Here is a 57,671-nt window from a genome sequence, read left to right as displayed (position 1 = left end):
CAGGAACTTCAGCTCTGAACGCGCAGGAGCCTCGTCATCGACGATCATCGCTTTCAACACCTAAGCCTCCTACCCTCCGTACGTTTGCTTTCGACCATTATAAATCATGGATCACCGAAACCGGCCAAAAGCCGAAAGATAGGAGCAAGCAAACCGACGAAAGAACATCAACCACCGCTGACCATCGGTAAATCCGCCGTTACCCGCGGGGATCGTCCGTGAGGTAGCGAGCGCGCAGGGCCTCGCGCTTTTCGTCGGTGACGCTCAGCTGGTCGCGCACGTAAGCGTCGAGGCTGCCGTACTGCTTCTCCACGGCATCGAGCGCGGCGTGCAGGAAGCGCGGATCGGCGGAGTTGATCACGTGAATGCTCTTATCCAGCTTGTCGCCCAGACCGAACGAGGAAAGCGCGTCCATGATGTTCTGCGTTTCGGATTGGACGTACTTGTTCGTGGCCAGATAATCCTGCTCGACGGCCTCGCGCTTTACGCCCAACGCGTGCAGCAAGAGCGCGGCGGCCAAACCGGCGCGATCCTTGCCGATGGTGCAGTGCCAAAGCACGGAGCCATCCTCGGCAGCCAGCACATCGTCGAAGAACTGCGCGAAGCCGCGCTGGCTCTGCTCGTCCAACATCATGCGCTCGTACACTTCCTCCATGATGCTGGCAGGGTTCTTCTGCACGGTGCGCAGCATTTTGAGCGCCTGCATCATGCCGCCCTCGCGCGTGACGCCGAATGTGGAGGCGCTCAGCACCGGCGCATCCGCGAACCGAACGCCCACCAGGCCGTCCTGTGGGTCGGGATGCTCCTTGCGCTCTTCTTCGGTGCGCAGGTCGATAACCGTGCGCACCTGGTAGTCGTCAAGCAGCACTTCGAGGTCGCGGGCGGTGGCATGGTCGAGCGCACCCGAGCGCAGCAGGCGCGCATGCTTCACGTAGCGCCCGTCGTCCGTGGGCAGGCCTCCCACGTCGCGCGTGTTGGGCAGACCCTCAAGCACGATGCGGCCGCCTTCTTCGCTCTCGAGGCCTTCGGCCGGAGCAATGCCGATAGCAGGGGCGAAATCGGTGGGGACAGTATCCAGTTGGGACATGGGAAAAGCCTTTCGACGACGATGATGAGCGCGCAGCCGGAAGCGTTTTGTCGGCGCTAGCCGGGGGGGCTTCCGGCTAGCGCCTCACGGAATCCTTCGACTCCGCGCTTCGCGCTGCGCTCAGGATGACGACCGGGGCGGAGCGCGTCAAATCACCCGTCCCCTTGACACACCCTTCGCTATTGCAGGTCGAGCTGCATGAGCTTGTCCAGCGTGAGCGCGTAGATCTTGAAGGACTGCTTCAGCAGGTCCTCGCTGACGCCCTCGTCCGGACCGTGCATCATGCCAACCCATTCGGGATCCTCAACCCACGGCTTTTCGGGACCGAAGCTGGCACCGCTCTTGAACTCGCGCGCGTACGTGCCGCCGCCCATGGTGAACGGCTTCGCGTCCTCGCCGGTGGCCTCGTTGTACGCGTTCAGCAGCGCCTGGATCACAGGGCTGTCGGGCTTTACGAGGAACGGCTCCATAAGCAGCGTGTTCTCAAACGAGCCGCCGATCTCGCTCGCCAGCTGGCGCAGGCGCTCGGTGATCTCGTCGGCCGTGATGGACGTGGGGAACCGACTGTCGAGCGTCTGCACAAAGCGGTCGTCCTCGATTTTGATGGTGCCGCCGATGACGGTGAGCGGGCCGAAGTACTCGTCGGAGCTCTTGATGCCGATGCCGCTGCCGTCGGTATGATTGAGCAGCTTCTGGTCGAGCTCGAAGAACGCGCGCTCGTCGGCGGTGCACAGGTCGTGCTCCAGCAGGTAGTCCACGATGAGGCCGATGGCGTTCACGCCTCCTTCGGGCATGGAGGCGTGCGCTCCTTTGCCGGCCGCAGTGATCTTCGCGCGGCCTTCGCCGTCGGCCGCAACGGTAATGCGATCAGTATTCGGCAGGTCGGCAGCGTCGGCCTTCACCACGGCCTCGGCGATGCCGGGCACCGCGTTCGTGGCCGCGCCGCCCGTGAACTCCAGCACGATGCGGTCGGCGATGGGCTTGCTGATCAGCTCGCCGTCGTAGCCACCCTTCTCGCCGTAGCACACGGGGAACTCGGCATCGGGCGTGAACAGGAACGCCGGATCGTCGTAATGCTTGTGGTAGTAGGCCACGTCGGCCATGCCGGATTCTTCGTTCGCGCCGAACAGGAAGCGGACGGTGTAGGGGAACTGAGGAGCCTCGCCGGCGTCCTGCAAGTCCTTCCAGAACTTCATGGCGTGCAGCGCCACCACGCTGGGGCCCTTGTCGTCGAGCGTGCCGCGACCGACGAGGTAGCCTTCCTTGCGCGTGACCGCGTACGGCTCGAAGTTCCAGCCGGGACCGGCGGGAACCACGTCCATGTGGCCGATGATGCCCAGCTGCGTGTCGCTCTTGCCGGGGAAGTCGGCGAACCCGATGTAGCCCTCGGCATCGTGCGTCTTGAATCCCATGTCGGAGGCCATTTCAAGCGCGGCTTCCAGCGCCTCCTTCGGGCCGGGGCCGAACGGAGCGCCTTCGGTCGCCTTGTCCGATTCCTCGAAGCTGGGGATGCGGACGAGCGTCTCGATGTCTTCGACCATCGTCTCCCAATTTTCCTCGAGATACGCGTCGATCTTCCTGGTCAGTTCTTCGTGCTCCATAGGTGCCTCCCGACTCTTGATACGCGTGCGACCACGCCGGGACGGGAAAGCCGTTCGCATGCCTCGCCCCGGCGGCAATTGAGCCTATTATGATCCTTGCGGGATACCTGCGCCAGATGCAGTTCCATATGTTGACCGAACGTCGAAAAATCAACGGAGACAGCGCGGACGCCGGCGCGCGGCGGCTTCAAGCCCGCCGCGCGCCCAGAATCTAACTCTAACGCCTCGAGCGCGAGCGCCTGACGGCGACGACCAGGCCCGCTACGGCCAGAGCCGAGACCGCGGCCAGGGCAAGGGCGGCCGTGCGCGGCGCGAGGGGATCGCCGGTGGCCGTCAGCGGCTTCGGCTTCGCCGCCTCGGCGGACGGCTTCAACGCCTCCTGCGGCGAGGCCGGCGCGTCGGGCGCGTCGGGAAGCGGCTTCGGCTGCTCCTCGCCGGGATCGGTGGTCGGCTTGTCGGGGGTGCCACCGCCGCCCTCCTCGTCGGGCGCGAGTTCGAACTTCAAGCGCTTGAAGACCATTTCTTTCGTGAGCGAGTCCATGCCCGCCACGTACAGGGCGTCGCCCAGCACGGCGCCGCTGGCAAGCGACACCTTCGATGCCGACAGGCGCGTGGGAACGGCCAGCCACGTGCCGGCTTTCGGATCGTACACGAACGTGTCGCTGCCTTGGTTGCCAGCCTCGACCGCGCCCGACAAGATGATGCGCTCGTGAGAAGCCGTCGATCCGGCGATGGTGGATCCTGCCGGCAGAACGCCTCCGGCCACCGCACCATACTGGTTCAACACGATATCCTGCGGGAAAGGAGCATAGTTCCACTCGTCGCCCTCGAACGCCGCAACCGAATTGACAATCCGGGATTCTATCCAATTCACGTTGCCGGCGGCAACCGTCAACACCCCGTTCACCATGTCGGCGAAGGGAGTAAAGCGCCCCTCGCCCAAATCGGGCAGCGCGGTCGCGTCGCCCGTCGCCATGTCGACGCGAGCGACAAGCGGCGACGACGCGCCGCTGGCGTCAAGGCCGGCGAACACCCAAAGAGAGCGGCCGTCGCTTGCAAGGGTAACGCCCATGAAATCAAACCCGCCGAACCCGCACGCGGTCAAGGAGTCGCGGCAGTCCACAGGATCCCCCAACGTGCCGGTAGACGGATCGAACGAATACAGCACCTGATCCGAAGTGAGCGCATACAGAACGCCCCCGCTCGAGGTCAGGCGGAAAACGGCATCAAGCGTATCCGTGACAAGATGCTGCACCGACCACGATGCCGAGGCGGGGTCGTATGCCAGCAAAGCGCTCCTTTCCCTGCCATCGGACGACTCGAAGTGGGGCACCGCGTACACGCGGCCAGCAGCCGCCGCCATCGACCACGCATTGTACAGCGTAGGCTCGGGAAGGCCCAGGCTTTTGAAGTCGGGGGCCGGCAGGCTCTCGAAGAAGTCGAAGCCCTCCTCGGAGCCGACGGCCACCTTGCGGCGGCCGGTGTCGCCGTCGGCGCGCTCCACCTGGACGTAGCGCTGCTTGGACTCCAGAGACGGGGGCAGGACGACGCGCACCTCGTTCGCGCCCCACGACTTCACCTCGAGGTCGGCGCCGTCGAGCGTGACGCGGCCGCGATCCTCGCCGAACCAGCTGCCGCGCACCGTCGCCTCGAGCGTGCCGTCGGCCGCGGGCTCCAGCGCGTCCACCACCGGGTACGGGTCGGTTGCCGCGCGGACGACGTCCAGCTGCCCGTCGGACGTGCACGTCCCGGCCAGAGCGTCCGCCCGCTTGACGCCTCCCAGGATGCGCGCTCGCAGTTGCTCGGCGCCGTCGTTAGGGAACAGCCCCGCGAGCAGGGCGCACGAGCCCGTCACCACCGGAGCCGCCATGGACGTTCCATCCATGTAGACGTACGGCGCGACGTCGCTGACAAGCGCCACGTTGTCGAAAAAGAAGTCCAGGTCCATCCCGTCGTCGAACGAAGTGAACGTGCGCTCCAATTTGAAAGAGAACTCGTCCCAGTTGATTTCGTCCCGCTTGTCTTTTGGAATGGGAACCCTGAGCGAAAGCGGGATGGCGCCGCCAGTGCCGAAGCTTTCAGGCGTCAGGTCGATCCAGCTGCCGTCGATGCCGTGCACGCTGACGCGCAGCAAACGGCCCATATCGCTCTCCTTGGAGTCCGCGACGCCGGCATCGAAGGCCAGGCACTGCAGGTCGTCGACGGTCTTGTCCGCCGCCGCGAGGCCCTGCTTGACCGCGCCCTTTTTCGCCGTGAACACGACGGACGCCTTCTGCCCCGCCTTCGCCTGCTTGATGGACATAAGCACGCCCTGGCTTGGGGCGTCGCCCACAACCTGCGGGACCTCCGCCCGCGAAACCGAAGGCTCCGCATCGCCGGACGCCTGGAACGAGAACATCCTGTCCTCGGATTCGAAATCGTCGAACGCCACCGTCAGCTCCGGATCGTCCCCATCAACTATCCCCTGGCCCTGAGGAGCCGTGGACAGGATGTCCGTGCCCGGAGCCGCCAGATCGGTGGCCGCGGCGCCGTAATCGGAGAAGGAAGCCAGCCTGCCCTCTCGATCGACGGCGTTCACGGCAATGGCCCCGTCGGTGGGGGCGCCGGCCGGAAGGTTCAGCGATTGGTCGAGGTCGGCGGCATAGTTTCCCGATGCGCAGACAGACAGCACGCCGTTCGATCGGTACAGATCGTCCATCACCTCGGTCAGCAGAGGACTCTCACCCGCGCCCATCCACGAATTGTTCGCCGCGACCAAGTTCACCCTGGCCTGCGCCGCCTTCTTCATATACGAGTACGCCCCGAGCACAGCAGACGTGAGAAAGCCGCCGCTTTCATTGGCGACGCGCAGCGCCATGATCTTCGCGTTCGGAGCCACGCCGGCAACGCCTTCGCCGTTGTTGACGGAGGCCGCGATGATGCCGGCCACATGCGTGCCGTGGCCGTCATTGTCCATCGGGTCGTCGTCGCCCATGCCGTAGTCGTAGCCATGCTCGCCCTCCAGGCCGATGTTACCCGGATTCTCCCACATGACGTCCTTCAAGTCGGGATTGGTGCAATCCACGCCCGTGTCGACCACGGCCACCACCACTTCTTCCTTCCCTTGCCACGGCCTGCCGGGAATGCCCTCGTCACCCCACAGGGTTTCGACGTTGGCGGCGCCGGCGATCTCGTCCGTGGGGGCGAGGTGCCATTGGAGGCCGATCAACGGGTCGTCCGTAGGGGCGGTATCCGCGGACAGGGCGGCAGCCGGCTCTTCGACCGGCTTCGCCTGGGTCTCCAGGTCGTCGATATAACGCACGTAGTCGGGCTGGGCCGCCAGCACGCCCGGCGTATCGGCCAGATCGCGCAGCAGATCCTCGGTGGACTGCGTTCCGGACTCGATGAGGATCACCTGCTCGGGCGTTGGCATCGAGCGAGCGAGCGGCACATCGGCTTCGGCCCCGGCTTCGGGCTGGGGGTCGAAGGTGTACAGGTTGCTGGCCGACCAGCCTCCCCCGTTGGAAGAATAGGCGCTCACCGGAGCGAAGTCGTCGTTCACGTGCGCCAGCACGCGACCCGGAACGTAGTCGCCCGCCTGTAGCAACTCGTCGAGCGAACGCGCCTCCTCTCCCGATCCGACCGTCGGGTTGTCGGAACCCGCGGTCTCGGAAACCTCGTCCGCGAGCGCGGACGCGGGCACGGCCATAAGCGAAAGGGCCGCGGCGAGAAGGATCGAAAGGAAGCGTTTCATGGCACTCCATCCTTTGCGAAAACGAACGCGATTGCTTTTGATTGTATCAGGGAAACGACCCGGCAAAAGCGCGTTGGAAACCCGGAGGCACGAACGCGCGAAAACGCGCAACGAGCGCCAAGCCCCTTCGCGGGCGCGGCCGTCGAATGGAAATACGCTATGGTATTCTGACATTATTAATGCGAAACGTAGAAATCCCCATTGAAGAGAGGGAACTATGCAGCACAAGACCCGCGAGACGGCCCGCCGCGCAAAGCGCGCCCCGCTTCTCGCCTTCCTCATGCTGGCCCTCGCGCTGTGCCTCGCGCCCAGCGCGGCCTACGCCGGTCCGGCCTTGGAGATCGAGCAGGGCTACGTCCAGCCCGACGGCGCCACCTTCCAGGCCGGGCAGCGCGGCGACGAGTTCTTCCACTACGTTCGGACGGCCGAGGGGCGCCTCGTGCAGAAGAGCCCCGCCGACCAGACGTGGTACTACGTGACGAGCGAGGGCTTCGGCCTCGCGCTCGGGCCGCGCGCCGACGAGGCCGCACCGGCGAACGCTCTGACGCCCTCGGTGCTGGCAAACGATACCGGCAAGATGGCCTACTCCGCGCTGGGCGGAGGCGCCTACGTTCCCCGAGACCGGGGCGTCGGCGAGGCGGTGACGCTCTCCGACATCGAGGCCGCCCAGGCCGCGTCCGGTGCCAACGCCCTCGGCGCGCGGTCGGCGGCGCAGACCGAGACGTCGCTTCCGCTGATCACCATCGTCATCGGGTTCGAGAACCCGGAGGACCCCGGCGCCGAGGTCGTGCAGAAGGACGACGACGGCAACGTCGTCGCGAGCTGGAACGCCGCCGATCAGCGCTACCGCGACGGCTACGATTGGAACAAGCTGCTCTACAGCGGCGAGAACAGCATCACCAGCTACTACGCAACCATGTCGAACGGCAAGTTCTCCTGGACGCCGGCGACCGAGGAGACCAGCGCGTACGGCACGGGCGGCAACACCAACCTGCACGACAAGGCGGGCGACGGCGTGATCCACGTGACGCTCAAGCGCGACCACGGCAACTGGGAATCAGTCGAATACCTGAGCGACGCGGCCAAGGACCAGCGCGACGCGTACGTCGACGCGCTCAACGAAGCCTCCCAGTACATCGACTTCGCGACCTACGATACGAACCGCAACGGCGTGCTCGAACCGACCGAGGCGGGGCTGCTGTTCATCGTGGCGGGCTACGAAGCCTCAGGGGCCGGAGGCACACCGTCAACCTGGGCCTGCCGATGGGAGCTGTCCAGCATGGACAGAGACAACTTCGAACCCGAAGAAATCGTCAACCCCGAAACGGGCAGCAAAATCGAGGTCAACGACTACATCTCCATAGGGGAAACCCTTATGAACGACATGATCCCCGCCCAGCCCATGCCCACGAGCACCGTCGCGCACGAACTGGGACACTATCTGGGACTGCCCGACCTGTACGACATCAACTACACGGCAAACGACCCCGAAGCGACCGTCGATCAATTCCCCTGGTTGGCCTACGACGTGAGCGAACTCAGCTTGATGGCAGGCGGATCATGGGGCAGATACATCACCGATAGCGGCGATACCGTCTTCGTCCCCGTCAGCCTCGACCCCTACTGTTTGGAACGGCTCGGCTACATAGAGCCCGTCGAGGTAGCCGCCGACGGCACGCACGACGCGTCCACGTTCTGGAGCGGCAAGGGCTACCAATGCCTGCGCGTCCCCACCAGCACCGAGGGCGAATACTACCTGGTGGAGAACCGCCAGTACGAGAGCTTCGACCTAGGGCTGACATCCGGGTACCGGGTCGACCACAATAAAGAAAAGCCGCAATACTACAACGAAACGGGCGGCATCGTCATCTGGCATATCGACCGGGGAATCGCGGACGCGCGCAGCATGACCGACGATCCCCTTTTGAGCAACACCGTGAACACGGTCGACCACCGTCCGGGCGTCATGCCCGTCTATCCGGAGAATACGGAGTACCGGGACGGCCAGGCGCTTTACACTCGCCCGTTCTTCAACACCAGCGCCTGCGAGACGTTCGGCATGGAGGGCAACGTCGTCCCGCTGCTGCAGTACAACGGCTGCGACACACCCGACGAGCGCGTGGACTCCGGTATCGTCCTTTCGGTGGGCGACACCGTGGGCGACGTCATGAGCGTGACGGTGGACCTGCCCGAGCCGGACGAGCCGGGCGGCGGCTACGAGGAGAGCTCGCACGTCGGTGAGATCGCCGGATCGCGCGTGGAAGTGTCGGGATCGTTCCCCGCAGGCGCCGAGCTCTCCTTGGCGCTCTCGGCCCTGACCGATGAGCAGAAGGCCGAAATGGCAAAGGCGTCCGACCAGCTGGGCGCGCTCATCGTCAGCGCGGACGCGTCGGTGGTGGACGCGGCGACCAGCGAGAAGGCCGCGCACGAGGGCAAGCTCTCCGTGTCGTTCTCGGTCGACAAGCGCTACGAGGGGAAGAGCGTCTGGATGGTCCACCGGAAAGCCGACGGCTCGCTCGAAGCGACGAAGGCTGCGGTGGAAGGAGGTCTCGCGAGCATGACCGTCGATGAGCTGTCGCCGTTCGCCGTGTTCGAGCAAAAGGCAGCCATTCCCGGCGACGACGGGAACGTGCCCCCGTCCGGCAGCCCTGGCGGCGAAGAGCCCTCCGGCGACACGCAGGTCGAACCGCTGCCCGGCAAGGCGCTCGCCTCCACCGGCGACAGCGCGGCGGCACCCGCTGCCCTCGCGCTGGCGATAGCCGCCGCCGTTGCGGCGATGATCGCGCAGACAAAGCTTCGCCGCCGCCACGATTCGCTCAACCGGTAAGACTCGACGATATTTTTGCTCGAAGCTTTCGTGGACTTCCGGTATACTGTCATCCTGCGCCCGAGTGGCGGAATGGCAGACGCGGCGGTCTCAAAAACCGTTGTCCTAGACGTGCGGGTTCAAATCCCGCCTCGGGCACCACTTCGCAGATGAACGAGCTCCTGAAACCTTGCGTTTCAGGAGCTCGTTTTGCATCGCGGCTCAAGCACGAGCGGGGCAACGTCGTCCCGCAGCGGCAGTACGGCAGCTGCGACACGCCCGACGGCTGACGCAGACGAGACGCAACGGCATCGGCCCGGGTGCGCGAAAGCCGGGAGCGCCTTGCGGGCAACGGCGTTTTGTCTACAATAGCAGGCGAGCCGCAGGGAACTGCTTACTCCCCACGGCTCTCGAACCCGCTTTGGCGGTTCGGATTCTATTTTGGGCCCGGTTCGTCCCCTTGCTGGGACGATCGGGGTTCTTCTTTCGACCGCGCTTGAAGAATCAGCGAGGCCGTCTCCACCGACAGACTACCGAAAGCAGCTATCAAGCAAAGAACGCGCTTTCCCCCGCCGCTTCCGCAAGGGCGCTTAACGGGTCACTGCACACGAGCCGGCTCGCAAGAAGCGCCGCACGCAGTGCGCCGCTGAGGCGGCGTTGCGGGCAAAGCATGTTTCGAATAGTAAACCGAACGAGTGTTTCACGTGAAACATCGGCATCGAAGGATCCCACCGGGACGGGACGGGACGGGACGGGACGGGACGGGACGGGACGGGACGGGACGGGACGGGACGGGACGGGACGGGCGCTCTGCCAGGCGCCGTGCAGCCGATGGACGACTGCACGGCAACCTGTCAGGCTACGCAGCTGGGTTGCCGCATACGCCCATGAACAGCGGGATGCCCTGCGACGACGTGATCTGGAACAGGAACGGGCGGTCGAGGCGCAGCTCCACTTCCTCGCCTTCGGGGATCATCGCCGATGTGGCGCTGATTCCCATATCCGTGTACGCACTGGCTTCGGCGCCCTCCTCATCCCAGGAGATATGGCTTTCCTGCTTCACCATCGAGATGAAGGCCGGGGTGGCCGTAAGGTTCGAGAAATCCGCCTTGTCGCTAAACGGCGTCTTCATACCCAAGCGCTCGAGAGCCGGAATCAGATCAAGTTCGGTATCGAAGGCGACCTTGGGCACCACGTAGGTTATGAAGCCGTACTCGTCCTCGTTCGCGTCAACGGCAAAAGCCTGGGCCAAGCGCTGCTCATCGGCAAGCAGGTCGTCCACCGACACGCCTTCGGCCGGCAGCACGAACGTCATCATCGTGCCGCCCGTGAACGCCAGACGTGCGCGCAGGAAGTCGTCGGTCTGGCGAAAGCCTTGCAGCGAGTCGATACGCTGCGTCATGAACTGGGTTTCGACGTCGCCCGATGCGGCGTGAAACACGGCGGGCGCGGTGTTCGCCGCATCGAACGTATCCATCCAACCGCCTTTGAAGTACACCGCGTTGATGATGGACAGCAGAAGGTCGCTCTCGGTTTTCACCTGGGGGTCGATGGTGCCGCCCGTATTCTCGGAAATCCATGCGGCCATGGCCTGGTCGGCAGCGTCAGTGCCGAACTCCACCGAAAACGGCGTGGCGTAGAACTGGCCGATCGCCGTGTCGATGAACGATTGCTCGAAGGAGGCGTCCTTCGCCATCCATATGGAATTCGCCAGATCGACCGTGGAGAAAGGATCGGTTGCCAGCACGCGGAACAGGTTGCCGCACTGCTGGGGCACGTCGACGGTGCTGGGCGCACCCAACACCGAGGCGATCTCGTCGCGTGTCTGACCAGCAGCGCCTTCGTTCGCAAGCGCCAGGGCGTAGTACAAACTGAGCGGAGAATACATGCGGTTCGCCTTGGCACCGTCCGCGCCGTCGCCCAACACCGAAGCGGTGCTGCGGTAGGCGAACGCTGCAAGCGAGTCTACGAAGGATTGATCGATCGGGTTCTGCTCGAGCGCGTCCAGCCATGCTTCGGGATTGTTCTCAGACGCCTTCTGAGGAATAGCAGGCTGCGCCACGGCGAACTGGCTCGTCGCACGTTGTTGCGCGCATGCGCTCAACAATGTGCCGGCTGCCAGCAGCGTCACCAGCACTGCAGCCAACGCGATCGTCTTTCCTGCAAGGCTTTCGCCCCGCTTCGCCCGTCCATCCATGGCGTTCCCTCCGTTCGGCTATTTGATCCGTCAAAGGGTAACACGATCGAAGCGACCGAATTGTCGGGAACGCGTTAAAACAGCATGCCCAGAAACGCCGCGATGCCTCCCGTCACGACCATGACAACCCACACGATGAGCCAGAACAGGCAGCCGAACCAGGCAAACAGCTTGCCGCCCTCGCTCCAACCCCAACCATCCTTGCCCATGAACCATGCGGCCAACACGCCGAACAGGCCGCCGAAGAGGCCGACGCAGAAGTAGCCGAATTTTGCCAAACCGGATATCTCGCGCATGAGACGCTCCTTTCGCTTGAAAGGACGAGCGTATACCGAGTGCGTGGAGCGCAATGCAAGGAACGGCGTTTGTGACGCAGCTGATGCAGGATGGCTTCCATTCGTTTAGATTGCAGATTCTCGACGTTCCCCATCAGGGTCGGCAGGGTAATAGCGCGCTCCTCGCCCATGCCCCTCAAGTCGCAGCTTTCCCGACGCAGTCATTTCTTTGATGATCGATCCAGCTTTCGAGGGCGAGACGCGAAGTAACTCCGCCACATCGGAGCGCATCAGAGAGCCCTGAACGCGAGCCAACTCCATGACCAGTTCCGGATGGCGAACATCATCGATTCCTTTTTGCCTCACGTACCCGAGCGCATGACCCGTTTCTCTGTAAACGCGCGCCGAGAGAAGATAGGTGGTAGCTCGCCCTGTACCGTGCGACTCGATCAACCCTCGCTCCACAAGCTCTCCAAGCACTCGGTGCAATCGCCCCTGATCGATATGGGTCGCTTCTCGCAAAGCCCCGAAATTCACCTTGCGCTCATCGCGAATGACCGAGAGCACCATCAAGGCAAACACCGTGAACGGACGCCCCGATTGACGCTCCTCGTCAAATATCATCGTTGTGAACGCCGCATCGAAAGGAGCACGAGGCGTGAAGAGGACGACGTCATTCACGGTAGAAGCAGAATAATCGGGAAGCGGCCGGCCAAACCGCAGGGAACCTTCGTATATACGATCCACACCGCGGCCCGTTTTTTCCGCGAGCCCAACGCGCTTTAGCGCTTCGGCCAGCAGGGGATTTCGTCCATGAGGGGGCACCGTAAGAAGGTTCTCGTACGTGATGCCTTCGACAAAACCTCCAGGATTCGAAATGGTCATCCCCTCGGAGTCCATAAGCACGCGGGTCGGCCGCAGAATAGTATAATCGCGGTGGGCAAAGGCGTTCACCAGAGCCTCGCGAAATGCACGTGCATCGTAATCAGAGATAGACAAGCGGAAAAGACCTCGGTCGACCTCCCGTGAAGCATTCTGCGCAGAGAAGTACTGTTCGAATTTCTCGAAAACGGCGAGGAGAGGAAGCGCCGTCTCGACGTTCAACCTCACTTCGGTGTCCTCCAAAACTTGAAAGCTGCTTTTTGCCGTCGGCACATGACGAGAAAGGGCGTCCTCCTTGCCCACCATAAGAAGGCCTGCAACGGTGGGATACATGCGGTCTCCGAAGGATCGAACGAGGCCAAGAGCCTTGAACAGTTCTGCATCGTCCAAATCCAACAGCGTTCTGTCGGAATCGGGCAGGCTTCCGATGAGCCGGCGAAGACGGCTTACTTCTACAGGATCGAAATCCTCCACGCTTGCATCTGAAACTGCTTCGTTTGAAAAATCGAGCTTGCCAAGGTTGCCAAGTCGCGTTGCTATTTCAAAAGGGTACATTGGAATGTTCTCGGGAGAACCATCAACCCTCACGACCCTTTTCAAAATACGCCCATCCGAGGTAGCGCCCACGACAGTGCCCTTCGGAACGACGATCCTGAGGACTTCGACGCCAGACATCGTATTGAGCTCAGACTCGACCCTGATGGGAGGCATCGTTTTGTTGGCAAGCAAAGCCGCCAGACCGACTGGGTCGGCATGCTTTCGGTTCAGTCCGGTAGGAGTTCCGTCATCTTCGACTCCGAGATACAGGACCCCTCCTTCGGAATTGAACATCGCAACCACTGCTTCAACAAGCAAACTTTCATCAACCCCGTGTTTCGAGGCGTTTCCCGTTGTGTCGCTTTTGAATTCAACCGTGAGGCTTTCTTTTGAAGGGATATCCATTGGACGCCTCCGTTTTGATTCGCTTTGTTTTTCCTTGAAGAATAGCATATAAAAGCAATTAATAGCTTTTATCAAATCATTAATGTTTACTTAAAGCTATTTTTGAGCTTTTGCGCCTAATAACTTCTCCAATAAGCCGGAAAACAAAACGGGTCGCTTCTGCAAGAGGGAGGAGCAGAAGCGACCGTCAACGGAATAGCTTGGTTAGGTGGCGCCCGAAACATGGCGGGCGCCTTTCAGGCGCGTAGCGCTAGGCGCGCACCTCGCCGCCGATCTTGCGGGCGGGAACCTGCTGGCCGGTGGCGGCCATGCGCTCTTCGTGAGTCATCGCGGCCAGTTCGTGCACGCGCTCAACGTCCACGACCAGCGCTGCGGCCAAACGATCGCCGTACTCGGGATCGGCCTTGTAGCAGTGCGCCGCATGGCGCAGGCGGATGTTCTCGGTCACGCCGTCCATGTTGCGCGCCGTGTTGTCGATGAGGGCAGCGCGCTGATCCTCGCCCATCAGACGATACAGGTCGCCCGGCTGGTAGAACGTGTCGTCGGTGGGGTCGTCGGCGGGATCCCACGCGTCCATCGGTCCGAACAGGTCCAGCGGCGGCTCGGCCGCGTCGGCCTGTTGCTGCCACTGCCCGTAGCTGTTCGGCTCGTAGCCGATGGTACCGCCGAAGTTGCCGTCGGTGCGCATCATGCCGTCGCGATGGAACTCGGCGTAGGGGCAGCGCGGCCGGTTCACCGGGATGTGGTTGTGGTTCACGCCCAGGCGGTAGCGCTGCGCGTCGCCGTACGCGAACAGGCGGCCCTGCAGCAGCTTGTCGGGCGACAGCCCGATGCCCGGCACGAGGTGCGTCGGCGCGAACGCGGCCTGCTCCACCTCGGCGAAGTAGTTCTCGGGGTTGCGGTTCAGCTCCAGCGTGCCCACCTCGATCAGCGGGAACTCCTTCTGGCTCCACGTCTTCGTGATGTCGAACGGGTTCTCCTTGTAGTTCTTCGCCGTGGCCTCGTCCATGATCTGGACGCAGAAGCGCCAGCTGGGGAACTCGCCGCGCTCGATGGCGTTGAACAGGTCGCGCTGGTGGCTCTCGCGGTCGCCCGCGATGATCTGGCCGGCCTCGGCGTCGGTGAGGTTCTTGATGCCCTGGTTGGTCTTGAGGTGGAACTTCACCCACACGCGCTCGTTGTCCTCGTTGATCAGGCTGAACGTGTGGCTGCCGAAGCCGTGCATGTGCCGGTAGCTGGCCGGGATGCCGCGGTCGGACATGACGATGGTCACCTGGTGCAGCGCCTCGGGCAAGCTGGACCAGAAGTCCCAGTTGCTCTGCGCCGAGTGCATGTTGGTGTGCGGATCGCGCTTCACCACGTGGTTGAGGTCGATGAACTTCTTGGGATCGCGCAGGAAGAACACGGGCGTGTTGTTGCCCACGAGATCCCAGTTGCCGTCGGGCGTGTAGAACTTCATGGCGAAGCCGCGGATGTCTCGCTCGGCGTCGGCCGCGCCGCGCTCGCCCGCCACGGTGGAGAAGCGGACGAACACCTCGGTCTCGGCGCCCGGCTGTAACACCTTCGCCTTCGTGTACTTGCTGATATCGCCGGTCACCTTGAAGGTGCCGTACGCGCCGGAGCCCTTCGCGTGCATGCGTCGCTCGGGGATGACCTCGCGGTCGAAGTGCGCCAGCTTCTCGATCATCCAGTTGTCCTGGAGCATCATGGGGCCGCGCTCGCCCGCGGTCAGCGTATGGTTGTTGTCGGCGACGGGGTTGCCCACCTCGTTCGTGAGCCTTGTGGTGTCGATTCGGTCGGCCATGGTATCGAGCCTTTCCCTTTAGCCGCATTGGCGGCGTTCTGTTTGATGGGGGCTACGATACGGCAATCCGTTTCGAAATAAAATACTAATTGATATTAATTCTCATTAAAGGTACAATTTTGGCGGTTCGGAGTAGCATCTTCGCTCGGAAAACACGCTCCCGGCGCTGAGGCGTGTTTTTGGAGCGAAGATGCGCCGGAAAGAGGCTGTCGTACAAATGCTTCACGTGAAACACCCCTCACGGACCCGACTACAGCATCCTTACAATGCGATCGATGCGCTTTTGGACGGCGCAGCAGATATAGTCCACGCGCTCGACCAACGCGGGATTGTCCGAAAGGATGGCCGAAAGCTCGTCTGCAAACCCTTCGAGCGCAGCCGGATCGAACCACGAGTAGTCGTTCACCAACCGAAGCTGACGGTTGGCGTCTTCGTAGAACGGCTTGGTCGTGAACGAGAAATCGTGCGCTCGCAGGCTTTCGAGCGTCGACGAGCACCAGAGGCTGCCACCCGTATCGAACAGCGGCGCGATGCGGTAGCGCAGCGTTTCCACGTCTCGCACAAGCCCGAAGTTTCGCCAATGCCGATCGGAGTTTCCCAAGATGTCGTCGCACACGATCATCTTGGACAACGCGATCTCGACGCGCTCCGCATCAAGCGCCGAACAGCATTCCAGGTAGTGTTGGTAATCGTTGCGATGGTTCGGCTGACGCATAGTCTGGCGAACATAGTAGGCCGGGATGTACTCTTCGGTGGAGCCGACGAAATTCTCGCAGATGCAGACGGCACCGCCCGCCCGGCTCTCCAAGCGATATTTCACATACTCGTCCGGGGCAAGCAGCCGTGAGTATAGAGCGCTCGCTGCCGCCTCGTTGAACGGCTCCTGGTTGAGAACCGATCCGCCCTTCACCAGCAAGCGCTTCGCGCCGTCGCATACCCATTTTTTCGGGAGTTCGCCTTCCGAGGTGTTGTCCGGGGAGTCGAGCCCCACCCCGTCGAGCCAGCCTCTGCCGCTTCGCATCTCGCAGAAATCGTTGTCGAAATAGTTCACGTCCTCCCAGGCGATCTCACAGTTTTCGGGACGAATCCAATACTGATCCGACAAAGACAGCCCAAGGCTCTTGAAGGGAATCCTCGCAGGTGAATCGACGCCCAGCTCGGCCAGCTTCGCGTCGATGCCTTCTCTAGTTCCGGGGATGCAGCGATGCTTCCACCAGAACGACAGCGCGTCTTTCGAGACTTTTCGACCTCGGGGGGAGATCATGCCCAGCGGGGCTCGCGCAGGATCGACGATGTCCCCTGCGTCGACGAACGCACCGGCCGCCTCATCGTAGCGAAACGAAAGCACCTCGTGCGTGCGATTCATCAGCACGTAGCGCCCCACATCCCCTTTGCTGGAACTTGCAGGAGGACGCCCCGCCTTCGGAGCGGCGTTGCGACGCGCTTCCACGCTCTGCTCGTCGATGAGCCATATCCCGCCCACTTTCTCGGCAGCCAGCATGCCGCTGCGGATGAGCTGGTTGACGCGTGCGCGCCCCACGCCAAGGCGCTTGGAAGCATCTTCGACCGTCAAGTTGAACATCGTCGCCTCCGTGCTATCGTTAATACTATATTCTTGTATAGTATTTTATACGATTTGCAATTTGCATAAAATACTATATTAAAAACTAGTATTTTCGACAGGGGAAATCCAATGCAAGAATGTTTCACGTGAAGCATTCCTCTGCACTGCAGGACATATGGCTAATGGGGCGCGCAGAACCTTTCGCGATGCAAAGTTCGCGTTCGGCAGGAACGTGCTCACGCTTCGATGGACTCCACCAGGTCGATAAGCTCCTGGCGCGAATGAACCCCCATTTTCGCGAAAATGCTCTTCGTGTGGGTCCGCACGGTGTTCTTCGATATGACCAGCTCTTCGGCCACATACGGCACATCGCGGCCACGGGCAAGGAGGTCGAGAACCTCGGCCTCGCGACGCGACAGACCGTAACGCTCGACAGCAACCGCGCAGCCTGCAGTCACGGAATCGCCTACAGCTCCGACTACAGGAGCCAGCTTCTCTCCCGAAGCGGCTTTCACGCTACCCGCCTTCCTCCCATGCGGCGCCACCATCGCTACCGACAGCGCGTACACCGCCACCAATGCCACCACGGACAGCTCCGCCAGCCCAACGCCTCGACCCGCGCCCACGAACAAGCCCACGACGGAACCCGCCAGCGAGCTTGCATACACGATGCTGGCGAAGGTGCCGTACACGAGCACGGGAGTGAGCGATTGGTTGCGCGCCGTCCGAGCGCACGACACTACCATGAGCGAAGACGTGACCGAAAACACCAGGAACACGAGGGAGTACACCACCTGGCGAAACGTTCCCTCAAGAAGCGGTAACAGCAGAAACGCCGTCGCCGTAAGCGGAAACAGAATCTGATACAAACGCATGAGCGTAACGCGCTCGTACAAGAACCTCCAAGTTGCCAGCAGCGCGACCGAAGCGGCAAGCAGCCCGATCATGTTGCTTTCATTCGTTTGCCCTATCGACCCGCCACCCGAAGCCGAACCGACGCGCACGATACCCACAATGAACGCGGAGAACGCGACGCAGAGCAAAGGGCGCCACAACTCGGAAACCGCTTCGCGGCACCGATCGCGTCGCTGATCGGGAACCGTGTCGAACATGGGATGCACCTTCGGAGCGCATTTCCATGCAGCACAGGTTAGCGCCACCGCCGCGCTGACGAACACGAACAGCGACATCCACGGTACTGCATCGGCGGGCAAAACCTCAACAGCGAAAAACAGCAACGCCGAAATCCCAGCGGCGGCAAACACGACGATACCGGCCGTGAACACCTTTTGCGCAGCCACGATTTCCTGCAAGGCGCCGAACATGATCCCGCTTCCCCATCCGAAGCACGCGCCCACCACGACAAGCGACCACTCGGACGAAACCACGCCGCCATGCTGCAAGGCAACCAGCAGCGAACCCGCAAGAAAAAGCCCCAGCGCCAGTATCGGAGAACGCCACAGCCGAGCCTTCGGCCAATAGAAGGCGGCCAAGCCGGAAACCGCAAGCGAGAGAGGCAGGGTCGCGCTTCGCACGAAATACTCGAGCATGAAAGAGCCCGGATCCACCTGCCCGGTCAGAAACCGCACATACCCTCCCCACAGCGTCACCGAGGTGCACGCCAGGAAGAACCCATAGGCGAGCGCGGCCAGCACCTGCTCTCGCTTCATGTTTTTCAGAATGAATCTCATGGATCCGCACCTCCCCTCCGCGGGCGAACAGCATGCGCTCGAACTTCCGCGCCAGCTGTCCGCGCGCCCATTGTACCGCACCCCTCGACCTCCTTAGCGGACGCTCGCGACGTCCGACCTTCTGGACGAAAAACCACCTAGGCTGGGTGAGGCCTTGTTTTCCCTGATCGATTAGGCTGCGATCAGTCCAAGGCGCAAACAGCGCCCGCAAGGCAAGCAGCGCCTTGGTGAGATAAGCTAGGAAAGGGAGTTCATCATGGAGGGAAATCTGAACCGTCGCAGCTTCGTCAAAGGGGCGGCATTGAGCGCTGCAGGCCTCATTGCGGGAGGCGCGCTGGCCGCATGCTCGCCCGCAGCAGGAACATCCGAAAGCAAGTCCGACTCCGCCCAAACGACGGGCGCGAACAACGCCGAACAGCGGTGGAGCTTCGAGATCGCGCCCGATCCTATCGGCGACGACCTCGTCACCGAAACGGTTGAAACCGATGTCGTGGTGGTGGGAGGCGGCATGAGCGGTCTGGTCGCAGCTGCATCATGCGCTGAAAACGGATTGAAGGTGACGCTCATCAGCGCGTCGAAGGCTCCTGTGAGCCGCGGCGGATCCAACAACGGCGTGTATTCGAAGGTCATGGAAGAGATGGGCATCCCCCGCATGGATCCCACGTGGTTCTACCGCAAGGAGTACCTCGCCAACGGCGGCAACTTCAAACCGGCTCTGTGGTACAAGTTCTACAACAACTCCCAGGAGGCCATCAACTGGATCATCGACATCGCGGCCAAGGCCGGCATCAAGACCACCATCGAGTCGGGTCCGGAATACAAAGAAGGCGACCCGATGTTCACCCCGCCCGCAGCTCACGCGTTCTACGTTGACGACAGCGAGCTGAAAGGCTCCATCGGAAACGGCGAAGGGCATATCGCTGCGGAGATGGGGAGGTACGTGACCAAAGACCTGGGAGTAGACGTGCGCTGGAACGTCAAAGGCGAGCAGCTGGTTCGCGGCGGCGTTGCCAACGGCACGGAAGGTCGCGTGGACGCGATCATCGCGTCCGATGCCGACGGCGCATACACCAAATACGTCGGCACCAAAGCCGTCATCATGGCAACCGGCGACTTCTCCCATGACAAGGACATGATGGAGCGCTATTGCCCCCAGGCCGTCGAGCTGTGCGATTTCACAACCGATATCAACTACGATCAGGGCATTTGGATGGGCGGGCTCATGCCCGGAGACGGCCACAAAATGGAGCTTTGGGTGGGCGGCGCCTGGCAAAAGGAGCCCAACAACATCATGCTCGGCCGCCCCAACCTTCCCGGCGACCAACCTTACACGAGCCACACCGGCCTCATGGTGGACAACATGGGACAGCGCTTCATGAACGAGGACGCGTTGGGAGGCCTCGCCTGCGCGACCATCATGCATTTGCCCGAGAAGACCGCCTATTGCATCTGGGGCGCTAATCGCGCCGAAGCAGGTGGGCCCTGGGGCGCCATCAACTACCCTCACGGCGAATACTTCACGACGGAAGAGGTTATCGAACGTTGGGATACGGATGCCGACGGCTTCGGCATCGTCAAGGCAGACACGCGCGAAGAGGTCATCTCGAAGCTCGGCTTGCCGGCGGCGACTATCGACACCGTCGAGCGCTACAACAAGATGTGCGAAGCAGGCGTGGACACTGATTTCTACAAGACCGCCGACAAGCTCATCTCCATTGGGGCAGACGACGGTCCCTTCTACGGCGCATCCTTCTCTCCCGGCTTCCTGACTTCTCTGGGCGGCCTGCGCACCGACAGCGATCTTCGGGTGCTCGACGAGAACGACCAGCCGATCGAAGGCCTGTTCAACGCCGGATGCATGATCGGCAACTTCTACTCCGGCACCTACACGTTCGCGATGGAAGGCATGAACTACGGAGCCACCTGCATTACGCTGCCCTACGTTTTGGGCAAGGATCTAGGTTCTGGCAAGCTCAACTAACCTGTACGCACCCCTCCTCCCCAAGCGCGTCGTCCGGGTCCCGCTGGATCGGGTCGACGCGCTTTGCTGCGTGCGTTCGACGGCGCCCGTGCGAAAAGGCTTGCCGTTTCTGGCAGGTTTCGGCCGAAAGCGAGGCAACGCTGCGCACGCGAAAAAAAATGCGGGTGCAACGCGCTTGCGCTGCACCCGCATCAGGGAGGGGATGAAGGAGGAAAGGGTCTAGGCTTTCAGGTACGCCGCCGCGCTCTGGGCGCCGATGCGACCCCACGTGAAGCAGTTGGAAAGCGTGAATCCCATGTAGGCGGAGTTGCAGCTAGCCTCGCCGCCCACGAACAGGCCCGGCATCACTTCGCCATCAGCACGGATGACCTCGCCCTGCTCGGTACGAGCCACGCCGCCGTACGTGATGATCTCGCACGGCACGACGGGCACGGCCAGGAAAGGAGCCTCCAGCTTGGCCGTGGGGAAGCCGCCGATCTCGCGGTCCACGCCCGAGTCCACCGCAGCGTTGTAGGCCTCGATGGTCTCGGCAAGCGCTGCGGCATCCACGCCCATGTTGGCCGCGAGCTCAGTCGCATCGGCACCCTTGATGTATTCGAGTCCTTCGCCGCGCTTCACTTTGCCACCGGCTGCCGCCACCGTGGCCTCGTCGGAGATCTCCCATACGTAGCCCATGCCGTCGCGATGGATCTTGTCGAAAATGGGGCCGTTCAGATCTTGGCTCATGAACCCCTTTTTACCCTCGTCGACGAAGCGCTTGCCGTCGGCGCCCACCAGTATCATGTTGGGAAGATTGGTAAAGCCGTTGAGGTTCGCGCTGTCCGAAGTGCCGTCATGCTCGCTCATGATGGTGTAGTCCTTCACCACGCACATCATGTCGTTGGTGTGCGACAGGAGCGCGCCTGCGTTCGAAGCGGCCACCAGGCCCTCGCCCTCGCAATTCGGGTGCCCGATGCCGAACGTACCCGCCTTCTCGGGATCGAAGCGCGCCGCCAGCTCGGCGTTGTGGGCGTAGCCGCCGGTGGCGATCATGACAGCGCGCGCCTTGATACGCTGCGTCTTTCCCTTCGCCTCGACCACCGCGCCTTCCGTCTTGCCCTCGGCGTCCAGCAGGACCTCCACCAGCTTCGTGCCCTTCTGGATCTCCACGCCCAGCTGGTCCAGGCAGGCGGTGAAAGCCGTGACGAAACCGCCGCCCGCGCCGTCGACGTTATGCATCATTTGCAGAGGGCCGTAGTAGATGTCGATCTGATCCGTGAACTTGACGCCCACGCGGTCGATCAGCCAGTCGATGGTCTTGCCGCTGTTCTCCACCGTGATCTTGGTGAGCGCCGGGTCAAGATGATACGACGCGTTGTTCATCAGGTTCGCATACATCGCGTCGTAGGTGAGCTCGACGCCCTGCGACTTCTGCAGCTGGGTATCCCAACCGGCGATCATGCCCTGGGACATGGCCGTAGTGCCGCCGATCTGGTCACCCTTTTCGATGATCAGCACGTTCTCCACGCCATTGTCCTTGGCTTCGACCGCGCACGCCATGCCGGCGCCGCCGCAGCCGCACACCAGCAGGTCGACCTCAGCATCCCAAGCACCCTCGGAACCTGTGGGCTTGTCGCCTTGCGGAGCGCAGCCCGCAAGCGCGCCCAATGCGAGCGCTGCGCCGCCCAGCGCCGCACCGCCGATGAAGTTGCGCCGTGAAATTCCTTCGTTCATGACATCCCTCCTGTTGCTCGGGCCGAACCGCCGCTCCTGCGGGCACAATGCCCTCCCCTGGCGACCGTTCAGTTTCGATTGCTATCCTTGTCGTCGGAGCTCTTCCCGCCCTACTTGACGACCCGCTCAGCATAGGCCGGAGAACAGGCGCGACGCATCTCCCATTCTGGGTCGAATCGGCGACTCGACCCCTCCCTCATTTTGGGTTGAATTGCCTCCAGCAGGGCTTTTTTGCACGAACAGGGGTTGGCAGAGAGACGATACTATCGGACAATGAGCGCAGATTCGGCGACGTATCGAGGGGAGGGGTCGGCCGATGGATGTTTCGCGCTTCGACAAGCGCCGTCTGTTCGTCGCGTGCTGCGCGCTTGGATTCGCCTCGTTCAAAGTCGCCCAGTCGTCCCTATACTCCACGGCCATGCTGACGTCGGAAACGACCACCGTCCTCATAGCGGGATTGGACTTCAGCATCGCGTCGGCTGCTTTCGTCGTCCTCACGGAGGCGGTCATCGTCGCGCTGGCCCTGCTTGGTCGGCTGCCCAGGCTATCCATGCCAGTGATCGCGCCCTCGTTGGTGCTGGCGGCCACCGCGGTGTTGTCGTACAGCGGCGCTCTCTCGTCCGTCGATCCAGCAGTCTCGCTGATGGCGCTTGCTTTCGCGCAGGGAACCGCCACGGTCATGCTCACGTTGGCTTGGGTAGAAATCATGACGCAAATGGAGCCCACCATCAGCATGAAGACGCTGGCCTCGTCGATGCTGCTGGCCGCCGCGGTCACTTTGGCCTTGCAGAACAGCCCTTCGCTGGTCATGCTTCCCTGCGTCGTGGCAACGCTAGTGGCGAGTGCACTGCTCTATCGACGCGCGAAAGGAATTGCGGGCAACGCGCTTGCCAGCGGCAAGACGATGGGAGGCGACGAGGCGGCGGCGGGTGCGGAGCAGAAGAGGGATCGAACCTCCCTGCGACCGTACCTTCGGGGATTCGTGTCCATCGGGGAAGGCCTGCTGTCGCTGCTGGTGCTCGGATGCGTCGTGGGCATCATCAACGGATTCATGGTGGTGCAGCACTACGACTTCGACGGCTCGTCTTTGGCATCGGCGATGGGCATCGCCGCAGCCTCGATGGCGTTCTTCGTCATGGCGTACGGCTTTTCGAAGACGTTCAGCGCTTCCCGCGCTTATCGCGCGCTTTTCCCCCTGCTCACCGGCGTGCTGATCATTTGGCCGTTCGCGAACTTCCAGTACAGCTACTTCGTGGGCGCAGCGTTCGTCGCCGGTCACAGCCTGATCTCCACCAGCGTGATGTACCTCATCATTCGCGAAGCGCACGAAAGCGATTTGAACCCGTATGCGTTCATGGGTGCGTCGGTGCTGTTGATCAGGCTCGCATCGGTGTCGGGGATCGTAGGCGGCACGGTTATCGCGGGGCTCGATCTCAACCCGTCGTTCAAGACGATGCTGGTGTTCTGCATCGCGTTGTACCTGCTTTCCATCGTCCTGCTATTCATGCTGCGCATCAGGAAGCGCTCGGAACGCGAGCAACGGCCGGCCGCGTCCGGCGAGCCCGTCCGAAGCGAAGACGCATTCGACGCCAAAGGCGCCGAAGTGACGGCTCGACATGGCCTGACGGACCGCGAATCGGAAATCCTCCTGCTGCTGGCTCGCGGCAGGAGCTCCACTTATATCGGCGAGGCTCTGTACCTGTCTCCCAACACCGTGCGAGGACATATCAAGAACATCTACGCGAAGCTGGGCGTACACTCCAAGCAGGAGATAATCGATCTGTTCACCGCTTGACCTTCACGAAAATGTCCTAAAAGGGGCCTGTTCCCTTTTAGGACATCCGTAGCGTCGAACAGCCGGTAGAACCGCCTGCCTCGCTCCATCCCTAACATCCAAAGGCCGCCTTTCGCTATAGAGCCCTAGCCGATGCCCACGAAAACGCCCCGGATGGGAATTGCCCCTTTTAGGACGTTAGATCTTATACATCATCTGGAAGACGTCTTCGCGCTGGACGATGATTTGGACACCCAGGGATTCGCCCACAGCTTCCAGCTTCTCCTGCACCGTGTTGAAGTCGGCGACCTCGGGATTGAGCGTGGTCAGCATGGTCATCGAGAAGATGTCGTCCAGAATGGTCTGGCTGATGTCGTCGATGTTCGCGCCGCACGCGGCAAGCGCGGTGGCAACCTCCGCGACGATGCCGCTGCGGTCCTTGCCCAGAACGGAGACTACACACTTCATTGGCTGGTTCCTTTCCTTGCCTGCTGCGCTACCTGATTGCGAACGAATGTTTCATGTGAAACATTCGCGATGGCCCTTTCGGGGCGCGCCCTAGTTCCGTCGCGCGAAGATGAGCGACAGCGCCTCGGCGCGCGTCGCCTGGCTTTTCTCGAAGGCTCCGCGCACGGCGCTGGTGGTGGTGGTCGTGCCGGGCTTCTTCACACCGCGCATGCTCATGCACATGTGCTCGGCCTCCAAAACCACGATCACGCCCTGCGGGTGCAGCTGCTCGATCAGCGTGTCGGCGATTTGCGAGGTCAGACGTTCCTGCACTTGCGGGCGCTTCGCGAACGCATCCACCAGGCGCGCGAGCTTCGACAATCCGCAGATGCGTCCATCGGATGCCGGGATGTACGCCACGTGCGCCACGCCGAAAAACGGCGCGAGATGATGTTCGCACATGGAATAGAAGGGGATGTCGCGCACGAGAACCATTTCCTCGTGGTGCTCGTCGAACGTGGTTTCGAAATGCTGCGCCGGATCCTCGGTGAGGCCCGCGAACACCTCTTCGTACATCTTCGCCACGCGCTCGGGAGTTTTGACCAGGCCCTCGCGGCCGGGATCCTCGCCCACGCCTTCGAGGATCAGCCGCACGCCCTCTTCGATTTTCGCTCTATCCATAACCGTCTTTCTGCCGTCATACAACGAGAAGCATCATACCATGAGCGCTCTTTCCGCTGAGGCACACGCCACAGGGACTCTAGATGACGCGGTGTCCGCGAACGCCGTTGCAGAACCGCTTGCCGCGCGCCCCGTCATTCGCGACGTCAAGATCGGCAAGCTCCCCGCCGCCTCGAGAGACAAGGATCCTTCGGACAGTCAGCTTCTTGGAAAGTGGAAAACGGGGAGCGGGGGGCGGGGGGAGCGGGGGCGGGGCGGAGGATGACGGAGAAATCGAAGCTCGGCGGCAGAAACGGGGCGGTTTGGCAATCTCCCGCCTGCCTTCCGACCCGAATTTCCAAGGACCGAACGCAGCATCCTGCATATCCCCAGGTGAAGAAGAGCCGAGAGATATCCCACGGTTTTCATAGGATTACCAAACTCCCCCGCTTTTACCATACGGAAGCATTTTCGGCGTCACCGGCCGCAGCTCGAACGCCCCAGACGGAGCATTCGAGCTGCAAGCGATCCTACAGCTCCAGCTCTATCCCCACGGGGCAGTGGTCGCTGCCGTAGACTTCGTCGTAGATGCAGGCGCTTTGGATCTTCGGAGCCAACTCGTCGCTGACCAGGAAGTAGTCGATGCGCCACCCCGCGTTCGTCTGGCGCGCTTTGAAGCGGTAGCTCCACCACGAGTACGCGCCCGTCACGTCAGGATGCAGGTGGCGGAACGAGTCGACGAACCCGACCTCCAGCAAGTCGGTGAACTTGCCGCGCTCCTCGTCCGAGAAACCGGCCTTGCCGCGGTTCGGACCCGGGTTCTTGAGGTCGATCTCCTGGTGAGCCACGTTGAAGTCGCCGCACATGACGACGGGCTTCGGGTCGGCCGTCTCGCCCGGCTGCGTCAGCGGCAGCTCGGAAATGGCCACGTGCCCCTCGCCCAACGCCGGCCGCTCCACCGGCACGCCGGCGGGCAGCACGCCTTCTTCGAGCCCCTTGCAGAAGTCGCGGAACGCGTCGTCCCACTCCATGCGATGGTCGATGCGCGCCAGCTCGTTCTGCGCGTTCGGCGTGTACACGTCCACGAACCAGAATTTCGGGAACTCCAGCGCCACGATGCGCCCCTCGGTATCCAGGTGCGGGAAGCCCAGGCCGTGCAGCGCCTGCAGCGGCTGCTCTTTGCAGAATATGGCCGTGCCGGAGTAACCCTTCTTCTCGGCATAGCTCCAGTACTCGCGGTACTGCGGCAGGTCGAGCGTGGCCTGGCCCTCTTGCAGCTTCGTTTCCTGCAAGGCAACGATGTCGGCGTCCAGCTCGCACACGATGTCTTCGAAGCCTTTTTTCAGCACGGCGCGCAAGCCGTTCACGTTCCACGAGACGAAGCGCATATAGTTCCTTTCCCGATTCGCCAACGACTCGGTCATTATACCGCGCAGATCACCAACACGGATGACGGGCGGAATGAGGCAAAGGGGAGGGGTTGGCGTCTCGTCGTCGCGAGAGCGCCCGTCCCCCATATCCCCAAACGAGACGTTAACCCCGCCCCTTTGCCTCATTCTCAAAAAGCACGTGTCGAGCGGGGCGGCAGCGGGTAGTATGGTTCCATCACACCGGAAGACGAAGGGAACCGCATGCAATGCTTCGCTCGTTCAAAGGCCGCGCGCTGGGCCGCGTTTTTGCTGACCGCGCTTCTAGCAGCGGCCTTCGCAGGTGCGCTCGCGCCCGCGTCGGCTCATGCGCAGGACGCGGCGCACTCGCCCTGCATCGCCACCGTCGAGCAACGCGCCGCCTATGCCGCAGACGGCACGCTGGACGAACGAGAAGCCTTCCAGGAAAGCCTCGGCAACGACGAGCCCTCCCCCGGCCTCGTCCAACAGGCCCTCGCGCGCGAGCAGGCACAAAACGGCATCGCCCCGAACGCGGTTCCCGGCGACGACGGCGGCATGGCCGCTATCGGCAACGCACACGTGGTGGCGCTGCGCGTGTCGTTCCCCGACCGCCCCTTCGCGGAAGGAGATACGCTGGAAGCGCTTCAGGCGCTCATAGGCCCGCGCGCCGTCGGCGAGGCCGCGCTGCCGAGCGCCGGCGGCTTTCCCTACGAGAACCTGCACGACTACTACCTCCGCGCGTCGTACGGCGCGCTTACCGTCACCGGCGAAGCGTTCGACTACGCGGCCCAGCACGAGCGCGATTTCTACACGGCGAACATCGGGCAACTGTACAAGGAGGCGCTCGACCACCTCGAGGCATCCGGCATCGATCTCGCGCGATTCGACGCGAACGGCGACGGGCGCATCGATGCCGTCTACCTGCACTTCGCCGGCGGCGACACCGGCTGGGGCAGCGTCTGGTGGAGCAACGAGCAGGTGCTCGACGTCCCCGACGCCGTGTACGCTGACGGCACAGTGCGCCTATGGAACGCCGTGGCGCTGTCGAATCCGTGCGACCAGCCGTGGGCCGCGCAGACCATCATCCACGAAACGGGTCACGTGCTGGGCCTGCCCGACTACTACCAGTACGCCAGCCAGCAAGGAGGCTCCACCGACCGCACGGGAATCCTCACCTTTGACATCATGATGCAGAACCAGGGCGATCACAATGGATTCTCGAAATGGATGCTGGGCTGGCTGCCCGACAGCAAGATCACCCGCATCTTCGCGAACGAGACGGGCATCGACGTCAAACGCGACGGCAAGGTGGTGCAACACGTGGACGCAACCGCCGACGGCAGCTCGTCCGTAGAAGCAGCTTTAGAAGCGTTCGCTTCGAACGACATCGATGAAACCGGCGGTATCGTCGTGGTGGCGAACCAAGACGCAAGCATGTTCTCGTCCTACTACCTGCTGCAGTACGACCGCTTCGCCGGCAACCAAAGCGTTCGCTACGAGCAAGATGGCCAACCCGCCGAGCTTCCGTCGGGATTTCGCCTCTTCAGAGTTCAGGCCGACCTAGGATCGGGCGGACCGTATTTCGTTCATTCGAACACGTACGGAACCGTGCACAACCAGCTGATCGAGCTGGTCGACCCTGATATGAACGAACCGCACGCGGAAAGCACCGACCTCGTCCCAGCCGCAATCGGCTCGAGAGAATACGGCTGCATGCTGTACGCAGGCGACGAGGTGTCTCCCCGAGGTTACCCTTCAACCAACTTTTTCGAAAACGCCAACGTCGGATTCACCGGCCTGACCATCGCCGTCACCGAAAGCCGTGCGGATGGCGGCACGCTGAACATCTCGTACTCGAACGCCGGCAAGCCGGAACCGCCCGACGATTTCACGCTTACGCCCCTGTTCGACAGCGTCTCGAACACGGGGACGCTGTCGTTCGAAGCGTCCACGAAGCCCGCCCTCGCCACGCCGCTGCCCGCGGCAACGCAGCTCATCGTGGACGGCCAGCCCCACGCCCTGCTGAACATCGAGACGGACGGCACCACGGTCAGCCTTCCGTACTTTCTCGATGCCGGCGATATCGGGCCCTCGTCAACGTGCGAGATCGTGTTCCCTGCCGGCATGTTCGTCTTGGCTCAAACAGGCGGCACGACTGCATATTCTCCCGAAGTGCGCCTCGAGCTGAAAGCAAGCCCGCTGCTCACCCCCGTCGACTGCGCGGGCGGCTACCTGGGCACCGAGTACACCGAAGATTCCACGGTGCTCAGCAACGTGTTCGCCTGCCCCGACGGAAGCAAACGGTTCTTCCAGATAGCCGACGGCCAGCTCAAGCTGCACGCCATCGACCCCGCCGATGTCGCACGCGTATCCTCGCGCACGGTCGAGGGCGTTCCCGTTCCTGCCGTCTTGGACTACCGCCCTTCGTTTCGCGTCGTGCCGCTATCGAACGAGACCGCGTTCGTGCTCATGCCTGCAGCGGGAGGCGAAAGCGCGGGATACTGGATCGATCTCCAGCGCGGAACCGTTATCGCGTCCTATCCCTTCGACCAAGCCGCTTCCCTCTCGCTTGCAGGCAGCGGGTCCACCGTATTAGCGGCGTCTTTCTATCCAGGCGGCGGCCGAACGATCGCCGCGCTCACCCCGCTTGAAGACGGAACCGTGGAAGCGCGCTACGGATGGACCCAGGCCGAAACCGTGGTTCCCGTCGACGCCGACGCGTTCGCCTTCGGGTTCATGGACGACGCAGGCGCTTTGACGGAGGAAGCGCGCATCCTGCCCGCCGACGCCATCGTCGCGGCGCTGCGCGATGGCGCAACCCTTCTCGAGCATGCCGCCGACAATGGCGAGCTGTGCACGCCCGAGCGCGCCGCGGCCACGCTGCCTCTGCGCGCCAGCCGCATGCTGCTGGCCGTCGAGCGCGCGAAGGAAGGCTTCTACGCGCTGCTTTCTTCGGACTACTTGGATCCCGCGAAGCTGACGAACCTGCTGATCGAGTTCGACAGCACGGGAGCGGAACGGGCGCGATCTCCTATCGAGGTGGACGGATCCGACGTATACATGCAACTTCGGGTCGCTCGCCACGGCACCGTGGCGCTGTCGCGGCGCATCGACATGACGAAACCGCCCATCTCCCGCAGCGACGTTTTGTTCTGCGATGTGAACCTGCAACCGCTCTCCGTGCTTACTACAGCATCCACCGGCTTGGGCACATGGCTCGACGACGGACGCTGGCTCGACGTGGGAATGAGCGTTGCAGCGGCAAACGGGCCGAAGGGGTCGCCCGTCGCAACGGAATCCGGCGGCGCAACCGAAGGCGGCGAGGTCGACGAATCCAAGCGCGCCCGATACGTGGTAACGACGCAACTTGACAAAACTCCTGCAAACCCAGGCGATGACCCCGCCGATCCCGGCATTCAACCGCAACCGCTCCCGCAACCAGCCGACGACCAGCCCGACAGCCCAAGCAAGCTCGCGCCTACCGGCGACCGCGCGAATGCGCTCGCGCTTGCCGCCCTGGCAACGGCAGCGCTGGCCACCGCGCTCCTCGCACTCATGAGGCAAAATGAGGCAAAGGAATGGGGTTGATGACTCATTCGGGGGACAAAGGGGACGGGCGCTCTTGCGACGACGAGACATTAACCCGTCCCTTTGTCTCATTTATGGTATGGCTCGCCGCGTGAGATTTTCTGGGCGCGGTAGAGCTGTTCCAGCAGCACCACACGAGCCAGGTTGTGCGGCAGCGTGATAGGGCCGAACGACAGCGTCTCGTCGGCACGCTGACGCACCGCGGCGCTCACGCCGTCGGAGCCGCCGATGACGAACGCGATATCGCTCGCGCCGTTCAGCTTGAGCGTGTCGATGCGCTGCGAGAAGCTCTCGCTCGAACGCTGCTTGCCGTCGATGGCCAGCAGCACCACATGCTCCGAGGGCCCGAGCGCGGCCAAGATGGCGGCGCCCTCGCGGTCGCGCGCTGCATCCACGCCGCCCGCGCGCGCAGGATCGATGTCGGCGATCTCGCGCACCTCGGTCTTACCGTACGGCTGCATGCGCTTCAGGTACTCGGCGCACGCAGCCGTCCAGAACTTTTCCTTCAGCTTTCCCACCGCCACTATGGTGAACTTCATACGCCGTCCCTTCGACCCCGCTATCATGGCTCGCACTCATGATAGCGGAAGCCCGACTTGCCAAGACGGAAACGAGATCGGACTCGTGCGCTATCTGACGGACGGTTCGACCTCCTCAACGTCGGAAAGCTCGTCGAAAGAGCCGGGTATCGGCTTCCCCGCCCTCGCCTTGACCTTGATGGACTTCGTGGGGCAGTTCTCCACGCAGTCGAGGCAGAAGGTGCAGGCCTCCAGCGTCGCCTTGCCGGGATCCGCCACGTCGATGCCCTCGGGGCACACGGTGGAGCAGGTTCGGCAGCCCTCCTTCGAGATGCAGGTGGCGCAGCCGGCCTGAGGGCGGGCGCCGAAGCCGAGCTTCGCGCGCAGCTTGCCCATGAGCCCGAAGAAGAAGCCGAGCGGGCAGATGGACGAGCACCAACGCTTGAACAGGAACAACTCCGCCAGCAGCATGAGCGGGAAGACGATCAGCTCCCAGCCCGGCTGCAGCAGCACGAACACGCGGTTGAGGGCCCACAGCGTGCCGAACACGAGACCGATGGGGCACAGCAGGCAGAACACCGGGAACCCCACGGCGAAAGACACAACCAGCAGAACGACCAGGACGAGTCCTTGGGTCTTGAGGCTGGAAGTACCACAGGACGAGCAGGTGGAGCAGCCGGAGCCGGAGGATTTTCCAACCGATGCGGGAGGCTCGGACGGGCCGTTCGCCTCCGACCCGCCGCGGGAGACGGGCACCGCTTCGCCGCTGCGGCCGAGAACGCCGCGCGGGGTATGGCCGCCGAACACGTTCTTCAGAAGCTGCGAGGGGCAGAGCCACGAGCAGAACGCCCGGCCCAGCAGGAACACGATGACCAGCACGGCCAGCACGCCGGGCACGAGACCCCACGGCACGGTGCCCGAAGCGACGACGATCTGCGCGAAGCCCACGGGACACAGCGCGCACAGGGTGCCGATGGCGGCGTTGCCGCCGAGATGCGCCGCGACGACGGCCAGCGCCAGCACGCCGGTCGCCACGAGGATGCGGATGGTTTTGATGCGCGTCTTCATGTCAGGCTCCCGCCTCTCGCGTCGCGTCGGGGCCGTCGGGATGGACGCCCTTGGTGTGGGGGCTCGCCGCGTTCGCCTGCGCCACGGCCACCGTGCGCTTGGACGCAAGCTCCTCGCTGGACACGGCGCCCGTCGCCTGTGCCGCCTCGCTCGAGCGCGACACCACCACGATGCCCTTGTCCTCGACGCTCGCATCGTAGGCGCGCAGCGAGGCCGAGGGGCATACTTGCTCGCACTTGCCGCAGCCGTCGCAGTACTCGGGATGCACCACCGGCCGGTCGTGGTCGTCCAGCGTGATGGCGCCCTCCACCGGGCACTCGTCCTTGCACACGGTGCAGCCGGCCCAGTCCCAGGCCACGCACGCGTCCTTCACCACCACGGCAACGCCCAGGTCGCGCTCGCGCGGGCCGCCGTAGGCGAGCGCGCCGGTGGGGCACGCGTCAACGCACTGCATGCAGAAGTCGCAGCACCCGTGATCGAAGGCGAGCGTCGGCGTGCCGTAGGCCACCAGGTTCTCGGCCAGCGGAACCGGCGTCACGATGCCGTAGGGGCACGCCTGCAGGCAGCGCCCGCAGCGGTCGCACGCCGCCACCAGCTGCGCGTTCGACTCCGCGCCGGGCGGGCGCACGAACGCGGCGTCGGCCTGGCGCGACACCGCGCCGAACCCGCCGCCGCCCACCATCGCCGCGCCCACGGCCCCCGCGGCGAGGAACCCGCGTCGGGAAATCGTCTCCACACTCATCATCCCCTCAACAACAAACTCGATGTTTCACGTGAAACGCTTCAGCCGTCGGTCAGGTCGGCCGAATCTGGCACAAATACACGGTTTGGGCGCAAATTCCTTCTACTTTTTGGCGAATAGCAAACCATGCATTTACGTAATGCCTGGTCGCTGTTTCCCGCCCGCCTTCCACCATGCCCAAACCGAAAATTTGTGCCACGATCGCATGCTGCTACCCCAGCACTTCGGCAAGCTCGGCCGCGTCGGCGGTCAGGAAGTCTTCGGTGAACGTCGCCAAGTCGAAATAGAAACCGTCTTCGGCAGCCTTGCGCACATCGGACGTGAAGCGGTCGATCCAGTTCAGCAGATGGTCGCTCAGGAACTCCCGCTGGGCGCGCAGCTGGCGCTCGGCCCCCGCCTCGTCGCCTGCGCGCAGCGCCTCCACGGCGCGCCCGCACAGCAGCGCCATGAAGGCCAGCTCGACGGCCAGGTGGTCCTCCGGCTCCTTGAAACCGGGGTTCTTCGCGAAGCCCGCGCCGCGGTACACATGCAGCACTTCCGCGTAGGCGTCCTGCATCATGAGGCCGCCCTCGCTCGTGTACACCGACTCGTACGGGAAGGCCTTCTGCGCAGTGCGCGGGCCCATGCCGAAGAACGCGCGGTCGAACACGACCGCCAGCTGCTCCAGCGCGTCCTCGTCGCAGCCGGCAAGGTCGGCCTGCAGCGCGGCGAACCCGGCGGCCAGGCCGGCGTCGTCGGAGGCCAGCGCGGCCTCCCCTGCCAGCGCCTCGGCGAACGCGGCGTCGATCTCGGTCTCGTAGCAGCGAGACCGCAGTGCGTACACGCGGCTGCGGTTCTCGCAGAAGTCTATAAGGTTCTCAGCGAGCTCAGCAGGCATGGTTTCGATCATGATTGCCCTCCTTGGGTTTTGATGTCTGATCTCGTCGGCCGTCCTTCGTACCTGAACGCTGCGGAGGGGGTTGCAGCGTTCAGGCACGGGGGAAGGCGGATGAGGGGGGCGCGCCGCGCCCGGCGGCGCGCCCCTAACTGTATCAGTGGTAGATGAACTGCTCCACACTGGTGCCCACGGCGTACATGATGATGCGGATCACGATGGCGCCGATGGCGGTGCAGGCGCACGCTCCGAGCAGGTACATGGCCAGCTGCTTCGGCGCGACCGAACCGGTGTCGCCCGCTCCCTTCGTCGCCTGCACGCAGGCCAGCACGGTCAGCGCAACCGGGACCACGATGCCGATCACCACGACGCCCGCCCAGAACATCACGGCCAAATCGCCCGAGATCAGACGATCGATGGAACGCGTCGGCGCCTGGTACGGAGCGATGGCGATCCACACCACGTACGCCACCGTGGTCACCGCCATGATGACGACGCCCGCCAGCGCCAGCTTCAGCGCGAAGCCGCCCTCTTCGGCGGCCTTGCCGCGCAGCAGCACGAGGCCGGCCATCAGCGTCATGCCCAAAGCCAGGCCGGCGCCCAAGAACATCAGGGGAAGCGCGATGCTATCCCACGCAGGACGGGCCGCGATCAGGTACGACGACCCTGCCACGAACGGCAGCACCAGGCCCACGATGCCTCCCAGCACGCCGAACACCTTCGACACGCCAGGGTAGTCCTTCTTCGCCAGCACCAGGTACACCAACGCGATGATGCCCATGATGGCGACGACGAACAGCTCCTTCGACAGCCCGGATCCCAGGTTGCCCAGCAGATGCGTCGCGCGCTCCGGGTGCCCCATGTGCAGCACCGACACGCAGCCGCCCACGGCCAGGCAGACGAGCGCGATCAGCGCGCCCGAGAACCGCACTTCGCGGAACTTGCCGCGCAGCTCGCCCACGGCCAGGAACACGAACGAACCCGAGGTGACGCCCAACAGCACGCTGAAAATCAGAAGTGGCCACTGGATTTCCATGGTTACTCATCTCCCTTCCAGGCGCACTTGTCCATGGCGTAGTCCACGCCCGGATGGTTCCCCACGTCCTTCAGCTTGTACGTCTTCTTTGCGGCGCGCAGCTTCGACACATCGGACTCGGGATCGTCCAGGTCGCCGAACTTGCGAGCCTGGCCCGGGCAGTGCTTCACGCACGCCGGCTTCTCGCCCTTATCGATGAGATGCGCGCACATCGTGCACTTTTCGATAACGCCCTTGTCCTTGCTGGTGTCGTACGCGCGCACGCCGTAGGGGCAGGCCATGACGCAGTACTGGCAGCCGATGCACTTGCTGTGATCCACCAGCACCACGCCGTCGTCGCGCTTGTAGCTGGCGCCGGTGGGGCACACGCTGACGCATTCCGGGTTGTCGCAATGCTGGCACGACACGGGCAGGTAGTACATCTCCAGGTCGGGATAGGTTCCCGAAGGGCCCACCGTCAGCACCTTGTTGTAGAACGTGCCCAGCCCCACGTTGTTCTCCTGCTTGCACACGACGGCGCAGGAGTGGCAGCCGATGCAGCTGTCCAGATCGATGTCGATAATGTTGCGGGTCATGTTACTTCGCACCCCCCTTCGTCACCTGCGCGACGCCGTTCTGCTGGTCGTCGGCGGCCAGCTGGTCGGCGGTCAGCGGCAGGAATATCTTGAGGTCTTCCGAGTTCATGCAGATGTTCTTCGGCGCGCCGTCGTCGGCCTTGTACACCTTGCACAGGCCGCCGTAGTTGTCGGTGCCCACGGCGGGATCGTACGGGCCGTTGTTCTCGAACAGCACGTTGCAGTTGCTGTCGAACGCGCCGTGCAGGTCGTCGGTGGCCTCGCGCTCGGGGAACCACCAGTCGTGCTCGACGTGGATCATGCCCGGCTTGATGGCCTCGGTGAGGTTCGCGCGCTGCTTGATGCGGTCGACGTACGTCTCGATGTACACCCAGTCGTCCTGCTCGATGCCGTGCTCGGCGGCGGTGGCGGGGTTGATGTCCATCGTCGGGAACATGTGCACCTCGCGCATCCACGGACTGTTGCGGTACTCGGTGTGGAAGAACGCGTGGCTGCGGCCGCCCGTGATCAGCGTGTACGGGTACTCGTCCAGCAGATCGGGGCGCGAGATCTTCGTGATCGGCGGCTCGATGTACATGGGCAGGGCGCCGTTTCCGTACAGCAGCAGGTCTTCGCTCCACAGCTCCATCTTGCCGTTGTCGGACTGCGGATGCGGCGGAATCACCGTGCCGTCCGGCTTCTTCGCGCCGGGGAAGCGGTAGACCGAGCCCATTTTGTTGCCGCGGTACATGGTGTTGAAGCCGGGGCGGAAGTCGCTCGTCTTGCGCATGAAGCCCGTCTCGTATTTCGGCGCGTTCTTCACGGTGGCCATCTCCACGCCGGTCACGCTGATGCGCTCGCGGAACTCTTCGAAGTTCGCGCAGCTCAGCTGCGGCGGAAGCGTCTCGGGACCCTTCACCATGTAGTCGAAGAACTCGTACTTGTCCTTCCAGTACATGTCCACGCCCATGTATTCGGCGAACTCGAAGCAGATGTCCATGTCGTCGCGGCACTCGCCCAGCGGCTCGTGGAACGGCTGGCGGATAAGGTACGTGTGGCTGGTCGGATAGCCGTGGCCGGAGTGCGCCCACTCGACGCGGTCCACTTCGTTGGGATGCGCGGCCGGCAGGATGATGTCGGCCAGCTCGCCCGACGGCGTCATGTACAGGTCCACGTTCACGAAGAAGTCCAGGTTCTTGAAGCCTTCGACGATCTCATGGCCGCCCTCGATGGAGAGGATGGGCTCGGACGTCTGCTGCCAGTAACCGTAGATCTGGAACGGATCGCCCTTCGCCATGGCCTTCGTCGTGGCCGCGCCGAAGCCGCCCTGCTGGCCGTAGATGACCTGGCCGCCGGAGTTCTGCTTCGTGGTCTTCAACTCGCCGGTGGCGTCGTCGGCCACGAGGATGTCCTGGTAGCCGGTGTTCTGGCACACGGAAAGCTTCTTGATGTTCATGGCCGTTTCCTTGCGGCGCTGCCCCATGCGGCCTTCCTTGTTCGGCACGACGTCGAACATGAAGGAGTCGTAGCCGGTGGCGGGCTCGCGGCCGATGTTCTGGCCGCCCTTCGAGTCGAAGTTGCCGGCCAGCGCCATCATGATGGTGAACGCCTGCGAGATGCCGGACGTGTTGATGGAGAACTCCACCTTCTGGCCGCGCGTGAAGCACGCGTGCGGGCTGGCGTCGATGTAGGCGTCGATGGCTTCCTTGATCTTGCCCTCGGGAAGCTCGCAGAACTCGGCGGCGCGCTGGATGGTCCACGGGGTGACGTGCTCCACCAGGATGTCCCAGCTGGTACGGTACGTCTTGCCGTTGATCTCATGGCTGCCGGACAGCGCGGGCTTCGCGTCGGCCACGATGTTGCCCTCGGCGTCGAGCCACTGGAAGGCCTTCGGGCCGCCCACGCCCTTCGCGTTCTGCCAGTCGCCGGACCAGAAGATCAGCTGGTCGCTGTTCTCGTCCCACGCGGCGTACAGCTCTTCGTTGCCGTCCTCCTTGAGGTACGACTCGCGCAGCTGGTAGCCCGTGCCGTTGCCGTCGGCGTCCTTCTCGTCGATGAAGAACGGGGCGTTCGTGTACATGCGCGCGAATTCGGTTGCGCACTTGTCAGAGTGGACGATCTCGTTGATGAAAGCCAGCACCAGCGCCATGTCGGAGCCGGGGCGAATGGGCAGCCAGATGTCGGCCTTGGAAGCCGTGCAGGTGAAGCGGGGGTCGACGCAGATGACCTTCGCGCCGCGCTCCTGCGCGCGCTTGACGGTGAGCCAGTCGTAGTAGCCGCGGCTGCGCTCCTGGCGGCACCAGATGAGGATGCAGTCGGTGTTGTTGCCGTCCCAGCCGGTGTACTGCGTCTCGTCGCCGTACAAACGCTGGCTGGAGAAGTACGAACCCACCCAGCACAGGTTGCCCACGCCGAACGTGGCCGTGGAGCCCAGCTCAAGCCACAGCTTGTTGATGGCCTGGAACTGCAGCATGTCGCGGCCCGTGCCGTACTGGTGCGCGATGGTGTGCCAGCCGTGTTCCTCGCCGATCTTGGTGAAGCGGTCGCGCGCTTCCTCGTAGGCCTCTTCCCACGTGATGCGCTTCCACTGGCCGGAGCCCTTCTCGCCCACGCGCTTCTGCGGGTAGCGCACGCGCAGCGGGTTGTACAGCTCCTGCGGGATGGCGAAGCAGCGCCCGCACAGCGTGCCCTCGCTGAACAGGTCGGGGTTGCCCTCGATCTTCACGAGGCGCCCGTCCTTGACGTGCCCGAACAACGCGCAGCGGCCGTAGCACTGGCGGCACGCGCTGGGGATGATCTTCACGTCGTCGGACGAGGTGCTGGTGGCCGCTGCCTCGTCGGCCGCGGCGGCGGTGGCCGACGCGCCGAGCAGCAGCGTCGAAGCGGTCGCGACGGCCGAAGCCTTCACGAAGCCTCGGCGGCTCATCTTTAGTGACATCTCTCCTCCTTTTGCCTCACTCTGCATGGAGGGGTCGGAGATGCGGAGGGGTGCGCGCGTCGAAGAATCCCCCTTCAAAGCGCCCCGGACTGCAAGTTCCCCGTTCTCGTTCCCCTTTTACTTGCAGTGCTAATTATATTACCTGATATTATTAGTGCAACGACTTTAAGCTATCTTTATAAAGAATAGTCGCGACCACGAGAGTTATACGTGGCGAACAGGTAAAAACGTACGCATGTTTCACGTGAAACATTGAATATGATCCTCAGTTCAGAGCTGCTCTACGTGACGGCAAGCACAGCGGCCCTCTCACCTGGGAAGGTGCCTAAGCTCCGAAAACGGCGGCACCGCGAGGGCTCGTTTCGCGGCTCCAGATGATCATTTTCGGCTGTTTCCTGCCACGCTCGAAGGCATTCGCTGCGCCGAACCGGCATCAGCGAATCCTGCTCGACGCCTCCGAACATCGAACGTCAAAGTTCTTGTGCGCTAAAGGGGCAACTGCACGCAAGGAAGCAAAAGGAAGCTGCGCCGGACAAATGTTTCACGTGAAACATTCGGACTCCCGGGCCTAGATACAAACGCAAGGAGAAACCGATCCGAACGTTGGTCCACCCGCAAAGAAGAAAGCCGGGACGCGTTAAACAAACGTCGCCCAAGGAAAGACGGATGCGAAACGGAGCCGCCTCGGCAGAGGCCCCGCGCGTCCCGCCGCACGCGCCGCGCAAGTCGGCGGCGATTATGCCCGCACGCGACGCCTAGGGAGGGAGAGGTCGTCGCGCACGGGCTCCAGCACAGTTTGCTGCGCGAGTTTTACAGCTTGGCCAAATCGCGGCCAAGCACGTACGGGAGCGTACAGCAGCAGGCGCCCAGGTTCTGGCCGGGCAATCCAAAGTTGTACGTGCCAGCGAAGAAATCACCGATCATGGTGCCTACGCAGTACAGGCCTTCGATGGGAGTATCGTCATCCTCGCAAATCTGCAAGTTCGCATCCGTTCGCAAACCGCCCATGACCGTGAGGAAGGTAACGCCCGTGGTTTTCGCACCGTAGAACGGAGGCGTGCTGATAGGGAACAGGATACTGGGATTCACCTGGTACTCTTCGTCGTAACCCTGTTCCGCATAGGTATTGTAGCGCTCGATGGAAGCAAGGGCCTCTTTTTTGTCGATGCCCTCAAGCTGGTCGAGAAGCTCCTCTAGCGTGTCCGCTTTGAAGTAGGTGCCCTTCTCCACGTTTGCATCCCACATGGCCACCATTTGCTCGGGAGTAAGCGGCTTCTGCGGCGTGACGTTGTTCACCGAGCAACCAAGCGTCTCCCATTCTTCCTGCGTCTGAGCGTACGCAGTATCCCAGATGCCGAACCCGGTGGTTTGAGGCTGCGTCAGCAGCGAGCGAGCGCCGAACGCAAAGTTCGTGTTCTCGTTCTGGAAGCGCTTGCCGTTGATGTTGAGGTTGATGCCCCAGAAGTTATCGATGACGCAGTGGCTGGGCCCGGGAACCCCTCCGTTGACAGCGCAGGGATTCGGGAACACCTTCTGCCAACCGGCACCGACCCACAATCCCATTTTATGGCCGTCTCCCGGCATGAGGCCGGAGTAGTTCATGCCGGCATCGAAATCTACCGCATCCTCGCCGAACGTGAGCTGATCTTTCAGCGAGTTGTAAATATCCGGCGCGTATTTGGCCATCATGTCCTCGTCTTTTGAGAAGTCGCCAGTGGCCAACACCACGGCCTTCGTAGCCTCGTACTTGGCATACGTGCCGTCAGCGCGCTTCGCGATAACGGCGCTCACACGACCGGTGTTATCGTCCTCGCGGATCAGCTGCACACCGCGGGTCTGAAAGTGGATCTGCTGCCCCAGATCCTGCGTAAGCGTGTCGGCGTACGCCTGAGCGCACAACGGCGCACCCTGGAACACGCCCAACGGATTCTCGTCATTCCAGAAGTTGTGCACCGACGCCGGCGCGGCCAGCGTACCATCAGGATCGGCGTACGGAGGCTCGAGATTGACCTTCAGGCCTTTGGCGGTCATCTTGTCGATCATCCAGTCCATGGATTCGCCGCTGTATTGGAGCCAACGCGACCATTTCATCTTATCCATGCTGTAGAAACCGGCAAGCTGCTCGATCTTCACATGCTCCAAGGCATCCTTCGGCGTGTAGTCGATACCCATTTCCTTCTGGTACTTCGTGCCGATGGCCTGGTTCGATCCGCCACGCGAAATAGCCTTGGTGCCCGCATCGATCAATATAACGCTCAGCCCGCCTTCGGCCGCCGAAACGGCGCAGCACGTGCCCGCCATGCCTGCGCCGACCACGACGACGTCTGCATTGAACGTTTCAGCAATATCGGCGTCGGCGATAGGCTCCGGCGGGATTTCGAAGCTCCATTTCTGGGTAGCCGACTGCGCAGTCAGCGCTCCGTCCGAAGATGCGCCACCGTTCGCCCCTTCGCTTTTCGGCGCCGCAGGCGAGCAAGCGGCCAGCGTCCCCATCGCCCCCAGCGCGCCGATCGCACCCGCGCCCTTCAAAAAGTCACGACGATTCAGTTCCATGATTCCCTCCTTGATCCGATTGAAACAACTGCTTGAATCTAGCACGCCGCGTTCGCCGAAACGTTCACCCACAGCGAGCGTTTCGCATCCCGGCGTTCACATGGATCGGGTGAATTCTTGGAAAATGGGCAGATCGACCTCTCTTCGACGATCGAATCAGCATGTCCCAAACGAACTTATCGGGTACAATGCCCGCAGGAGGGGAATGCATGCAGAAAACCATCGCGAATATCTTGCTCGCGGCCACGGGCTTCGCATGTTTCCTCGCGCTCAATTCGTTTTCCCTCTGGGGTTTCGCTCTCTTGCCTGAGACAGCGCTCGGCGAAAATGCTCAGCTGCTGTGGAGCGCGCCTCTCTCGCTGAGCAACATGCTAACGTTCTTCGTGTTCGTCATAGGGGCATACTGCGCTCCGACGCTGTTCAATCGCAGCCCGCTACCCGCCGCCGCCGCGCTGCTGACCGCCGCCGTCACGCTGATGGGCCTGTCCACGCTCACCCAAAATCCCGCAGTTCTCATCTCAGCCAGCACGTGCATGGGCATCGGCACAACATGCTGCTTCTTCTGCTGGGCACGTGCTTTGTTCGCGGACGGCTCCGATTTGGCAAAGATCGAGCTAGTACTGGGATCCGTCCTGTCGGCGGTTCCCTATCTCGCCTTTTTCACGCTAGAACCATCGGCCATAGCAGTGACTATCGCCGTGCTCGCCGCATGTAATGTTGCGGCGCTGTTCTCCCACCAAAGACTTGCCAATCGCGAAAACCGTTCCCATATTCCTCAGCGCACCGTCCCATTCGGCACACTGCTGGCCACCCTCTGGAAACCGCTGCTGTGCATCGCCATGATTGGACTGGCGGCCCCGGCCATCGTCGTCATCTCGCACGACTCTACCGCGAGCATGACATTCGTACAGCAATCGCTTATGGTGCATTCCGAGAATATCATCGCCGCGCTCGTTCTGGGCATCGCGTGGTTAGGAGCAAGGCGAGAAACGACCCCTACCAAAACGTTCTCGGTGCTGTTTCCCATCATAGCGACGGCGCTGCTGCTGTTCCTTGTGCTGGAACCGCCGCTGCGCATCATCGTCCCATACGTCAGCGGGATCGCATTCGTCGTGTTCTCGATGATAGTGATGATTGATAGCATCGAAGTGAGCTCGAAGCAAAATTTGGGATTAACCAGCGTGTACGGCCTGTTCGCGGGTCTGTTTTACTGCGCGAACTGGCTGGGCAACTTCGCCATGGAAGCCGTCCGCGAACAAGGGCTGCTGCAGGAGGCAACGGTTACGATAGCGGTCGTTGCGCTGCTGTACGGATGCTCCATCGTTATGTTCTTCGTCACACGGGCGCCGCGAGAAGCCTCTTCCAGCAATGCCGACAAGACTTGCGCGCCGCAGGAAGCAATTGCGACCGAAACTCCCGTCGAAGTTTCGACTCCGATAGACCTCATCGATGAGAACTGCCGGAGAATTGCCGAAACGCATGGCTTGTCCAAGCGGCAGGCAGAGGTGTTCGCGCTTCTTGCGCACGGTTACGACATCCCCACTATCGCCAAGAAGCTGTACGTTTCTGAAAACACCGTGCGCACCCACGCGAAGAAAATCTACGCCACCCTTGAAGTTCACAGCAAGCAGGAGATCATCGAGCTATCCAACGCATCTTACGATGCTTAGCCGTTCGCAACAAAACCACGTGCGTAGCGTAACGGTCAGAGGCCTGTTGTCGAATTCGGCAGCAGTCGAGCAGGACTTTGGGCTATAAGGATCGCCCGATTTGAGCCGATGCACGCGATCCGGCCGTTTCTGCACAAAAAGCCGCGACGTGCGACGCCTGGAAGCCTCGAAAAGAGCTTTCCAACCGTCCTGCCGACGAAGCCTTCAATACTCCTCAGATCGCTACAATATCGATCAGGCGTTTTCCAAAGCAACCAAAACTGCGCGAAATGCGGCAACCGACAAGGTGTCGCACGTCGCGGCTTTTTGTGCAAAACGGCCCTGCAGCGTGCGAGATTGCTTGCGCGCAACCATCGCCGTTGATCGCAGGCGTCAATGACGGCGTCAACGACATGCAGACGCGAGCAGCACCAGCAGAGGCAGCGCGAGTGCGGTCTTAGATACCGGCGGCGTGGTTTTTGGACGCGCGAGACGCAAAGAAGTTGACGGGTTCCGGTCAATTGTGATTAATTGAGCAGGTACTTTATAGTCCCTATCGCCGTTCAGCGTGGCCAACGCAGCGTGCGGACCGCCCGCACGCCCCTCCCCACCTTCGCGCGGCATTCCAGAAGCAGGTCAAGCATGATCAACCAGCATAACAGCCTCATCGGATTCCTCGTGTACGACGCGCAGCGCGCCATCGCCAAGTCGCTGGAAACCGCGCTCAAGCCCTACGAGATCACGCCGGGCCAATGGAACCTCATCAACCAGCTGGACAGCGCGGGCGAACTCTCGCAGAAGCAACTGGCGGAACGCACGCGCAAGGAGCAGGCCACCATCACCCGCTACCTCGACACGCTCGAGCGCAAGGGTCTCGTGGTGCGCAACCAGCACAAGTCCGACCGCCGCGCGCATGCGATCTCGGTGACGGAGAAGGCGCACGAGCTGGTCGCAACCGCTCAGCCGGTTACCGTCGACGCGGCGGACCGCCTGATCGAGGGCATCGACCAGGCGGATCTCGACACGTTCGTCGCGGTGCTGGCGAAGCTCAAGGAGAACGCCGACAACTACTCCAACAACGGCTAGCGACGACCCGCGCGCCGCCGCGCAACCAAAAGCGCCGTGGCGAGCGCACCTATCGCAACCGAGCCCAGCGCGCCCAGAACGGCGAGCGGAACAGCGTCGCCGGTGCGGGCGATCGACGATGCAGAGAACGTCTTGCCCGGGGCATTCGGAGTCGACGGTTGCGAGGTCGACGGAGTGCCCGGCGCGGCAGGGTCGACGGGTTTCGCCGGGTCGGTCGGGTCGGTGGGATCGTTGGGATCCACCGGGTCAACCGGGTCGGGCGGCACCGGAGCGTTCTCCATAGTGAGTTCGACCTGCTCGGGCTGGCCCACTTCCACTCCGAACTCAACCGGCGTCTCGTCCAACACGTAGCCTTCGGGGGCGGCCGTCTCCACGAAGCGGTAGCTTCCCACCGGCAAATCATGCACCTCGATGATTCCCTCATCGTTCGTGGCAAGCGCGTCGAAGCCGTCGACCACGGCCCACGTCCCGTCGGACAGATGCTGCTCCAACTTGAACACCGCTCCGGCAAGCACCGTCGTCGCATCGTCGGCATCCACCTTCGTGAGCAGCGCGCCGCCCAGCACAGGAGTCTTCACGTTCGTAGCCGTCACGGCTACCTCCAACCCGGGCGCGTCCTCGGCCAGCGTGAACTCCACCGGCACCGTCCCCAGCTCGTAGCCCTCGGGAGCCGAAACCTCCACGAAGCGGTACGCGCCCATCGGCAGATCGGCTACCTCGATCAGGCCGTCGGCATCCGTGGTCAGGCGTTCGGAACCCGGCACGGGCTCCCAGCTTCCGTCGGCCGTCTGCGCCTCCAGCTTGAACACGGCGCCCGGGAGCACCGTCGTCGGCGAATCGGCATCCACCTTCGTCAGCACGACCTTGCCCAGCGGCGCGGGCGGCTCCTTGGCGTTCGCAGCCGTGAGATTCACGACGATGGGCGCCGACGCGGCGGCGTCGATGGCGAACTCGCGAGGCGTGTCGTCCAGCACGTAGCCTTCGGGGGCCGCGGTTTCCACGAAGCGGTAGCTGCCCACCGCCAAGTCGGTCACCTCGATCAGGCCGCCGGCGTCGGTGACAAGCGCATCGTGGCCCGGCACGATCTCCCAGGAATCGTCGGCGAGCCGCTGCTCCAGCTTGAACGTCGCGCCCGGCAGCACGGCATCGGGATCCTCGGCGTCAACCTTCTGCAGCACCGCCTTCCCGAACACCGGGCTCTTGGTGTTCGTGGCCGTCACGGCCACCTCCAACCCGGGCGCGTCCTCGGCCAGCGTGAACTCCACCGGCACCGTCTCCAGCTCGTAGCCCTCGGGAGCCGAAACCTCCACGAAGCGGTACGTCCCCATCGCGAGACGCTCCACCTCGATCAGGCCGCTGCCATCGGTGACAAGCGACTCGTATCCCGGCACTTCGACCCACGACCCGTCCGCCGCCTGCTCTTCCAGCTTGAACACGGCGCCGGGCAGCACCGTACCCGGCGCGTCCGCGTCCACCTTCGTCAGCACGACCTTGCCCAGCACGGGGGCCCTTCTGTTCTCGGCCGTAACGTTCGCGGTATGGTTCGGCGTGGTCGACGTGATGGCGAATTCAACCGACTCGCTCGTCATCTCATACCCGACCGGCGGCACGATCTCCACGAAACGGTACTGGCCCAACAGCAACCCCGTCACCGTGATCAGCCCGCTTCCATCCGTAGTCAGCTGCTCGGAACCCGCAACCGTCGCCCAGGTGTTGTCAGGCTGCATCTTCTCTAGCCTGAACACGGCGCCCGGCAGCGTGGCATCCGGATTGCCCGCGTCCACCTTCTTCAGCACGGCCTTGCCGTCCTTCACCTCCACGCCGCCCGAGATCACGGTGAAATGCGCGCTTCCGGGCGCCGCTTCCGACCCGCTGTCGCCGTAGGTGAGCGTGGCGTTGTTTTCGTACTGCCCGGTTTCGGACGCGTCGCTGCGCAGCTCTACGATGAACGACGTGAAGTCGCCCTTGTTCGGCCCCGAGGTGCTGAAGTACTTCATGATGATGGCTTTCTGAGCAGGCGTGGCGCCTTTTTCTTCCAGCAGCCAGGAAAGTCCCGCCTCGCCCTGGCCGTCCAGGATGTTTCCGATATTGAGCGGGCTCGACCCATCGCCCGTGGGCACGTCGCCGAACCCGATGTACACCACGCGGTTCTCCCACACGCCGATGGTGGGCACGGCGGCCATGCGCACGCTGCTCGCGAACTCGTCCTGCGTCATGCCGTCGGCCGCCGACTTGTCGGTCAGCGCGAACAGGTCGGTGATGGGGAAGGCCGCGTACTGCTCGGTCTGCGCCTCCCCCGCGTCGGTGGTAGCCACCACGGGCATGTACACCGTCACGCCGCCCGACGTGATGGCCTGGCCGCCCTGCAAGTCGTCGGTCAGCAGCAGGTTGCGCTGCTGCGGCGACGGGTCGGAACCGCCCACGGCATAGTTCGCGTACGCGTCCACGATATTGTCCAGGTTCACGCCGATGCTCCACACGATCTGGTTCTGGCCGGCAACCTGCGAGCCGTACTTCATCAGCGGCGTATCGGGCAGAGGACCCGTCGTAGGCGGTTCGACGCCGATAGACGGAAGCGCTTGGCCGTTAACCGTGAACACGATATCGTTGCCTTGGCCCGTCACGTAGCCCTCAAGCGAGAAGAAGCCATTGTGCAGCGAGGGGAACTGCGCCCCGTCGTCGGAAAGCGTGGTCACGATAGTGATGTCCTGACCGGGGATCATGCTGCCGTTCGCATCGCGGTTGCCGTTGACCACGTACGAGCCGATCACCTTCTGGGTCGTGGGATCGACGAGGTTCACCGGGCCGAAATCGCTGGCCAGGAAGTGATCATCCCCGTTGACGGTGAACGTGAACGTGTCGCCCGCATGCACGTCCGTCATATCGGGAATGCTCCAGTCGATATAGATGCGCACGTACGCGCCGCTGGTCAGCGTGGTGCCAGCGGGAATGTCCAGCCAGCTGTCGCCCGATTTCTTCTGCAGCTTGACGCCGCCGACGGACACCTTGTCGGTCACGTCCATCGCCGCACGCGGCGTAGGCGCGTCGGCAGCCGGGTCAGTCTGCGCCTCCTCGGCGAGCGCCGGCGAGCGGAACGCCAGAAGACAGAGGGCGACCAGCCCTATCAGAACGAAGAACGCGCGCAAGCGACCCGCGCGCGAAACCGAACAGGTAGGAACAGTTGGCTGGGGAGCCATAGAAGACCTCCTCGTGTGAAAATGTTGCAATAGCAGCAACAGTAAGGAGACCGTCGCCGTCCGCAGCTGAGGCACGCGAACGGTGTTCCACTCGTAGCGGCATCGACACCGTCCCGCAACAATCCCTTTAGCACGAAAAAGTCAAATAACGGGTTACCAACGGTTGCATTCCTTGTTACAATCAGCTGCACAATTTCATAGCGTCACCCCGTTGATACGTCCTGGATCTTGCGAGACAGGGCGCGGAAGGGGCCTCTGGAGAATCCCGATCGTCGGATCGGGTGCCGAAGGGGCAAGGCTCATCGCCGCAAGCGCGATGCCGCTGAAACTCTCAGGCAAAAGGACAGAGCAAAGCTACCTAGCTTGTCGCGTCAGCATGATCCTATGCTTTCCTTCGCATCCTCCAGAACAGCCACGTCGTACACGGGTTTCGCAGAAGTTGCCCGAACGAAGTTGGTTGAAGGAGGATCGTGGTGGAAGGCTTTTTTAGTGTGATCAACGATGGGCTCGTCGCTATAGACGACTTCATCTGGGGCGTGCCGCTTATGGTGCTGATCTTGTTCGGCGGTATTTTGCTCACCGTGCGCCTGCGGGGCGTGCAGTTCCGGCAGCTGCCGCGCGCGCTGCGCTATATGATCAAGAACGAAACCGGCGGCGAAGGCGAAGTCACCAGCTTCGGCGCGCTGTGCACGGCCCTGTCAGCCACCATCGGCACCGGCAACATCGTCGGCGTGGCCACGGCCATCGTCGCCGGCGGCCCCGGCGCGATGTTCTGGATGTGGCTGGCAGCGCTGTTCGGCATGGCGACGAAATTCTCCGAGGGCCTGCTTGCCGTGAAGTACCGCAGCGTCGACAAGAAGACCGGCCACGTGCTGGGCGGCCCGTTCTACTACATCGAGCGCGGCATGGGCATGAAGTGGCGCTGGCTGGCGAAGCTGTTCGCGTTCTTCGGCATGTGCGTGGGCCTGTTCGGCATCGGAACGTTCACGCAGGTCAACTCTATCTCCAGCGCCATCACCGGGTTCTTCGACCCCGAGAAGAACGCCACGGTGAGCATCCTTGGCATGGACTACTCCATCTTCACCGTCATCGGCTCCATCGTGCTGGCCGTGCTGGTGGGCCTTGTGGTCATCGGCGGCTTGAAGCGCATCGCGAAGGTGTCCGAGCGCGTGATCCCTGCGATGGTGGTTCTGTACGTGGGTCTCTCGGTGCTGCTCATCGTCACGAACCTCGACAAGATCCCCGGCGCGTTCGTCACCATCTTCGAAAGCGCGTTCGGCCTGCAGGCGGCTGCGGGCGGCATGCTGGGCGCCATCATCATCGCCATGCAGAAGGGCATCGCGCGCGGCATCTTCTCGAACGAGGCCGGCCTGGGCTCCGCTCCCATCGCCGCTGCCGCCGCTCAGACGAAGGAGCCGGTGCGCCAGGGTCTCGTGTCCATGACCGGCACGTTCCTCGACACCATCGTGGTGTGCTCGATGACCGGCCTGGCGCTGGTCATGACGGGCGCGTACCAGATCCCCGGACTCGAAGGCGCGGCCGTCACCACCGCCGCGTTCCAGGCAGGACTACCCTTCATCCCCGGCGAAGTGGTATCATTCGTGCTGATGGCATGTCTGGTGCTGTTCGGATTCACCACTATCCTGGGCTGGGACTACTACGGCGAGCGCTGCCTTGAGTACTTCAGCAACGGCTCGATGAAAGCCGTGAAGACGTACCGCTGGCTGTACATCGCCGCCGTGTTCATCGGCCCCTACATGACCGTGGCCGCCGTGTGGACCATCGCCGACATCTTCAACGGCCTGATGGCGCTGCCGAACATGATCGCCCTCATCGCGCTGTCCGGCGTGGTGGTGAAGGAGACGAAGGACTACTTCGCCCGCCTGGCCGCTGCCGGCAACGAAGACGAGATGGCGCCGCACCTGCCCGGCGACAACTGGGACATCCCGCCCATCGACCCGCTGGACGACCGCCTGGGCGCGGCCAACTAACCTACTCCGCGCGTCAAGCGCGCAACAGCAGAGAACGGCTCCTCGGCAAACCCTCGCCGAGGAGCCGTTCTTGCATGCGCAACCGGTTCCGCCCCTATCCTGCTTGCCGCTCCTCGTCCTCCCAAGCGGACGAAGAAGACCGACGACCCTTGCGCACAGGCTTCTCCACATCGTTGAGCAGTTCGAACAGCTCGCTTTTGCTGTGGATGTTGAACTTGCGGTAAATATGGTTGATGTGCGCCTTCACCGTGCCCTGCGACACGTACAGAACCTCTTCGATCTCGGCCACCGTGTCGCCTTGGGCGATGAGCTGCAGCACCTCTTCCTCGCGCGGGCTGAGGTTGTACGCGCGCGACAGGTCGGACACGCGAATGGCCATCCGCCCTTCAGCCGACGCGCCGCCCATCGGATCGTCCTTCAGCACCACGCCCCATTTCGCCGACAGCCCGCGCTCGGTGAAGAAGATCACGACGAACGTCAGCACCACGGCAACCGCCACGCCGCCGTACAGGATAGACGTGGCTTCTTCTCCCAAATGCGCCGACGCACCGGCGAACGCGAGCCACCCTACCAGCTCGACCACGTAGCGGATGCCGCGCTCGATGCCGTTGATCCACACCGCGTTCACGCCGAACCGGTACGTGATGTTGCTCATGACGATCATGATGTACATGGAAAGCATGGTGTAGCCCGCATCGTAGCACAGCGCCATGATTTGCGCGTTCGACCCGAAGGTGGGCATAACGAACAGGAATCCGACAATGAACAGCGGAAAAGCCAGCTGGTAGATGGTGTCGAAGTTGAACCAGCGCGATGCGGACAGCACGCCGAAGAACACGAGCGCCGTGACGAACATCGCGCCCAGCACGTTGCCCGGCACCAGCAGCTGCGTCGGCAGGGCCCCGAAGCCGCCCGCGAACGTGCATACCGCCATCAGCAGGATAGGCTTCCACGGGATGGTCTTCGGGTCGCCTTCCTTCATGGCAGGAGGCAGATCGCGCTCCGGCAGACGCGTCATACTCGAACGCACGCACGCCAGGCACACGATGGGCAACACGATGGAGAAGAACGCGAGATACGGCACCGACATGCCCATGAACAGCCACTTCACCACTTCGCCCACGAAGATGGCCATGGCGTGGTACAGCGCCACCCGCATGGGGTTGAGCGAGCCGTAGAATTCGGCCCACATGAGGATGAGCGACCCCAGGCCACCGCCCGCCGCAAGCAGCCCCGCAACCTTCAACGCCGGGGACGGCACCGCGAAGCATGCCAACACGATGAGGGCCGATCCGCCCACCATGCACGCGCCCGTGGCCAGCACCGCTTTGCGGTTCGCCCATAGCGGCGTCACACGGCGCGCCGCGAAGGCCAACGCCAACGAGACGATACCGATGGCGCCCTCGAACAGAAAGTAGTCGAACACCGAGATGGTGGGAAACGCATCGTAGCGAAAGAACGTTGCAAGCCAAGCGCGGTAGAACCCCACGCCGAAAAACACGAAGGGAATAGCCGCCACCCGAAGCAGCACGGCTTTCCATCGATCGACGAACCCTTGTTGCGCCTTCTCGGTCACGCTTCTCCCCTCAATCGCCCTCCCATAATACCCAAGAAAGTCCAGCTTGCAAGAGGGTTATACCGCGGGTTATGCATTTAACCCCGACGGACAATTGTCGCTCGACCGCAGAACGATAGTCTGGGAACAGCGCTTGATCAGGGAGTAAGCGCCTGGGATACCCGACGTCGGTGCGCGATGTCGGCAACGTAAGGGAGGAAGCATCATGGAACGTTTTTCTCGTAGGCAGTTCATCACCGGCGGCGCCGTGGCCGCTTTGGGCGGCACGCTCGCATTGGCGGGATGCGCACCCAGCGGCTCGTCGAATGCAAAAGGCTCGAACGGCGCAGGATCGGGCAGCTCCGCCGGCATCGGATCGGGCATGGGCAAGCACGGGCAGTTCGACGTGGAGGTCATGGTCACCGACGGCAACCTGGATCGCATCACCGTCCTCAACTCGCGCGAGACGCCGGGCATGGGCGATGTGGCCATGGAAGAGCTCACGCAGTTGATCGTGGACAACCAGACGCTGAACGTGGACACCGTGTCGGGAGCCACGCTTTCCAGCATGGCATTCATCGGCGCCGTAAGCGACGCGCTCGACCAGGCCGGCCAGAAGTCGAGCGATTGGAGGAAGCGCGACAAGGCCACGCCCGCGCAGACCGAGCTTCCCGCATCGGCCGATGTCGTGGTGGTGGGCGGCGGCGGTGCCGGCTTCGCGGCGGCCATCACGGCGGCGAACGCAGGCAAGAGCGTCGTGCTGCTGGAGAAGATGGGCGTGTTCGGCGGCGACACCGCGCTGTCAGGCGGCGAGATGGCCGCGCCGGGCAACTGGATCCAGGTGCAGGAAGGCATCGCCGACAGCCCCGACGCGCTGGCGAAGGACATGCTGGAAGGCGGCGACAACGCAGGCGATCCCGCCCTCGTGCAGATCATCGCCGAAGGTGCGCTGGACAGCTCGCAGTGGCTCACCTTCGAAGGCGGCATCTCGTGGAAGCACGACCTCATGCAGTTCGGCGGCCACAACACGAAGCGCTCCATCATCCCCATCACGCACAGCGGCAGCGAGATGACCACGAAGCTGACGAAGCGCGCCGGAGAGATCGACACGCTGACGCTGGCGAAGAACTCCCCCGCCGTCGAATTGGTGAAAAGCGGCGACGCCATCACCGGCGTGAAGGTGAAGAACACGGTGACCGGCGAGGAGTCCACCATCGCGTGCAAGGCCGTGGTGCTGGCAAGCGGCGGCTTCGGCTCGAACATCGACATGCGCGTGAAGTACAACCCGGCCATGGACGACTCCATCCTGTCCACCGACTCGGTGGGAGCCACGGGCGACGGCATCACCATGGGCGAGGCTGCGGGCGCGAATCTCATCGACATGCAGTACATCCAGACGTACCCCGTGTGCGACCCCGAAACCGGTTCGCTCTTGTACGTGGGAGACGTGCGCCTCGAAAGCCGTGCCATCATGGTGAACAAGGAAGGCGACCGCTTCGTCGAGGAGCTGGATCGTCGCGACGTGCTGTCCAACGCCATCGTCGAGCAGACTGACGGCAAGGCGTACATGCTGTTCAACCAGGCGAACGCCGACGAGACCGGTTTGCTGGTCACGCACGAGGACGAGTACGAGAACCTTGAGGCGCGCAAGGTCATCGTAAAGGGCGACACGCTTGAAGCCGTGTGCGAGCCCTTTGGCGTGGACGCCGCCGAACTGGCGAAGACCGTGGAGAAGTGGAACCAGTACTGCAAGGACGGCAACGACCCCGACTTCAACTTCCGCGGCGACTTCAACGCCATCGAGGGCGGTCCCTACTACCTGATGGCCTACAAGCCGGCCGTGCACTACACCATGGGCGGTCTGCATATCAACACCGACGCGCAGGTCCTCGACGACGCCGACGCCCCCATTCCCGGCCTGTACGCCGCCGGCGAGGTGGCCGGCCACAAGATGGGCACGAACCGCCTGGGCTCCTGCTCGATGTCCGACATCTACACGTTCGGACGCATCGCCGGCAAGAACGCCGCAGCGTTCTCGGCATAGCGTACCAACCCCTGCGACCTTGCGCATCGCGCTCGGGTCCTTCCCTCCCTGGCCGCGCCCTCTCTCCGGGCGCGGCCTTTTTTCAGGTACAATATCCTCAACGAAATCGCGTCGAGTTCGCAGGAACACGGAAGGGGCCAGCATGGACCAGCATCTCGTTTTCGCCATCAGCAGGGAGTATGGAAGCGGCGGCCGCGAGATCGGCGAGCGCCTTGCCAGCGAGCTGGGCATTGCGTACTACGATAAGCTCCTGCTCAAGCGCATCGCGGAGGAGAGCGGCCTCAGCGGCGACGTGGTGGAAGACTTCGACGAAAAGCCCATGCGGCCGCTGCTGCTGAACCCCAACAGCTTCTTCTGCGGCACCGACATCGAGCACCCGGTGGCCTCGCGCATCTACAAAACCGAGGTGGACATCCTCAGGTCCATCGCCAACGAGGGGCCGTGCGTCATCGTCGGGCGCTGCGCCGACTACGTATTGGAAGGCCACCCGGGTCTGGTCAGCCTGTTCGTCAGCGCGCCCATGGAAGCGCGCGTCGCGCGCGTCATGCGGCGCAACAACCTGTCCGAGAGCGACGCACGCAGCCGCATCGCACGCGTGGACAAGAACCGCGCCAGCTACTACCGCTACTTCACCGACGAGAACTGGGGGCAAGCGCGCAACTACGACTTGTGCATCAACTCCGGCAACTTGGACGCGCTGGGAGCGGTCTCCGTGATCAAAACGTTCGTGGAAGCGCGGCAGAGCTAGCGCACCAGAGCGCGTCCCGAATCGCTGCATCCGCAGAGCACAGCGCAGAAGCGGCGTGGAGCACAAGCTGCAACGACGAAAGCGGCCCCGTCACCGGGGCCGCTTCTTTACGCTGCTTGCTCGAGCGAGGCCAGGATGCGGGCCAATTCTTCGGGCGATCCGAAGGGACGCTCTTCCTTCGTCTCCACGATGAACACCTCTCCCGTCCACGTTTTCTGCTGGATCTGCGGCTTCGCCGCTCCGGCAGACGCCTGCTCAGAGTCTACGACCGTATCGGAACCCTGCTTCTCCTCGGCCTCGAACTGCTTCGTGCGTACGAAATACTTCACGACGAAGCGATCCTTATCGGGAAAATCCGCACGCGAGAAATCGTACTTCAAGCTCTGCAGGATTCCCGCGATCACCTCGGACATCGGCTGAGAGCCTTCGATAGTCGCCAAGCCCTGCTCGCTGTTGAACGTGGCGCAGTCGCCCACGTACACGGTGCGAACCCGCCGACGACGCGTGCGCTCCATCTTCACGATGACGGCGATGGCCACCACGATGACCAGCCACCACACGATGGACAAAACCAGATCGAGCGGCTCGTCCACCCGGTTGAGCCCCAGGAAGTACCAGAGCCACAGGAAGAACGCCGAGGCCAAGGCCAGCAGGACGAATACTATCACGTTGCTTTTCTTCATGATGAAACCCCTATTCGCCCAATCCGGCAGCCAACGTCGCACCCGCAGGAGCGCCCTTCGGCGCTATCGGCGCCGAAGCGTCGTCGCTGATCGAGGGAGCGCCGGGAGCGGGATCGCCTCCCCCGGTCAATCCGTCTTCGTACTTCTTCAGCTTGCGCGAGAACAACCCGCGACGCAGCGCCACGCAAGCTCCGTACAAGGCCGTCACGATGATGCCGAGGATGATGTACCAATGCACCCAGCAGGACGCATGGTCATGGCTCGCAAGCGGCGTATCGTTGTCGCCGATCTCGGTTTCGCGAGGCTCAGCCAGCGGCGTCTCGTTGTCGCCGATGACCGCCTCGGCCGCACCCTGCAGCGCATCGACGATCGGCGTGACGACGGGCGCTATCGGGCTGTCCGGCGGAACGGTGCCCGGCGTGGGCAGCGGCGTCGGAGTCGGCGAGGTCGGAGGTGTAGGAGGCGTCGGCGGGGTCACGGGAGCAGCCGTGATGGTGAAGGTGCCGTTGAGCACGGTGACCTCGTAGTTCCCGTTCTGCGTGTAGAGCGCCGTCAGGGCGCCAACATACACGCCTGCGGCTTCCTCGCTACCAGGACGCACGTAGTTGATATCGCCCAGATCCCCCTCGGCCACAAGGCCTTCGACCGTGCCGCTGAAGGCAGGATCGTCAACGCCGGCAACCTTGGAAGCATCGGCAACAGCGATGGTCACGGGAGCAGGGTTGATGACAACAGTGGCACTTACGGGCGCGCTTTCCTCATAACCATCATGCGTCGCCTTTACATACACCGTATATGTGCCGGCATTTGTGAACTCGGGATTGACATCCGACCACGTGGAACCGTCGACAGAGTATAGCAACGCGGAGCCGTCGACGCTGGCCTCGGCGACAACCGAGACAGGCTGCCCGTCGTAGGTCTTGGTCAAACCTGTCGCGTCAATGGTAACGACGTTTCCACCGGCAGGCACGATAGAGAAGTTGCCCGGCTCGACAGTGTACGTGTAGTTGCCGTTCAGGTTGCCGACCGTCGCAGTCAGCACGTCGCTGTAATTGCCAACCTCTTCATCGGCGTTCGTACGGCTGTAGGCTATGTCGCCCAGCAAATCATCGCCAAACAGGCCCTCGACCGCTCCCGTAAAGGCCGGATCGGTTTCGCCGTAAGCCTTCGAGGAGTCGTTCACCCTGATAACGGCAGGTGCAGGGGTAATGTTATACGCACGCTCCACCGTGCCCACGTAGTTGCCGACGCCCGTGATGGTAACGGTCACAACGCCGACGTTCCTGACGTCTTGGCTGTAGGAAACCGTGTAATCGGCACCCGCAACAAGCTTATGGTTGTTCCTATCGAACACCGAAGGAACCCACTTCTGTTCTTGCCCGTTGTACTGCACGTCGTACGGATTGTTGATCTGGATGCCCGTATAGCTCGGATCATCCGGATCGATGGAGGCGGAAGTAACGGTCAGCTTGCCAACCGTATAGACAACGTTGTAGTTAGCGGCGATAAACCCTTCGCCAGGTTCGACAACAATAGTGTTATCGATCGGACCACCGATATCGGTAATAGAACCTGTTGCCCGAACGCTCGCCTCAGTACCGACGAAACCGTCTCCGCCCACTGTCACATCGGGAAGCTCCAGTGCCGTTCCGTCGTAAATCTTGGTGGCGCTTCCAGACGCGAGCGTAACTTCGCGCGGCAGGATCTCGAGCGCGCCGTCCTCGGTGTGGACCGCGAACTCGCTGGTCACGTTGTTGCCGGCGGGGTCTTCGACCTTGAAGTCGCCGGTCACGTTGTTGGTGTAGGTGCCCGCGGCGGTCTCGGCGGGGTCCTGGGTCAGGTAGCCGGAGACCGCGTACTCGACGCCGTCGATGACGAAGCGGTCGGCCTCGACGCCCTTGGCGGACTTCTCGGCGCCGTCGTAGACGTTGCCGGTCGAGGAGTTGGCCTTGAGGGTCACCTCGTACTTGGCGTCGCGGCTGGTCACCGTGAGGGTGCCGTTGGCGGTGGTGACGTCGTAGTTACTGGTCACGTCGGCGGTGCCGTCCTTGACGGCCACGGACGCGACCGTGGCGTCGGCGGTGCCCGGGGCGGTGCGGCTGCCGGAGAGCGCCACGTCGGCCTCGTGGCCCTCGACCAGGCCCTCTCCGCCGATGGCGTAGCCGGTCTCGGCGGCGGTCAGCGGCTTGCCGTCGTACTGCTTCTCGCCGCCGTTGGCGGTCACGGTGATGGGGCGCGGCAGGATCTCGAGCGCGCCGATAGTCTCCTCATCAATGAAGTAATTCGACTCTTTAGCCGAGCCACTCCAATCGATTCGATATGCATTATCGGAAACTCCGGCATCGGTACGACTTCCGGCAACAATAAGGGTGGCGGTCTCATCATTGACCAAACCCGAAAGCTCAGCGCCTTCTGTAGCAATCAGCGGAGCGCCATCATAGAGCTTAGAATCATTGGGCGTAACAATCGAAATCGGGGCTTTTTCTACAATCAAAGTAGGCTCGCTAGCTTCAACCACTTCGAATTGATTTGTAACGTCGGAGCCAGACGATTTCTCAACAATGCGCATCCCAGAATAGTCTATGGTGCCCTTATACGTCCCCACGTCGGTGCCCTGTGCAAGCGCTTGTACGCCAAAAACCGTATAACTACCCATGTCAAGTCCGGAAACAGTAAACCCAGTATGGCTCTGTTTCGTTCCACTGTAGGTTTTCTTCACTTCATCGCCGAGAAGCTTGATGGGGATGACGCCCTGCCATTGCGCGACAAGCGTAACGTCGCGATCCGGCATAGTCATGCCGGAAACACCGGCAGAATAAACATCTCCCGTATCTTTATCTTTCCATCCCGTAAAGACATACCCATCTCGCGAGGGATTCGAAATGAAGGAGACGCGGGCGTCTACTTGTTGAACGGCCGTTTTGTCCTGGGTAGTACCATCCGAAAAAGCGCCACCGTTGGCTTGATACGTCAATATCTTCGTGTTGGCGATATAACGCGCATAGAACGAGGCTGACGATGACAGGGAAACGCTGTCAGGAGCTTTAGTGGTATAGCTTTGATCGAGATACCAGCCGTCGAACACATAGCTGGCTCCATTATAGCGGACACGAGAATCGTACGTATACCCATCGGTCTCAAAAGAGAGGGCATCCGTATTAACTGTGCTATTGAGCCCGAACGCAACATTTTTGTCATGGGAGGTGGAGTTGGTGACCACGCTTCCATCGGGTTTTTGCGTGAGGTATGTCACGCCGATGGTCGTATCCTTATTAATGCTCAACGCACCGTCGGTATGCATCGACTTGCCATAATCAAAGGTGTTATACCAGTAATCGACCGACGAGCCCGCAACGCTCAGCGTAGTCCAGTCTATGGTATACGTCCAATCAGGGGAGTAATCTGCGTAAGCTGCCCTGATACCATTTCGGATGGCCTCGTCGGAAGGAGTGGAGACGATATAATCAGCAATGCTGAAACTTGACCCATCATACCAGCGGTCGCCACTATTAAACCCATCGGGAATGATCATGGTTCCTTCGCCGGCATACATATAGTCCTTGGCAACCGTGCTGGTGTTCGAACGCCCCTCAAGAACGAAATAGAAATAGGCTTGAGAAGTGAATACAGCGTAGTACGACACATCTTCGGTTACGGCAGGCAGCTCGCCCTCGGTCAAATAATTTTTCGAGTTGGGAGCTGTTGCCCAACCAACAAACTGCTTGTGCTGCCAATCGCCTGCACGATTAGGAGTCCCTCCATAGCTGGGTACCTCCCCGTCTCGCACCTTCGTGCTTTTGGAAACATCGCCATTGACGTACCACGATACCGTGTGCTTGACGACCGACGGAACGACGTGCACTTCGGCGATGTCGGTAATCTTTTGGCCGTTTACCTTTTTGTAGCTATAGGTAATCGTGGCAGTGCCCGGGTTCACACCAGTGATGTCCGCCCAATTAGGATGGCCATTCACGGCAGAAACTTTCGCCACCGACGTGTCAGAGCTAGTCCAAGTGAAGTCCCTCCAGACCGTCTTCCATTCTCCACGAGCTTGAATCTTCTCCCCTACCTCTATTGAAGAAGAATCCAACTTGATGCCCGTACTGGCATAATTGCTTCCCGTGGCCACATAAATAGTAAAGTGATCCACGTCGAAGCTTTGGACGGCGGGGTCGGCTTGGCGGGCGCCGATGGTCTCGACTTGAGACGCATCGTCGGACACGCGGTACACGCCCACCTCTTCGCCCTCGACGTTCGCGTCGAAGAAGCAGACGTTCAGGGCGCCATTGGGCTGGATCTCGT

Annotated in this window: 35 protein-coding genes, 1 tRNA gene and 1 riboswitch (1 of these 37 running past the window's edge); of the genes, 10 read left to right on the top strand and 26 right to left on the bottom strand. The window is 62.6% G+C overall.

Translation table 11 applies throughout. The annotated features are described in order from the left end of the window. From GT613_RS12765 to GT613_RS12750, 4 genes are all read right to left on the bottom strand, one after another. On the bottom strand, positions 1-60 hold the beginning of the coding sequence (locus GT613_RS12765) for a LytTR family DNA-binding domain-containing protein (RefSeq protein WP_009305719.1). It extends 654 nt beyond the left edge of the window; the window shows 60 of its 714 coding nt (coding positions 1-60); it begins with the start codon at positions 58-60; its stop codon lies off the left edge, out of view. A 139-nt stretch (positions 61-199) separates the two neighbouring features. Further along, positions 200-1,087 (bottom strand): tyrosine-protein phosphatase, encoded by an 888-nt coding sequence (locus tag GT613_RS12760; RefSeq protein ID WP_009305718.1) that lies wholly within the window; start codon positions 1,085-1,087, stop codon positions 200-202. A gap of 179 nt (positions 1,088-1,266) precedes the next feature. Then, entirely contained in the window at positions 1,267-2,688 is a 1,422-nt protein-coding gene (locus GT613_RS12755) for a Sapep family Mn(2+)-dependent dipeptidase (RefSeq protein WP_009305717.1), read from the bottom strand. A 217-nt stretch (positions 2,689-2,905) separates the two neighbouring features. Next, on the bottom strand, positions 2,906-6,421 hold the full coding sequence (locus tag GT613_RS12750; RefSeq protein WP_009305716.1) for a S8 family serine peptidase: 3,516 nt from the start codon (positions 6,419-6,421) through the stop codon (positions 2,906-2,908). 217 nt (positions 6,422-6,638) lie between these two features. On the opposite strand from GT613_RS12750, the gene GT613_RS12745 reads away from it, so the two are divergent. Together GT613_RS12745 and GT613_RS12740 are read left to right on the top strand one after the other, a co-directional pair. Further along, positions 6,639-9,248 (top strand): immune inhibitor A domain-containing protein, encoded by a 2,610-nt coding sequence (locus GT613_RS12745; protein WP_009305715.1) that lies wholly within the window; start codon positions 6,639-6,641, stop codon positions 9,246-9,248. A gap of 58 nt (positions 9,249-9,306) precedes the next feature. Next, a tRNA-Leu gene (locus GT613_RS12740) sits at positions 9,307-9,389 on the top strand. Between the two features lie 697 nt (positions 9,390-10,086). Here the strand turns inward: GT613_RS12740 and GT613_RS12735 are convergent. From GT613_RS12735 to GT613_RS12710, 6 genes are all read right to left on the bottom strand, one after another. Next, positions 10,087-11,424: a serpin family protein gene (locus GT613_RS12735; protein WP_009305714.1), complete on the bottom strand. Its 1,338-nt coding sequence runs from the start codon at positions 11,422-11,424 to the stop codon at positions 10,087-10,089. Positions 11,425-11,498: 74 nt separating this feature from the next. After that, positions 11,499-11,720 carry a hypothetical protein gene (locus GT613_RS12730; protein WP_009305713.1) on the bottom strand — a complete coding sequence of 74 codons (222 nt, stop codon included), beginning with the start codon at positions 11,718-11,720 and terminating at the stop codon, positions 11,499-11,501. Between the two features lie 105 nt (positions 11,721-11,825). Beyond that, the gene (locus GT613_RS12725; RefSeq protein WP_009305712.1) at positions 11,826-13,523 is read right to left on the bottom strand and encodes an RNA-binding domain-containing protein; all 1,698 of its coding nucleotides are present in this window, start codon (positions 13,521-13,523) and stop codon (positions 11,826-11,828) included. Between the two features lie 250 nt (positions 13,524-13,773). Further along, positions 13,774-15,327 (bottom strand): catalase, encoded by a 1,554-nt coding sequence (locus GT613_RS12720; protein WP_009609023.1) that lies wholly within the window; start codon positions 15,325-15,327, stop codon positions 13,774-13,776. Positions 15,328-15,577: 250 nt separating this feature from the next. Next, positions 15,578-16,909 carry a DNA-binding protein gene (locus GT613_RS12715; RefSeq protein ID WP_009609018.1) on the bottom strand — a complete coding sequence of 444 codons (1,332 nt, stop codon included), beginning with the start codon at positions 16,907-16,909 and terminating at the stop codon, positions 15,578-15,580. Positions 16,910-17,127: 218 nt separating this feature from the next. Beyond that, positions 17,128-18,582, bottom strand: a complete 1,455-nt coding sequence (locus GT613_RS12710; RefSeq protein WP_009609020.1) for a helix-turn-helix transcriptional regulator — start codon at positions 18,580-18,582, stop codon at positions 17,128-17,130. Positions 18,583-18,838: 256 nt separating this feature from the next. On the opposite strand from GT613_RS12710, the gene GT613_RS12705 reads away from it, so the two are divergent. Further along, on the top strand, positions 18,839-20,563 hold the full coding sequence (locus tag GT613_RS12705) for an FAD-binding protein (protein WP_161172652.1): 1,725 nt from the start codon (positions 18,839-18,841) through the stop codon (positions 20,561-20,563). Between the two features lie 219 nt (positions 20,564-20,782). Here GT613_RS12705 and GT613_RS12700 read toward each other — a convergent pair whose 3' ends face one another. Beyond that, entirely contained in the window at positions 20,783-22,276 is a 1,494-nt protein-coding gene (locus GT613_RS12700) for an FAD-dependent oxidoreductase (protein ID WP_021409033.1), read from the bottom strand. 316 nt (positions 22,277-22,592) lie between these two features. Between GT613_RS12700 and GT613_RS12695 the strand changes: the two genes are divergently transcribed. After that, positions 22,593-24,071, top strand: a complete 1,479-nt coding sequence (locus GT613_RS12695) for a helix-turn-helix transcriptional regulator (RefSeq protein WP_021409028.1) — start codon at positions 22,593-22,595, stop codon at positions 24,069-24,071. Between the two features lie 177 nt (positions 24,072-24,248). On the opposite strand, the gene GT613_RS12690 is transcribed toward GT613_RS12695, so the two are convergent. The 3 genes from GT613_RS12690 to GT613_RS12680 form a co-directional block, all read right to left on the bottom strand. Continuing rightward, positions 24,249-24,518 (bottom strand): ACT domain-containing protein, encoded by a 270-nt coding sequence (locus GT613_RS12690; RefSeq protein WP_009609009.1) that lies wholly within the window; start codon positions 24,516-24,518, stop codon positions 24,249-24,251. A gap of 90 nt (positions 24,519-24,608) precedes the next feature. Further along, positions 24,609-25,178 (bottom strand): GTP cyclohydrolase I FolE, encoded by a 570-nt coding sequence (gene folE / locus GT613_RS12685; RefSeq protein ID WP_009305704.1) that lies wholly within the window; start codon positions 25,176-25,178, stop codon positions 24,609-24,611. A 509-nt stretch (positions 25,179-25,687) separates the two neighbouring features. Then, complete coding sequence (locus tag GT613_RS12680) at positions 25,688-26,545, bottom strand: exodeoxyribonuclease III (RefSeq protein WP_009305703.1); 858 nt, start codon at positions 26,543-26,545, stop codon at positions 25,688-25,690. Between the two features lie 243 nt (positions 26,546-26,788). Here GT613_RS12680 and GT613_RS12675 point away from each other — a divergent pair, with 243 nt between their 5' ends. Then, positions 26,789-30,133 (top strand): peptidase M6, encoded by a 3,345-nt coding sequence (locus tag GT613_RS12675; protein WP_114550463.1) that lies wholly within the window; start codon positions 26,789-26,791, stop codon positions 30,131-30,133. Between the two features lie 68 nt (positions 30,134-30,201). On the opposite strand, the gene rlmH is transcribed toward GT613_RS12675, so the two are convergent. From rlmH to GT613_RS12635, 8 genes are all read right to left on the bottom strand, one after another. Further along, positions 30,202-30,672, bottom strand: a complete 471-nt coding sequence (rlmH, locus tag GT613_RS12670; protein WP_009305701.1) for a 23S rRNA (pseudouridine(1915)-N(3))-methyltransferase RlmH — start codon at positions 30,670-30,672, stop codon at positions 30,202-30,204. 90 nt (positions 30,673-30,762) lie between these two features. Next, entirely contained in the window at positions 30,763-31,719 is a 957-nt protein-coding gene (locus tag GT613_RS12665; RefSeq protein WP_009305700.1) for a 4Fe-4S binding protein, read from the bottom strand. A gap of 1 nt (position 31,720) precedes the next feature. Beyond that, positions 31,721-32,461, bottom strand: a complete 741-nt coding sequence (locus GT613_RS12660; protein WP_240132890.1) for a 4Fe-4S dicluster domain-containing protein — start codon at positions 32,459-32,461, stop codon at positions 31,721-31,723. Positions 32,462-32,672: 211 nt separating this feature from the next. Continuing rightward, entirely contained in the window at positions 32,673-33,350 is a 678-nt protein-coding gene (locus tag GT613_RS12655) for a molecular chaperone (RefSeq protein ID WP_161172650.1), read from the bottom strand. A 142-nt stretch (positions 33,351-33,492) separates the two neighbouring features. Beyond that, positions 33,493-34,371 carry a DmsC/YnfH family molybdoenzyme membrane anchor subunit gene (locus GT613_RS12650; RefSeq protein ID WP_009609016.1) on the bottom strand — a complete coding sequence of 293 codons (879 nt, stop codon included), beginning with the start codon at positions 34,369-34,371 and terminating at the stop codon, positions 33,493-33,495. Positions 34,372-34,373: 2 nt separating this feature from the next. Beyond that, on the bottom strand, positions 34,374-34,946 hold the full coding sequence (locus tag GT613_RS12645) for a 4Fe-4S dicluster domain-containing protein (protein WP_009609007.1): 573 nt from the start codon (positions 34,944-34,946) through the stop codon (positions 34,374-34,376). 1 nt (position 34,947) lies between these two features. Beyond that, on the bottom strand, positions 34,948-37,863 hold the full coding sequence (locus GT613_RS12640) for a molybdopterin-dependent oxidoreductase (protein ID WP_009609021.1): 2,916 nt from the start codon (positions 37,861-37,863) through the stop codon (positions 34,948-34,950). A gap of 810 nt (positions 37,864-38,673) precedes the next feature. Beyond that, positions 38,674-40,416, bottom strand: a complete 1,743-nt coding sequence (locus tag GT613_RS12635) for an FAD-dependent oxidoreductase (RefSeq protein ID WP_009305694.1) — start codon at positions 40,414-40,416, stop codon at positions 38,674-38,676. A gap of 209 nt (positions 40,417-40,625) precedes the next feature. On the opposite strand from GT613_RS12635, the gene GT613_RS12630 reads away from it, so the two are divergent. Together GT613_RS12630 and GT613_RS12625 are read left to right on the top strand one after the other, a co-directional pair. Next, positions 40,626-42,086, top strand: a complete 1,461-nt coding sequence (locus GT613_RS12630) for a helix-turn-helix transcriptional regulator (RefSeq protein ID WP_009305693.1) — start codon at positions 40,626-40,628, stop codon at positions 42,084-42,086. A gap of 621 nt (positions 42,087-42,707) precedes the next feature. Beyond that, positions 42,708-43,151, top strand: a complete 444-nt coding sequence (locus GT613_RS12625; RefSeq protein WP_009305692.1) for a MarR family winged helix-turn-helix transcriptional regulator — start codon at positions 42,708-42,710, stop codon at positions 43,149-43,151. On the opposite strand, the gene GT613_RS15710 is transcribed toward GT613_RS12625, so the two are convergent. Next, complete coding sequence (locus tag GT613_RS15710) at positions 43,148-46,348, bottom strand: collagen binding domain-containing protein (protein ID WP_114516650.1); 3,201 nt, start codon at positions 46,346-46,348, stop codon at positions 43,148-43,150. The two genes, GT613_RS12625 and GT613_RS15710, sit on opposite strands and share 4 nt — an antisense overlap. A 245-nt stretch (positions 46,349-46,593) precedes the next feature. Further along, a riboswitch (glycine riboswitch) is annotated at positions 46,594-46,705 on the top strand. Between the two features lie 113 nt (positions 46,706-46,818). Between GT613_RS15710 and GT613_RS12615 the strand changes: the two genes are divergently transcribed. After that, positions 46,819-48,339: a sodium:alanine symporter family protein gene (locus GT613_RS12615; protein WP_009305690.1), complete on the top strand. Its 1,521-nt coding sequence runs from the start codon at positions 46,819-46,821 to the stop codon at positions 48,337-48,339. A gap of 94 nt (positions 48,340-48,433) precedes the next feature. On the opposite strand, the gene GT613_RS12610 is transcribed toward GT613_RS12615, so the two are convergent. Further along, a complete protein-coding gene (locus GT613_RS12610) occupies positions 48,434-49,915 on the bottom strand; it encodes a helix-turn-helix transcriptional regulator (protein WP_009305689.1) in 1,482 nt (493 codons plus the stop codon). Between the two features lie 205 nt (positions 49,916-50,120). On the opposite strand from GT613_RS12610, the gene GT613_RS12605 reads away from it, so the two are divergent. Next, a complete protein-coding gene (locus GT613_RS12605; RefSeq protein WP_009305688.1) occupies positions 50,121-51,938 on the top strand; it encodes a flavocytochrome c in 1,818 nt (605 codons plus the stop codon). A gap of 142 nt (positions 51,939-52,080) precedes the next feature. Next, positions 52,081-52,686 (top strand): AAA family ATPase, encoded by a 606-nt coding sequence (locus tag GT613_RS12600; RefSeq protein ID WP_009305687.1) that lies wholly within the window; start codon positions 52,081-52,083, stop codon positions 52,684-52,686. 107 nt (positions 52,687-52,793) lie between these two features. On the opposite strand, the gene GT613_RS12595 is transcribed toward GT613_RS12600, so the two are convergent. Next, the gene (locus GT613_RS12595) at positions 52,794-53,369 is read right to left on the bottom strand and encodes a hypothetical protein (RefSeq protein ID WP_114516648.1); all 576 of its coding nucleotides are present in this window, start codon (positions 53,367-53,369) and stop codon (positions 52,794-52,796) included. Between the two features lie 10 nt (positions 53,370-53,379). After that, on the bottom strand, positions 53,380-57,600 hold the full coding sequence (locus tag GT613_RS12590) for an MBG domain-containing protein (RefSeq protein ID WP_370516128.1): 4,221 nt from the start codon (positions 57,598-57,600) through the stop codon (positions 53,380-53,382). Positions 57,601-57,671 lie beyond the last annotated feature (71 nt).

It is taken from the genome of Eggerthella sp. BIOML-A4, assembly GCF_009875575.1.
In the GTDB taxonomy this organism is placed as follows: Bacteria; Actinomycetota; Coriobacteriia; order Coriobacteriales; family Eggerthellaceae; genus Eggerthella; species Eggerthella lenta.
The sequence above is the reverse complement of the archived record's forward strand: the minus strand, read 5'-3'. Positions and strand labels throughout refer to the sequence as shown.

Excerpts from the sequence above, each read along its gene's own strand:
- GT613_RS12630 (WP_009305693.1), top strand. The coding sequence starts at position 40,626 with ATGCAGAAAACCATCGCGAATATCTTGCTCGCGGCCACGGGCTTCGCA.
- GT613_RS12730 (WP_009305713.1), bottom strand. The coding sequence starts at position 11,720 with ATGCGCGAGATATCCGGTTTGGCAAAATTCGGCTACTTCTGCGTCGGC.
- GT613_RS12735 (WP_009305714.1), bottom strand. The coding sequence starts at position 11,424 with ATGGATGGACGGGCGAAGCGGGGCGAAAGCCTTGCAGGAAAGACGATC.
- GT613_RS12715 (WP_009609018.1), bottom strand. The coding sequence starts at position 16,909 with ATGTTCAACTTGACGGTCGAAGATGCTTCCAAGCGCCTTGGCGTGGGG.
- GT613_RS15710 (WP_114516650.1), bottom strand. The coding sequence starts at position 46,348 with ATGGCTCCCCAGCCAACTGTTCCTACCTGTTCGGTTTCGCGCGCGGGT.
- GT613_RS12680 (WP_009305703.1), bottom strand. The coding sequence starts at position 26,545 with ATGCGCTTCGTCTCGTGGAACGTGAACGGCTTGCGCGCCGTGCTGAAA.
- GT613_RS12710 (WP_009609020.1), bottom strand. The coding sequence starts at position 18,582 with ATGAGATTCATTCTGAAAAACATGAAGCGAGAGCAGGTGCTGGCCGCG.
- GT613_RS12640 (WP_009609021.1), bottom strand. The coding sequence starts at position 37,863 with ATGTCACTAAAGATGAGCCGCCGAGGCTTCGTGAAGGCTTCGGCCGTC.
- GT613_RS12675 (WP_114550463.1), top strand. The coding sequence starts at position 26,789 with ATGCAATGCTTCGCTCGTTCAAAGGCCGCGCGCTGGGCCGCGTTTTTG.
- GT613_RS12595 (WP_114516648.1), bottom strand. The coding sequence starts at position 53,369 with ATGAAGAAAAGCAACGTGATAGTATTCGTCCTGCTGGCCTTGGCCTCG.
- GT613_RS12725 (WP_009305712.1), bottom strand. The coding sequence starts at position 13,523 with ATGGATATCCCTTCAAAAGAAAGCCTCACGGTTGAATTCAAAAGCGAC.
- folE (WP_009305704.1), bottom strand. The coding sequence starts at position 25,178 with ATGGATAGAGCGAAAATCGAAGAGGGCGTGCGGCTGATCCTCGAAGGC.
- rlmH (WP_009305701.1), bottom strand. The coding sequence starts at position 30,672 with ATGAAGTTCACCATAGTGGCGGTGGGAAAGCTGAAGGAAAAGTTCTGG.
- GT613_RS12650 (WP_009609016.1), bottom strand. The coding sequence starts at position 34,371 with ATGGAAATCCAGTGGCCACTTCTGATTTTCAGCGTGCTGTTGGGCGTC.
- GT613_RS12745 (WP_009305715.1), top strand. The coding sequence starts at position 6,639 with ATGCAGCACAAGACCCGCGAGACGGCCCGCCGCGCAAAGCGCGCCCCG.
- GT613_RS12750 (WP_009305716.1), bottom strand. The coding sequence starts at position 6,421 with ATGAAACGCTTCCTTTCGATCCTTCTCGCCGCGGCCCTTTCGCTTATG.
- GT613_RS12660 (WP_240132890.1), bottom strand. The coding sequence starts at position 32,461 with ATGAGTGTGGAGACGATTTCCCGACGCGGGTTCCTCGCCGCGGGGGCC.
- GT613_RS12760 (WP_009305718.1), bottom strand. The coding sequence starts at position 1,087 with ATGTCCCAACTGGATACTGTCCCCACCGATTTCGCCCCTGCTATCGGC.
- GT613_RS12665 (WP_009305700.1), bottom strand. The coding sequence starts at position 31,719 with ATGAAGACGCGCATCAAAACCATCCGCATCCTCGTGGCGACCGGCGTG.
- GT613_RS12645 (WP_009609007.1), bottom strand. The coding sequence starts at position 34,946 with ATGACCCGCAACATTATCGACATCGATCTGGACAGCTGCATCGGCTGC.
- GT613_RS12720 (WP_009609023.1), bottom strand. The coding sequence starts at position 15,327 with ATGGCCGACCGAATCGACACCACAAGGCTCACGAACGAGGTGGGCAAC.
- GT613_RS12655 (WP_161172650.1), bottom strand. The coding sequence starts at position 33,350 with ATGATCGAAACCATGCCTGCTGAGCTCGCTGAGAACCTTATAGACTTC.
- GT613_RS12635 (WP_009305694.1), bottom strand. The coding sequence starts at position 40,416 with ATGGAACTGAATCGTCGTGACTTTTTGAAGGGCGCGGGTGCGATCGGC.
- GT613_RS12700 (WP_021409033.1), bottom strand. The coding sequence starts at position 22,276 with ATGAACGAAGGAATTTCACGGCGCAACTTCATCGGCGGTGCGGCGCTG.
- GT613_RS12605 (WP_009305688.1), top strand. The coding sequence starts at position 50,121 with ATGGAACGTTTTTCTCGTAGGCAGTTCATCACCGGCGGCGCCGTGGCC.
- GT613_RS12755 (WP_009305717.1), bottom strand. The coding sequence starts at position 2,688 with ATGGAGCACGAAGAACTGACCAGGAAGATCGACGCGTATCTCGAGGAA.
- GT613_RS12690 (WP_009609009.1), bottom strand. The coding sequence starts at position 24,518 with ATGAAGTGTGTAGTCTCCGTTCTGGGCAAGGACCGCAGCGGCATCGTC.
- GT613_RS12625 (WP_009305692.1), top strand. The coding sequence starts at position 42,708 with ATGATCAACCAGCATAACAGCCTCATCGGATTCCTCGTGTACGACGCG.
- GT613_RS12695 (WP_021409028.1), top strand. The coding sequence starts at position 22,593 with ATGGATGTTTCGCGCTTCGACAAGCGCCGTCTGTTCGTCGCGTGCTGC.
- GT613_RS12705 (WP_161172652.1), top strand. The coding sequence starts at position 18,839 with ATGGAGGGAAATCTGAACCGTCGCAGCTTCGTCAAAGGGGCGGCATTG.
- GT613_RS12600 (WP_009305687.1), top strand. The coding sequence starts at position 52,081 with ATGGACCAGCATCTCGTTTTCGCCATCAGCAGGGAGTATGGAAGCGGC.